Source organism: Candidatus Symbiopectobacterium sp. NZEC135 (assembly GCF_025962695.1).
This window is the reverse complement of sequence record NZ_JAGFPF010000016.1, coordinates 1-57,671: the sequence shown is the minus strand read 5'-3', so window position 1 is coordinate 57,671 and position 57,671 is coordinate 1. Positions and strand designations below refer to the sequence as shown.

Annotated in this window: 51 protein-coding genes and 1 tRNA gene (1 of these 52 running past the window's edge); 28 read left to right on the top strand and 24 right to left on the bottom strand. The window is 54.3% G+C overall.

Annotated features, from left to right (window positions below):
* On the top strand, positions 1-222 hold the 3' portion of the coding sequence (locus J5224_RS10765; RefSeq protein WP_264625373.1) for an ArsR/SmtB family transcription factor. The gene continues 90 nt to the left of window position 1, outside the view; 222 of the gene's 312 nt are visible here — the last part of the coding sequence; the start codon falls outside the window, past its left edge; it ends in the stop codon at positions 220-222.
* A gap of 67 nt (positions 223-289) precedes the next feature.
* Here J5224_RS10765 and ygjG read toward each other — a convergent pair whose 3' ends face one another.
* The 3 genes from ygjG to J5224_RS10750 all read right to left on the bottom strand — a co-directional run bounded on the left by ygjG (position 290) and on the right by J5224_RS10750 (position 3,751).
* Positions 290-1,696, bottom strand: a complete 1,407-nt coding sequence (ygjG, locus tag J5224_RS10760; RefSeq protein WP_264625372.1) for a putrescine aminotransferase — start codon at positions 1,694-1,696, stop codon at positions 290-292.
* 362 nt (positions 1,697-2,058) lie between these two features.
* Complete coding sequence (gene patD / locus J5224_RS10755; protein ID WP_264625401.1) at positions 2,059-3,483, bottom strand: aminobutyraldehyde dehydrogenase; 1,425 nt, start codon at positions 3,481-3,483, stop codon at positions 2,059-2,061.
* Positions 3,484-3,589: 106 nt separating this feature from the next.
* Positions 3,590-3,751, bottom strand: a complete 162-nt coding sequence (locus J5224_RS10750) for a hypothetical protein (protein WP_264625371.1) — start codon at positions 3,749-3,751, stop codon at positions 3,590-3,592.
* A 753-nt stretch (positions 3,752-4,504) separates the two neighbouring features.
* Here J5224_RS10750 and J5224_RS10745 point away from each other — a divergent pair.
* Complete coding sequence (locus tag J5224_RS10745; protein WP_264625370.1) at positions 4,505-5,845, top strand: anaerobic C4-dicarboxylate transporter; 1,341 nt, start codon at positions 4,505-4,507, stop codon at positions 5,843-5,845.
* A gap of 63 nt (positions 5,846-5,908) precedes the next feature.
* Here the strand turns inward: J5224_RS10745 and gltP are convergent, their stop codons facing one another.
* Both gltP and cbl read right to left on the bottom strand, forming a co-directional pair.
* Complete coding sequence (gene gltP / locus J5224_RS10740; protein WP_264625369.1) at positions 5,909-7,228, bottom strand: glutamate/aspartate:proton symporter GltP; 1,320 nt, start codon at positions 7,226-7,228, stop codon at positions 5,909-5,911.
* Between the two features lie 634 nt (positions 7,229-7,862).
* Positions 7,863-8,816 (bottom strand): HTH-type transcriptional regulator Cbl, encoded by a 954-nt coding sequence (cbl, locus tag J5224_RS10735; RefSeq protein ID WP_264625368.1) that lies wholly within the window; start codon positions 8,814-8,816, stop codon positions 7,863-7,865.
* A 285-nt stretch (positions 8,817-9,101) separates the two neighbouring features.
* Between cbl and J5224_RS10730 the strand changes: the two genes are divergently transcribed.
* Positions 9,102-9,977, top strand: a complete 876-nt coding sequence (locus tag J5224_RS10730; protein ID WP_413544667.1) for an AraC family ligand binding domain-containing protein — start codon at positions 9,102-9,104, stop codon at positions 9,975-9,977.
* Positions 9,978-10,086: 109 nt separating this feature from the next.
* On the top strand, positions 10,087-11,061 hold the full coding sequence (locus tag J5224_RS10725; protein ID WP_264625367.1) for a DMT family transporter: 975 nt from the start codon (positions 10,087-10,089) through the stop codon (positions 11,059-11,061).
* Between the two features lie 48 nt (positions 11,062-11,109).
* Here J5224_RS10725 and J5224_RS10720 read toward each other — a convergent pair whose 3' ends face one another.
* The 9 genes from J5224_RS10720 to J5224_RS10680 form a co-directional block, all read right to left on the bottom strand.
* Positions 11,110-11,610, bottom strand: coding sequence for a TlpA family protein disulfide reductase (locus J5224_RS10720; protein ID WP_264625366.1), 501 nt, complete (start codon positions 11,608-11,610; stop codon positions 11,110-11,112).
* A complete protein-coding gene (locus J5224_RS10715; protein ID WP_264625365.1) occupies positions 11,597-12,295 on the bottom strand; it encodes an ABC transporter ATP-binding protein in 699 nt (232 codons plus the stop codon). The genes J5224_RS10720 and J5224_RS10715 overlap by 14 nt, the downstream gene beginning before the upstream one ends.
* A 4-nt stretch (positions 12,296-12,299) precedes the next feature.
* A complete protein-coding gene (locus J5224_RS10710) occupies positions 12,300-13,454 on the bottom strand; it encodes an ABC transporter permease (RefSeq protein ID WP_319802431.1) in 1,155 nt (384 codons plus the stop codon).
* Complete coding sequence (locus tag J5224_RS10705) at positions 13,444-14,748, bottom strand: ABC transporter permease (protein WP_264625364.1); 1,305 nt, start codon at positions 14,746-14,748, stop codon at positions 13,444-13,446. The genes J5224_RS10710 and J5224_RS10705 overlap by 11 nt, the downstream gene beginning before the upstream one ends.
* Before the next feature lie 2 nt (positions 14,749-14,750).
* Positions 14,751-16,172: a Fe-S-containing protein gene (locus tag J5224_RS10700; RefSeq protein WP_264625363.1), complete on the bottom strand. Its 1,422-nt coding sequence runs from the start codon at positions 16,170-16,172 to the stop codon at positions 14,751-14,753.
* A gap of 81 nt (positions 16,173-16,253) precedes the next feature.
* Positions 16,254-16,784: an iron transporter gene (locus J5224_RS10695; protein WP_222160176.1), complete on the bottom strand. Its 531-nt coding sequence runs from the start codon at positions 16,782-16,784 to the stop codon at positions 16,254-16,256.
* A 50-nt stretch (positions 16,785-16,834) separates the two neighbouring features.
* Complete coding sequence (locus J5224_RS10690) at positions 16,835-18,754, bottom strand: FTR1 family iron permease (protein ID WP_264625362.1); 1,920 nt, start codon at positions 18,752-18,754, stop codon at positions 16,835-16,837.
* A gap of 84 nt (positions 18,755-18,838) precedes the next feature.
* Complete coding sequence (hypC, locus tag J5224_RS10685; RefSeq protein ID WP_264625361.1) at positions 18,839-19,108, bottom strand: HypC/HybG/HupF family hydrogenase formation chaperone; 270 nt, start codon at positions 19,106-19,108, stop codon at positions 18,839-18,841.
* A gap of 45 nt (positions 19,109-19,153) precedes the next feature.
* Entirely contained in the window at positions 19,154-19,342 is a 189-nt protein-coding gene (locus J5224_RS10680) for a hypothetical protein (protein ID WP_264625360.1), read from the bottom strand.
* 52 nt (positions 19,343-19,394) lie between these two features.
* Here J5224_RS10680 and J5224_RS10675 point away from each other — a divergent pair, with 52 nt between their 5' ends.
* The 11 genes from J5224_RS10675 (at position 19,395) to hycI (ending at position 30,781) form a co-directional block, all read left to right on the top strand.
* The gene (locus J5224_RS10675; protein WP_264625359.1) at positions 19,395-20,012 is read left to right on the top strand and encodes a 4Fe-4S dicluster domain-containing protein; all 618 of its coding nucleotides are present in this window, start codon (positions 19,395-19,397) and stop codon (positions 20,010-20,012) included.
* Positions 20,009-22,027 (top strand): hydrogenase 4 subunit B, encoded by a 2,019-nt coding sequence (gene hyfB, locus J5224_RS10670; protein WP_264625358.1) that lies wholly within the window; start codon positions 20,009-20,011, stop codon positions 22,025-22,027. The genes J5224_RS10675 and hyfB overlap by 4 nt, the downstream gene beginning before the upstream one ends.
* 10 nt (positions 22,028-22,037) lie before the next feature.
* Entirely contained in the window at positions 22,038-23,006 is a 969-nt protein-coding gene (locus tag J5224_RS10665) for a respiratory chain complex I subunit 1 family protein (protein WP_264625357.1), read from the top strand.
* Positions 23,007-23,021: 15 nt separating this feature from the next.
* A complete protein-coding gene (locus tag J5224_RS10660; RefSeq protein WP_319802430.1) occupies positions 23,022-24,476 on the top strand; it encodes a hydrogenase 4 subunit D in 1,455 nt (484 codons plus the stop codon).
* 24 nt (positions 24,477-24,500) lie between these two features.
* Complete coding sequence (gene hyfE, locus J5224_RS10655; RefSeq protein WP_264625356.1) at positions 24,501-25,151, top strand: hydrogenase 4 membrane subunit; 651 nt, start codon at positions 24,501-24,503, stop codon at positions 25,149-25,151.
* 4 nt (positions 25,152-25,155) lie between these two features.
* A complete protein-coding gene (locus J5224_RS10650) occupies positions 25,156-26,739 on the top strand; it encodes a hydrogenase 4 subunit F (RefSeq protein WP_264625355.1) in 1,584 nt (527 codons plus the stop codon).
* A complete protein-coding gene (locus J5224_RS10645) occupies positions 26,732-28,471 on the top strand; it encodes an NADH-quinone oxidoreductase subunit C (protein WP_264625397.1) in 1,740 nt (579 codons plus the stop codon). The genes J5224_RS10650 and J5224_RS10645 overlap by 8 nt, the downstream gene beginning before the upstream one ends.
* A 12-nt stretch (positions 28,472-28,483) precedes the next feature.
* On the top strand, positions 28,484-29,065 hold the full coding sequence (gene hyfH / locus J5224_RS10640) for a hydrogenase 4 subunit H (protein WP_264625354.1): 582 nt from the start codon (positions 28,484-28,486) through the stop codon (positions 29,063-29,065).
* Positions 29,058-29,864, top strand: coding sequence for an NADH-quinone oxidoreductase subunit B family protein (locus J5224_RS10635; RefSeq protein ID WP_264625353.1), 807 nt, complete (start codon positions 29,058-29,060; stop codon positions 29,862-29,864). The genes hyfH and J5224_RS10635 overlap by 8 nt, the downstream gene beginning before the upstream one ends.
* Complete coding sequence (locus J5224_RS10630) at positions 29,861-30,262, top strand: formate hydrogenlyase maturation HycH family protein (RefSeq protein WP_264625352.1); 402 nt, start codon at positions 29,861-29,863, stop codon at positions 30,260-30,262. The genes J5224_RS10635 and J5224_RS10630 overlap by 4 nt, the downstream gene beginning before the upstream one ends.
* Before the next feature lie 72 nt (positions 30,263-30,334).
* Positions 30,335-30,781 (top strand): hydrogenase maturation peptidase HycI, encoded by a 447-nt coding sequence (gene hycI / locus J5224_RS10625; protein WP_264625396.1) that lies wholly within the window; start codon positions 30,335-30,337, stop codon positions 30,779-30,781.
* An 81-nt stretch (positions 30,782-30,862) separates the two neighbouring features.
* Here the strand turns inward: hycI and J5224_RS10620 are convergent, their stop codons facing one another.
* Complete coding sequence (locus J5224_RS10620; RefSeq protein WP_264625351.1) at positions 30,863-32,542, bottom strand: methyl-accepting chemotaxis protein; 1,680 nt, start codon at positions 32,540-32,542, stop codon at positions 30,863-30,865.
* 533 nt (positions 32,543-33,075) lie between these two features.
* Between J5224_RS10620 and J5224_RS10615 the strand changes: the two genes are divergently transcribed.
* Positions 33,076-33,618: a 4Fe-4S dicluster domain-containing protein gene (locus J5224_RS10615; RefSeq protein ID WP_264625350.1), complete on the top strand. Its 543-nt coding sequence runs from the start codon at positions 33,076-33,078 to the stop codon at positions 33,616-33,618.
* A gap of 38 nt (positions 33,619-33,656) precedes the next feature.
* A complete protein-coding gene (fdhF, locus tag J5224_RS10610) occupies positions 33,657-35,810 on the top strand; it encodes a formate dehydrogenase subunit alpha (RefSeq protein WP_264625349.1) in 2,154 nt (717 codons plus the stop codon).
* Positions 35,811-35,820: 10 nt separating this feature from the next.
* Here fdhF and J5224_RS10605 read toward each other — a convergent pair whose 3' ends face one another.
* Positions 35,821-36,006, bottom strand: a complete 186-nt coding sequence (locus J5224_RS10605) for a hypothetical protein (RefSeq protein WP_264625348.1) — start codon at positions 36,004-36,006, stop codon at positions 35,821-35,823.
* 137 nt (positions 36,007-36,143) lie between these two features.
* Positions 36,144-38,333 carry a sigma 54-interacting transcriptional regulator gene (locus tag J5224_RS10600; protein WP_264625347.1) on the bottom strand — a complete coding sequence of 730 codons (2,190 nt, stop codon included), beginning with the start codon at positions 38,331-38,333 and terminating at the stop codon, positions 36,144-36,146.
* A gap of 633 nt (positions 38,334-38,966) precedes the next feature.
* On the opposite strand from J5224_RS10600, the gene J5224_RS10595 reads away from it, so the two are divergent.
* On the top strand, positions 38,967-40,253 hold the full coding sequence (locus J5224_RS10595) for a dicarboxylate/amino acid:cation symporter (RefSeq protein ID WP_264625346.1): 1,287 nt from the start codon (positions 38,967-38,969) through the stop codon (positions 40,251-40,253).
* Positions 40,254-40,338: 85 nt separating this feature from the next.
* On the opposite strand, the gene hypT is transcribed toward J5224_RS10595, so the two are convergent.
* Positions 40,339-41,226 carry a hypochlorite stress DNA-binding transcriptional regulator HypT gene (gene hypT, locus J5224_RS10590; RefSeq protein ID WP_264625345.1) on the bottom strand — a complete coding sequence of 296 codons (888 nt, stop codon included), beginning with the start codon at positions 41,224-41,226 and terminating at the stop codon, positions 40,339-40,341.
* Between the two features lie 207 nt (positions 41,227-41,433).
* Between hypT and J5224_RS10585 the strand changes: the two genes are divergently transcribed.
* The 3 genes from J5224_RS10585 (at position 41,434) to J5224_RS10575 (ending at position 43,875) form a co-directional block, all read left to right on the top strand.
* Entirely contained in the window at positions 41,434-42,177 is a 744-nt protein-coding gene (locus tag J5224_RS10585) for an aspartate/glutamate racemase family protein (RefSeq protein WP_264625344.1), read from the top strand.
* A 192-nt stretch (positions 42,178-42,369) separates the two neighbouring features.
* Positions 42,370-42,445: transfer RNA gene (locus J5224_RS10580), tRNA-Asn, on the top strand.
* A gap of 161 nt (positions 42,446-42,606) precedes the next feature.
* Positions 42,607-43,875, top strand: a complete 1,269-nt coding sequence (locus J5224_RS10575) for a tyrosine-type recombinase/integrase (protein ID WP_264625343.1) — start codon at positions 42,607-42,609, stop codon at positions 43,873-43,875.
* A 237-nt stretch (positions 43,876-44,112) separates the two neighbouring features.
* Here J5224_RS10575 and J5224_RS10570 read toward each other — a convergent pair whose 3' ends face one another.
* The 3 genes from J5224_RS10570 to J5224_RS10560 form a co-directional block, all read right to left on the bottom strand.
* Positions 44,113-44,469: an MmcQ/YjbR family DNA-binding protein gene (locus J5224_RS10570; RefSeq protein ID WP_264625342.1), complete on the bottom strand. Its 357-nt coding sequence runs from the start codon at positions 44,467-44,469 to the stop codon at positions 44,113-44,115.
* A 142-nt stretch (positions 44,470-44,611) separates the two neighbouring features.
* The gene (locus J5224_RS10565) at positions 44,612-45,070 is read right to left on the bottom strand and encodes a nuclear transport factor 2 family protein (protein ID WP_264625341.1); all 459 of its coding nucleotides are present in this window, start codon (positions 45,068-45,070) and stop codon (positions 44,612-44,614) included.
* Positions 45,071-45,217: 147 nt separating this feature from the next.
* Positions 45,218-46,048, bottom strand: coding sequence for an AraC family transcriptional regulator (locus tag J5224_RS10560; protein WP_264625395.1), 831 nt, complete (start codon positions 46,046-46,048; stop codon positions 45,218-45,220).
* Between the two features lie 428 nt (positions 46,049-46,476).
* Here J5224_RS10560 and J5224_RS10555 point away from each other — a divergent pair, with 428 nt between their 5' ends.
* The 3 genes from J5224_RS10555 to J5224_RS10545 all read left to right on the top strand — a co-directional run bounded on the left by J5224_RS10555 (position 46,477) and on the right by J5224_RS10545 (position 52,449).
* Complete coding sequence (locus J5224_RS10555; RefSeq protein WP_264625340.1) at positions 46,477-47,226, top strand: MmcQ/YjbR family DNA-binding protein; 750 nt, start codon at positions 46,477-46,479, stop codon at positions 47,224-47,226.
* Between the two features lie 77 nt (positions 47,227-47,303).
* A complete protein-coding gene (locus J5224_RS10550; protein ID WP_264625339.1) occupies positions 47,304-47,654 on the top strand; it encodes a TfoX/Sxy family protein in 351 nt (116 codons plus the stop codon).
* A 7-nt stretch (positions 47,655-47,661) separates the two neighbouring features.
* Positions 47,662-52,449 (top strand): ATP-dependent helicase, encoded by a 4,788-nt coding sequence (locus J5224_RS10545; RefSeq protein WP_264625338.1) that lies wholly within the window; start codon positions 47,662-47,664, stop codon positions 52,447-52,449.
* A gap of 81 nt (positions 52,450-52,530) precedes the next feature.
* Here the strand turns inward: J5224_RS10545 and J5224_RS10540 are convergent, their stop codons facing one another.
* Complete coding sequence (locus J5224_RS10540) at positions 52,531-53,031, bottom strand: Lrp/AsnC family transcriptional regulator (RefSeq protein WP_264625337.1); 501 nt, start codon at positions 53,029-53,031, stop codon at positions 52,531-52,533.
* A 233-nt stretch (positions 53,032-53,264) separates the two neighbouring features.
* Here J5224_RS10540 and J5224_RS10535 point away from each other — a divergent pair, with 233 nt between their 5' ends.
* Positions 53,265-53,867 (top strand): LysE family translocator, encoded by a 603-nt coding sequence (locus J5224_RS10535; protein WP_264625336.1) that lies wholly within the window; start codon positions 53,265-53,267, stop codon positions 53,865-53,867.
* 106 nt (positions 53,868-53,973) lie between these two features.
* On the opposite strand, the gene J5224_RS10530 is transcribed toward J5224_RS10535, so the two are convergent.
* Entirely contained in the window at positions 53,974-54,873 is a 900-nt protein-coding gene (locus J5224_RS10530) for an AraC family transcriptional regulator (RefSeq protein WP_264625335.1), read from the bottom strand.
* A gap of 160 nt (positions 54,874-55,033) precedes the next feature.
* On the opposite strand from J5224_RS10530, the gene J5224_RS10525 reads away from it, so the two are divergent.
* The 3 genes from J5224_RS10525 to J5224_RS10515 all read left to right on the top strand — a co-directional run bounded on the left by J5224_RS10525 (position 55,034) and on the right by J5224_RS10515 (position 56,965).
* On the top strand, positions 55,034-55,792 hold the full coding sequence (locus J5224_RS10525; protein WP_264625334.1) for an SDR family NAD(P)-dependent oxidoreductase: 759 nt from the start codon (positions 55,034-55,036) through the stop codon (positions 55,790-55,792).
* A gap of 37 nt (positions 55,793-55,829) precedes the next feature.
* Complete coding sequence (locus J5224_RS10520; protein ID WP_264625333.1) at positions 55,830-56,513, top strand: glutathione S-transferase family protein; 684 nt, start codon at positions 55,830-55,832, stop codon at positions 56,511-56,513.
* Positions 56,514-56,578: 65 nt separating this feature from the next.
* The gene (locus J5224_RS10515; RefSeq protein WP_264625332.1) at positions 56,579-56,965 is read left to right on the top strand and encodes a limonene-1,2-epoxide hydrolase family protein; all 387 of its coding nucleotides are present in this window, start codon (positions 56,579-56,581) and stop codon (positions 56,963-56,965) included.
* Positions 56,966-57,548: 583 nt separating this feature from the next.
* On the opposite strand, the gene J5224_RS10510 is transcribed toward J5224_RS10515, so the two are convergent.
* A partial coding sequence (locus J5224_RS10510; RefSeq protein WP_264625394.1) for a transposase domain-containing protein occupies positions 57,549-57,671 on the bottom strand: 123 nt, incomplete at its 5' end.

The window sequence follows — 57,671 nt, the reverse complement described above, 5'->3', positions numbered from 1 at the left end:
ATTTTAGCTCAGCAGGGGGAGCAATCCTGCGGAGCACTTTCGCAAGGCGCGGCAAAATCCACGATGTCACACCATTGGCGAGTATTGCGCGACAGTGGCGTGATCTGGCAGCGCCCTAACGGACGTGAAAACCTCCTCTCGCTGCGACGCGAAGATCTGGATGCGCGTTTTCCCGGCCTGTTAGACACGCTGTTAGCCGCACTGGAGCAGCGCGGCACATAAAAAAAGCCGGTCTGGTTGCAGACCGGCTTTCGTGCATGCGTTTTACTCAGCGTATCAAGGTAGCGTTTCACCCTACAGCGTATTCCTTAAGTTGAATGTCATTCGGTTGTGCACCCCGCAGTTTTTTCAACACCTCACCGGCTTGCAACAAAACCTGCGCGCACTGGTTGTGGGTAATGGTCAACGGCGGTTCGATACGCACCGATTTGGCATTGTTGAGCGTACCTGCCACCAGAATGCCGCGTTTAAACAGTTCGCTGGCGAAGGCATAGCCAATTTCGTTTTCTCTGAATTCGATCGCTTGCAGCAAGCCTAAGCCGCGCGCCTCGACAATCAGTTCTGGATAGTCAGCGGCTAACCGCCGTAATCCATCCAGTAAAAACGCCCCTTGTTGCGCGGCCCTGTCCGCCAGATTCTGCGTGAGCAAGACGTTGATGGTCGCCAACGCTGCGGTACAGGCCAGTGGATTGCCGCCAAACGTCGTGGTATGCAGGAACGGGTTATCGAACAATACCGAAAAGACCGCTTCTGTCGCCACGGTCGCACCGATGGGCATCACGCCGCCTCCTAGGGCTTTCGCCAAACAGAGGATATCCGGCTGAACACCATAGTGCTCACAGGCAAACATTTTACCCGTACGCCCCATTCCGGTTTGCACCTCATCCAGAATCAGCAGCGCGCCAATGTCATCGCACAGTGCGCGAACCGCTGGCAGGTAGTGCGCCGGGGGCACGATAACACCGCCCTCTCCCTGAATCGGCTCAAGGATGATAGCCGCGATACCATCACCGCGTTTTTCACACAGGGCAACCTGCTGTTTCATGGCCTCAATGTCACCAAAAGGGACATGATGAAAACCAGGAAGCAGCGGCATGAACGGTTGCCGGAATGCCGGTTTGGCCGTTGCGGATAACGCCCCTAGCGACTTACCGTGAAAAGCGCCGTTGGTCGCGATAAAAGTGAAGCGTCCGCGCGGTGCCTGATAGGCTTTAGCCAATTTCAGCGCCGCTTCCACCGCTTCGGTGCCGCTGTTGCTGAAAAAGCTGTACTGCAAACTGCCCGGCGTAAGCGCCGCCAACGTTTTCGCCAACATGGCACGCATCGGATCGAGCAATTCCTGACTGTGTAACGGCTGCTTGGACAACTGACTCTCTACCGCTGCAAGCACCGTCGGGTTACGATGGCCGACGTTAAAAATGCCATACCCTCCCAGACAATCGAGATATTCCTTTCCTTGCGTATCAACAAGCGTATTAGGACCGCTGGCGCGCCACTCTACGGCGCCAAAGTCCCCTCCTGAGGTGACGGATTTTCTATAGCTTAGAAAACCCGGATTGACGTAATCGCGGAAGTTACTTAGCACTTCCTGATTTAATGCGATGGTTTCTTCTTGCGTGAGGGTCTCTTTATGGACCCACTGCAGTGCCCGTTGAGAACACTCTAACGGGGTGAGTGTAGTGCGTAGTCTGGACAAACTGTGCTCCTTCGCAACGGATATCATGTGATATCAATTTAATTAATGCACAGAACACGCCAATTGTCTGTCAAAAGGCGCACTTTGAAACAAAATTTTTACATTGAGAGTTCAGCAAGAATAAAGCGGTGGGATTATGCGTGCTTATTGGAATTAACTACCGCATCGAAAACGCTAATGGGTGTAAATATATTGAAAAACAATATGATTGCCCCATTATTGCGCACATTGCCTCATCATGGAGCATCTGAATGGCGGCATAAAAAGCGCTGGCGTCAGAGTATCGATTACCCCTGACGCCGGATATCAACACCGATAAGACAGGCTTATCTTAACATTTAGGAAACACATTCTCGTAACCATCAGTGACGAATCATTATGTGTCGCACGACGGTGTAATCCTCCAATCCGTACATTGACATGTCTTTGCCGTAGCCGGAAAGTTTCTGCCCACCGTGTGGCATTTCACTGACCAGCATAAAGTGGGTATTGACCCAAGTGCAGCCATATTGCAGACACGCCGCCAGACGATGCGCCCGTCCTACGTCGCGCGTCCACACCGAAGAAGCCAACCCGTAGCCGGAAGCATTGGCCCAGGCGACAACTTGAGCCTCATCATCAAACGGGGTAATGGACACTACGGGGCCAAACACCTCTTTTTGTACAATATCGTCATCCTGCTGTGCCCCCGCCAAAACGGTCGGCTGGAAGTAGTACCCCGGCCCATCAACCCGTTGCCCACCGGTAATGACCTGAATGTGTGGCAACGCGCTGGCCTGCTCAACGAAGCCAGCAACACGCTCCAACTGTGCGGCAGTAATCAACGGACCGAGTTCAGTGTCCTCGCTGTTCGGATCGCCCATGTTGAGGCTGGCGACGGCCTGCCCCAATTTGCTGACCACGTCATCATAGACGCCACGCTGCACATACAAGCGGCAGGCAGCTGTGCAATCTTGCCCGGCGTTATAAAAGCCAAAACTGCGAATACCGTCCACCACCTGGTCGATATTGGCATCATCGAACACGATAACCGGCGCTTTACCGCCCAGTTCCATGTGTGTGCGTTTGATGCTGGAGGCGGTATGCGACAAAATGTGCGCCCCGGTCGCAATCGATCCGGTGAGCGACACCATGTTCACCAGAGGATGCCCGGTCAGCGCATCGCCAATTGCCGCACCGGTACCGAATACCACGTTGACCACCCCCGCAGGGAAAATGTCGGCCAATAAGGACGCCAGATGGAACGTGGTAAGCGGCGTTTGCTCCGCGGGCTTCAACACCATACAGTTACCGGCTGCAAGCGCGGGTGCCAGTTTCCAGGCAGCCATCATCAATGGGTAGTTCCAAGGCGCAATGGAGGCCACTACCCCGATGGGATCGCGCCGAATCATTGACGTATGCCCTTCCAGATATTCACCGGCGGCAGAGCCACTCAGGCATCTTGCCGCACCGGCGAAAAAGCGGAAAACGTCTGCCACGGCGGGCAATTCATCATTCAAGGCCGCGTGATACGGTTTTCCGCAGTTCAACGACTCAAGACGCGCGAAGGTTTCGGCGTGCTGCTCAATCGCATCCGCCAGTTCCAACAGCAGCAACGAGCGGGTTTTTGGCGTAGTCTGCCCCCATTGCGCAAAAGCGCTTTCCGCAGCACGCACGGCTGCATCAACCTGGTGCAGGTCTGCCTGGGGTATACGTGCAATTTCTTCCCCCGTTGCGGGGTTGAACACCGCAAGCGTAGCGCCCTGGCCCGCTTCCAGCTTACCGTCTATCAGCAGTTTGTCGTGCATCATCGCGTCCTCGTCACCAGAAATCAGTCTGTTGTCTGAATGGTTTTTTCTGCATTGTGATGCTAAGTGTGCAAAAAACCTGCCACTTTCTCTCACCACAATGCCATCAATCTGGACGTTCCTTATTGCCATTTTGCGCCGCTGCTCGCGCGGCATCTGCCAGCGCGTCGATCTCCTCTTCGGTTAACTGTTCTGCCGCCTCGTGCACTTTGGCCAGCCCATCCCCCACCGTAACCGCTTTAGGATCGTCCGTTTGTTGCTCTGCCATATTGACCTCTTTATCGGCTACACCTTTGACCTTTAAGTGTAGTCGAACATCTCAGCCAACTCATGGCTGGCAGTACGATAACAAAAGTACATCGGCGAGCCTTGCAGAAACTGCCTGTATATTTTCTTCATGCTAACTAAAGTTATTCTTAAATCAGACAGTAAATAATTTTTTTAATAACCGATTATGCTATAAAAAAAACAGCGTCGGTTTTCTTCTCCTGTCAGAGAAAGCGCAATAAAGGTGAAACCCGATTTTAGCGAAAGCCGTAACATGACAACTGGCACAATGATTGCTGCAACGGCCTGGCAGGTAATGAAAAAAAACACTTACCCCCAAAGGGGTAAAGACATTGAAAATCATTATCATAGATAATAAACACGGTGCAAAACGTCCTATCTTGTTTTTATTATCGATTTAGTAGCAAAAAATAAACTTAAGCAAAGCAATAAAACAACAAATTAAAAACAACATTGATAAATATAATAAACATTAAATAAGATAATTAACGTAATAAATCACCCTTTTGTTTTAATTCCCTTAATATAATTAATTTTAGAGTTAAATAACTAAATAAACCAAATAATAATTATTATTGGGATCTGCTTCTTTTATTTGAATTAAAGTTTGTAAATATAAAAAATTGTAGACATGGATCAAATAAATAATAATCCAATAATCCCTATAGTACCCACGACGACAGTAAGCCAACTTAATTAATTTATCTCGTCAATATTGAGCAATGGGGTACCTATGGATTTTATCATTCAATTAGTGATCGTTCTAATCTGCCTTTTTTACGGGGCAAGAAAAGGCGGTATAGCACTCGGCCTGCTCGGCGGTATCGGGCTGGTTATTCTGGTCTTTGTGTTTAAACTCAAACCCGGCACGCCGCCCGTCGACGTTATGCTGGTGATTATCGCGGTGGTTGCTGCTTCCGCCACCCTCCAGGCCTCTGGTGGGTTGGATGTGATGCTGCAAATCGCAGAACGTCTGCTGCGCCGTAACCCGAAATACGTTTCCATCATTGCACCGTTTGTCACCTGTATCCTGACCATTCTTTGCGGTACCGGCCATGTGGTGTATACCATCCTGCCGATTATTTATGATGTCGCCATCAAAAATAATATCCGTCCAGAACGCCCCATGGCAGCCAGTTCGATCGGCGCACAAATGGGGATTATCGCCAGCCCGGTTTCCGTGGCGGTGGTTTCGTTAGTTGCCATGCTGGGGAATTTCACTTTTAACGGTCGCCATCTGGAATTTCTCGATCTGCTGGCCATTACCATTCCGTCAACGCTGTTAGGTATTCTGGCGATCGGTATTTTCAGTTGGTTTCGCGGTAAAGATCTGGATAAAGACGAAGACTTCCAGAAATTCATCTCCGTACCAGAAAACAAGCATTACGTTTACGGTGATACTGCTACGCTACTGGACAAAAAACTGCCCAAGAGCAACTGGGTTGCCATGTGGATCTTCCTGGCAGCCATTGCTGCGGTAGCGATTCTCGGTGCTGATGAAGGTTTGCGTCCGGTTTTTGGCGGCAAACCGCTCTCCATGGTGCTGGTCATCCAGATGTTCATGCTGTTTGCGGGCGCAGTGATTATCATTGCCACTAAAACCAACCCGGCCAATATCTCCAAAAACGAGGTCTTCCGCTCTGGGATGATCGCCATCGTTGCGGTGTATGGGATTGCCTGGATGGCAGAGACCATGTTCGGCGCGCATCTGGAGGAAATCAAAGCAACGCTTGGCACGCTGGTGAAACAGTACCCATGGGCCTATGCCTTGATCTTGCTGCTGGTGTCGAAGTTTGTTAACTCTCAGGCGGCAGCACTGGCAGCCATTGTGCCGGTAGCGTTAGCCATTGGTGTGGACCCGGCGTATATCGTCGCCTCAGCGCCAGCCTGCTACGGCTACTATATTCTGCCAACCTACCCAAGCGATCTGGCTGCCATCCAGTTTGACCGCTCCGGTACCACCAAGATTGGGCGCTTCGTTATCAACCACAGCTTTATTTTGCCGGGGTTGATTGGCGTATCCACATCCTGTGTGTTTGGTTGGGTATTTGCCGCCATGTACGGCTTCCTCTGATTCTTGCCATAAAAAAACCGTCCGGTTCTCGGGCGGTTTTTTATTGTCTTTCCAACGCGTTAATCAGACCTTACGCTGTACCAGCCGTGAATCAGTCCCCTTGACTTCACGCTCGTAGGCACGGGCTTTCTCTTCATCAAACTGCCCTTCCCACTTCGCGACGACCAGCACAGCAAGCGCATTGCCCACCACGTTCAGGGCCGTGCGCGCCATATCCATGATGCGATCCACACCAGCAATAAAGGCCAACCCCTCCAGCGGAATGCCCACGCTGCCCAGGGTTGCCAACAGCACCACAAACGAGACACCCGGCACACCGGCAATCCCTTTGGAGGTCAGCATCAGCGTTAACACCAGCACAATCTCTTGCCACAGTGAAAGATCGATGCCGTAGAGTTGGGCAATGAAAATGGCAGCGATACTTTGGTACAACGTGGAGCCGTCCAGATTAAACGAGTAGCCCGTCGGTACAACAAAACTGGTGATCGATTTTGGCGCACCGTAGGCTTCCATCTTTTCAATGATACGCGGCAACACGGTTTCGGAGCTGGCGGTGGAGTAGGCCAGAATCAGTTCATCTTTCAAAATGCGGATCAACATGGTGACCCGCAGATTGCACAAGCGAGCCACTACGCCCAAGACCACCAACGCGAAGAACAGAATCGCGACATACACCAGAATCACCAGCTTGGCGAGCGGCCACAGCGAAGCAAAACCGAAGTTGGCTACCGTCACTGAAATCAACGCAAACACCCCAACTGGCGCGTAACGCATGATCATGTGCGTGACTTTAAACATGGTTTCCGATACGCCGCGAAACACGTTCAATAAGGGATCGCGGTGTGCTTTGGGCAACGATGACAGCCCCAGCCCAAACATCACGGAAAAGAAGATAATCGGCAATATGTCGCCATTGGCAATCGCGGCAAAAATGTTGGGAGGGATGAGCGACAGCACGGTCACCACCAAACTGTGCGACCCACTCTGCACTTGTTCAGTGGTCTTTTGGTATTGAGAAATATCCACCGTGGTCAATGACGACATGTCGATGCCGTGACCAGGTTGGAACAGGTTTGCCAGCGTAATGCCAAGAATAATGGCAAAGGTGGTAATCACCTCAAAATAGACAATGGTCTTAAGGCCAATGCGCCCCAACTTCTTGGCATCCCCAACTCCGGCGATACCCACGATCAGCGTGGCGATCACAATCGGCACCACAATCATTTTGATTAGTCGGATAAAAATATCACCGGCGGGACTCAAAATGTTACTGATAAGCCACTGACGATCAGCAGGGCTTTCATGCAGCACAGCACCAACAAGGATACCCAAGAACAGCGCAATAAGGATTTGCCAGGCAAGGCTGATTTTGATTGATTTCATAGTGAATTCCATTGCAAGACCACCCGGTGCCGCGAACGTACGGCCACAGCGCCTCTCTTCCGGTTGAACGGCGCACAAGGGTGGCTGAGATAAAATGCGACTAATGTGAATGCTGATGCAGTACGTCTTGGTAACCCTTAGTGCGGTATACACGTTTGAATACGGGCCGCAATAGCACTTAATGGATTAGCAAGTGGCTGTATCTTAAAGCAAAACATTAGACATACGTTATTGTTATGGCTGGGGATACTACTATTCCATTTCCGTGAGATCAAGCAGGCAAACAGCGTCAAAAGTCACAGTTATGTCAAAAAAATGTGATAAAACACTGAAAAACTCGTAAAAACAGCAGTTATTCACCACCATAAAGAAAAGATAAAGAAGATATGTCAGGAGGAGGTAAAAGCAGCAGCAGAATGCATAACGCCAACCAATAGCGATTCACTTGATCGATATCAAGCAAACCGCTAGTGACGTGGCTTGTGGGTTAAGAGCCTATCCCAGTAGGCGTCATTGGCGCAGCCAGTTTGGTCACGTACAGCGCGCAGAAACCGGAGCGTACACGGAGTACGTGAGGATTTCGAGCACTGCCCGGGGCCAAAATGGTAAGTAAAATAGCCTAATGGAATAGGTGCTAAATCTGGTAATCGATAACGGACTCGGCGTTATCCGAGAAGACTTTATCCTTGATCTCATCCAGCGAGAGTTCGCTGTTGCACAGTTGCAAGAATTTCCAGGCATAGTTGCGCTGTAGCTGGCTTTTCTTCAGCCCGATCCACACCGTATTTCCTTCAAAGAGATGCTCGGCATTCAGGCGCACTAGCCCTTTATCGCGCGCCGGTTCGTAGGAGTGATCGGCAACAATTCCCACCCCTAAGCCTAATTCAACGTAAGTTTTAATCACATCCGAATCCTGCGCACTCAGGGCGATATCCGGCGTCATGCCTGCCGCCAGAAAAGCGCGATCGACGCGAGAACGCCCGGTAATTCCTTGTCGATAAGTGATCAACGGCAGTTTGCTGAGCATATCCAGCGTCACCGTTGGCACGTCTATCAGGGGGTGTTGCTGCGGCACCAGGATAGCGTGATGCCAGCGGTAGTAAGGAAACGCCGCCAACGTGGCGTCATTCATCAGTTGCTCACTGGCAATGCCGATATCCGCTTCACCGGAATGCAGCATGGCAACGATGTCATCCGGCGTGCCTTGGTTGAGCACCAAACGCACTTGCGGATAAATAGCACGAAACTCTTTAATCACATTGGGTAAGCTGTAGCGCGCCTGAGTGTGCGTAGTGGCAATCACCAGTTGACCCACATCATTATTGGTGAACACGTTAGCCAGACGACGGATGTTGTTGGCATCATTCAAAATACGCTCAGCGACCACCAGCAACTCTTTGCCAGGCTCGGTCATACCAAGCAGCCGTTTACCGCGGCGAATAAAAATTTCGATGCCCAACTCTTCTTCCAGTTCACGGATATGGCGACTCACACCCGACTGAGACGTAAACAGCGAATTGGCGACTTCCGTCAGATTATAGTTGCGCCGTGCCGATTCTCGAATAATCTTCAGTTGTTGAAAATTCACTTTTTTCTCCATCCCTATACCCTAACGTCCTATAGATACGGGGGAAAAAATGCCACGACAAATAAACAATCGGATGGTGTTATATTATTTTCTACTAAGACAATAAGCGGTGGTCATCTGAGCAATGCCCTGTGTAGCATAAACAGATAAATTTATTTACAATCAATCAATTAAAAAAATTACTTTTTATGTGGATTTAATTTCCTTCGCGGATCGATAAATCTTTTTGTTATGATTTATATAAATCCGGTCTTACTCCGTCAAAAATACGTCATGGGTCTGCACATGAATAACGCCCCGCTCTCGCTGTTGGATAAAAAAGAAGGCGTCGATCGCGAGATGTTCCAAGGTCCATTGGATCGCGCGCAATTTCGTCATGTGCCGCAGCAACCCGGCGTTGAATTATATCAGGCGCACATTGCCCGCTGTGCTTTTGAACCCCATGCCCATGATGCTTTTGGTATCGGCACCATCGACTTTGGTGCCGAGCAGTTTCGCTATCGAGGGGCCCAGCATGTGGCAGCGCAGGATACGCTGGTGTTGATGAATCCTGATGAACTGCATACCGGGCAGGCGGTCGGTGAGGAAGGGTGGCGCTACCGCATGATCTATATCGATCCCATACAGTTGGAGGCGCTCTCCGGTGAGCAAGGCTGGTGGTTTAGCGATGTGGTGCGGTATGATCCACTGGCAGCCCGCCAGCTGTCTGCCCTGCTGGCCGCGCTGTGGCGTACTCACGACCCGCTGGCCTGTGACAGTTTGATGCTCAGTATCATCGATATTTTTCGTCCCTTTGCCCGTGTGGCACAGCCATTACAAACGCAAAGTCTGTCGCGCTTTGACGACGTGAAGCACTACCTCAACGATAACTTTGCTCAGGCCATCACGCTTAACGAGCTGGCCACCGTCGCCTCCCTCAGCCCTTATCATTTTCAGCGGCGCTTTAAAGCACACTACCACGTCACTCCACACCAAATGCTGATGGCAATTCGTTTGCAGCGGGCCAAACAGCTGCTGTGCCGCGGCATGCCCGCCGCACAGGTGGCAGCGGAGGTCGGGCTGACGGATCAAGCCCATCTGACACGTAGCTTTGCCCAACGTTATGGCATTACACCGGTTCGCTATCAAAAACAGGTTATGCCACACGGTCGCGGTCGGTAAAAAAAGCGCAAGATCCTACAATATGTTATCCAGCTTACCGGTTAGGCTTCCCGTGATACGACAACACAGGGGCTTGGCCCTTCAAGCATAAACGGGTAACGGGTGTGATATGTTAAGCGGTATCGTTTTCGCCCTGACGGCGGGTTTGATGTGGGGGCTGATTTTCGTAGGCCCATTGATGGTGCCGGAATACCCTGCTGCGTTGCAGTCTGCGGGTCGCTATGTGGCGTTTGGGCTGATAGCGCTGCCTTTGGCATGGGCTGACAGGAAACGCCTGCGCGGATTAAGCCGTGCGGACTGGATAGAAGCGCTGAAGCTCTCGGCGGTGGGTAATCTGCTCTATTACTTTTTCCTTGCCAGCGCCATCCAGCGCACTGGCGCGCCCGTTTCTACCATGATTATCGGTACGCTGCCGGTTGTGATTGCCGTTGCCGCTAATCTGCTCTACGGACGACAGGAGGGCGCGCTCTCTTGGTGGCGATTAACGCCGCCGCTGTTGCTGATTTTGCTTGGATTGTTATGCGTGAATCTGGCAGAGCTGAACGCCCAGGATGAACAGGTCGATATGGAGCGCTATCTTAGCGGCATCGGCATGGCGATTATCGCGGTCATCTGCTGGACCTGGTATCCGCTGCGCAATGCACGCTGGCTGCGCCGCAATCTCGATAAAAAATCCACTACTTGGGCTACCGCGCAAGGGATGGTGACGTTACCCATGGCCTTGCTGGCCTATGTGATTGTCAGCGGACAACTTGCCCTGACCAAACCGGACTTTGCCCTGCCGTTTGGCCCGCGCCCTCTGGTGTTTATTGGCTTAATGCTGGCGATTGGGTTGTTCTGCTCCTGGCTTGGCACCTTCTGCTGGAATCAGGCCAGCCAACGTCTGCCGACGGTGCTGGTGGGGCCGCTGATCGTGTTCGAAACGCTGGCGGGGCTGACCTACACCTTTATGCTGCGTCAGGCATGGCCGCCGCTGCTGACACTGTGCGGTATCTTCTGTTTGCTGGTCGGTGTGGTGGGCGCCATGCGCATCAAGCCTAAGCCTGTGGTGGTGAAGGTGGATACGGCGGTGCAGGAAAAATAAATCTGAAGGTGGCGCAGGGTTCTCCTCTGCGCCACGGGATAAAGGTAATTAGGCTCCGGTGGCTAACCGTTTGAACAACGCCGTTAACTGTTGTTCATTGCGAGCCCCTTCATGCTGGGCCGTCACTTTGCCCGAAGCGTCAATCACGAACGAGGTCGGCGTACCGACCACTTGATAACGTTCTTTGGTAATACCCAGTTGGTCACGGATAACCGGATAGCTGATCTGCTGCTGTGCCAACAGCGCGGCAATATCCACGCCGTCAGGATCGGTATTCACCGCCACCACCACCACGTTATCCGCATAGGTTTTGCTCAGTTTTTCCAGCGTGCCCATCTCTGCCAGACAACCGCCGCAGCCGGAAGACCAGAAGTTGAGATAAACCTGTTTGCCCTGCCAACGCGCCAGTTCCACCTGCTGCCCGTTCAGATCGTAGGCGGCCAGCGCAGGCGCGTGTGCGCCAACCTGCACCTGCTCTTCTTTGCAGCCCGACAGCAGTGCCAGCGCGCCCATCAGGCACCCTAGCGTTATCAATTTACGCCACTGCATGTTGTTGAACCTCCTCGCTTAGGTACTTGCCGTGCTGCAAGCGGATAATTCGATCGGCAAAACGCCCCAGTTCTGGGTTGTGCGTCACCATCACAATGGTTCGTCCCTGATGATGCAGATCCTTCAACAGCGCCAGCACGCGCTGTTCGTTCTCTTCATCCAGATTACCGGTCGGTTCATCGGCAAAAATCACCGGCGGCTCGTTCACCAACGCGCGCGCGATACAGACGCGCTGCTGTTCCCCACCGGAAAGCTGACTCGGCAAGTGATCGGTGCGGTGCTCCAGCCCGACCTGAGCCAGCACCTGGCGCGCCGCGGTTTCATCCACCACGCTATGGTAATGCTGTGCCAGCATCACGTTTTCCAGCGCGGTGAGAAACGGAATCAGGTGGAACTGCTGAAACACCAGCCCGATTTTGTCCGCGCGAAAGCGTCGCCGTCCTTCTTCATCCAGCGCCGCCGCATCAACGCCGTCCAGTAGCACCTGTCCTTCCGTCACGGTATCGAGGCAGGTGAGGATATTCATCAGCGTGGTTTTCCCCGAGCCGGATGCGCCCATGATGGCGACAAATTCACCGCGTTGAATACGGATATTAATATTTTCCAGCGCAGTGACCTGCCCGAAGCGTTTGTACAGTTGACGGGTCTCAATCACCGCCTCGTGCGGGTTATGTGCAACACCCATTGAATCACTCCCCTTTTAACACTTTTGCGGGCTCGACGTGGATCGCGCGCCGGGTAGGAAACACAGCGGCAGCGGCGGCCACCAACAAAGATAACAGCAGCGTCAACGGCAGCACCGGCGCACGTAGCGAAATGCTGGCGTTGAACACCGTCAGTCCCAGTACCTGAGCCAACAGATAACCAAGCAGGCAACCGCACACCACCGCGGCAAGCGCAATCACACCGGTTTCGGCCAGCATCTGGCGTACGATATCTTTGCCGCTCGCACCCAGCGCTTTCTGCAACGCAAACTCTTTGGCACGCTCACCGACAATCGCCATCAAGGTGGTGTTCACGCACAGCGAAGAGAGCACCAGAATAACAGCAGAAACCAGTCCCATCAGCCCTTTGATCTTGTCCAGCACCTGTCCTTCCGAGGCGGACACCTTCAGGATTGGCCGAATCTCCAGGTCAGGATATTGCTGTTGCAGGCTGGCGGCAAAGCGGTCCACCTGCCCCAGATCGTTGCTGACGCTCAACAAGGCGTTGCTGATAGTGCCTTCTTTTTGCAGCCATTTTTGCGCCAGTTCCAGATTCACGATCAGCATATTGTCGGTAGCGTCACCGGCTTCAACAATCCCTTTGATGCGCAGGCGCTGGCGTTCACTGCCATCGATCAGCGTGACGTTATCGCCGACTTTGACATGCAGCCGCTCCGCCAGTTTGACGCCGATCATCGCATTACGATTGTCAAACTTGACGCCAATCCAGTCGCCGGTGACCTGCCAGTAGGGAGAGAGTTGGCGCAGCGCGTCAAACCACACGCCCATCAACACCACTTTCTCCAATTCGGTACGCGCCATACCGTACAAATACGGGCTGGCGGCATTAATCAACCCCGGCGGCGCGTTGTCGAGAATTGGCTGAAAGCCGCTTTGTGCCAGCGAGCCGCCGTGCGCCGGACCAATATAAAAATTGGCCCCAAAGGTACGCAGTTCCTGACTCATTTTGGCGTTGATATCAAAGTACACCGCCGACATGGCAGTCACGATGGCGGCACCGACCGTCAGTGCGGCAAACACCACGCTGACACGCTGCATACGCAGGCGCAATGCGCGAATCACCAACCGCCAGAACATACTGCCGATCCAGCGCTCTGAACCCGAGTGATTAACGGCCATACAGCACCTCCACCGGGTAGAGACGAGCAATGCGCCGCGCCGGGAACCAGGTGCCGATCACGGCAATCAGCATGGCGATCACCAATACGCACGGGATCACCACCCAGGCAAAACTGAGCGGTACGCCAAACAGCATCAAACCAATTGTACGCGCCAAGCCCCAGCCAGCGATGCAACCCAATGCGCCGCCGAGCAGGCCGCTCATCGCCGCTTCAAGATAGAACAGCAGCATGATCTGCCACTGGCGTGCGCCAAGCGCTTTCATCAACCCGATTTCCTTGGCGCGTTCCATGATGGTGCTGGTCATTAATGACGCGATACCCATGGCGGCAGCGACCAGTGCGGCGAAGGTCACCACGCCCAGCAGCAACTGAATCTTGTCGATCACTACCCCTTCTGACGCCGCCACCTGCCAGATAGGCCGAACCACCGACCCTGATATGGCTTCTTCCAACTGGTGAGCAATAGACGACACATACGCGGTGCAATACCACAGGTCATACTCTTCCGCATTGAGCGCTTCAAGATTCTCCCGCGCACGGCGTGACAGCTCGTTTTCCGGCACCGTCAGCGCAGACACGCGCACCGCCTGAATCTTTCCTTCCAGTCCCAGCATGTTCTGCACCGCCGCCAGCGGCATCACCAGGCGGTTCTCTTCATCGCCACCGCTGGCGAGAACGCCGCTGATACGCACCTCCAGCGTGCGTTCAGGCCCTTGCAAACGTAACGTTTGCCCCACCTGCCAGCCGTTTTGCTGCGCCAGCTGTTTTCCCGCCAGCACGTCAATTCCCTGCCCGCTCTGCAAGGCACTTTCGCTCACCGGTTCGGTCGGCCAATTGCCGGTCACCTGCCAGTAAGGGCTGACACTCTGTTGCCCGGTGTGATAATCCTCTTCATCCGGGATGGTGATCGGTTGAGAAAAGAAGGTGCCGAGCACGGAAATGTGCTTGCCAGAAACGATCACATCCCCGCTGAGCAGCGGTGCAAAGCCAACGATATTGTTGCGCCAAAAGATATCCTTGATGTTGGGCAGTTCCGATTCATCAAGAAACTCTTCACTGGCCAGCGGATTACTGTTTTCACCAAACAGCGCAGGCAGCGCCGCCTGACCGGCGGGCTCCACCAGAATATTGGCACCGTAGGATTTCAGCTCACGCGCCATTTTGTCGCCAATATCGATCGATACCGCCAGCAGCGCCGAGATCAACCCAGCGGCCAGAAACACCGTCAATACCGCCAGCGATTTACGCCGCACATTGCGACTCCATGACTGACGTAGCATGCGCCATAACATGATTATTCCTCCTCGTCCGCTGCGGCGTTATCCGTCGCAGACTCGGTGTTACCCGCTGGATGTGCTGTGACAAAACTGCGCGGATTGTCACGGAACTTGTTGTAGTTGGCTTCCGACGCAAAGAAGTAAGTCTTCCCGGCATAGCGGTATTTATGCTCGGCTTTCAGGTTGGTCAGCTTGCTGCCGTCGACCGGATCGACCACATCCATCGAAACCACCGTGGTGAAGTAATTCGCGCCCACCGCCAGCGACGCGTAGCCGATCACCAGTTCGTTGTCGTCGTTGCCCCAACCTTCAATCGGTACCGGGTTACATCCACCGGCTTTCCCGATGGAGGGGATAAAGATCCGCACACCGCAAGCCACGCAAATCACCTGATTGCCTTCCATCACATAGCCCTGATCGCCACACAGCAGACAGGCATCAAACACCACGCCGAGACGAAGTCGGTCGGGATAGCGATTAATCACAAAGAAGCGAACGGCCTTGCCGTCATCAGCAATCCAGACAAAGCGGTGCAGCTTGCCGTCACGCACTTGCTCGATAGGAATATGCACTTTGCCATCCGGGCCAAGCGTCACCGGTTGTGCTTCCGACAAGCGCGGCGGCTGCGATGCCACTTTGTCCCAATAAAGCTGCCCCAGCGCCACTACCAGTAGCGCCACCAACGCGGCGGTAAAGGTCCGGCGCGTGTTCCGATAATCAGCCGTTGCCTTGCGCTTGGCTATCGCTTCATCGGTGGCCTGCATCTGCTGACGGGTTTCCAGCAACGGCAGCATGAAACCGGCCGAGAGCAGCGCTAACAGCAGTGCGCAGAAATAGTTAAGCACCGCGCCGTTATTGGTAACGCGCGCCACAAAGCTCAGGCGCGGTTTGGTCAAACCCAGCGCTTGCAGCTTCATCAACAGTAACATCAGACCGCCGCTCAGCGGCAGTACCAGCAATGCCACCAGCAGCAGCAGTAGCGGCCAGCGCAGGCGCGGTAAACGCCGCACCATCATGCCGCACAGCACGGCGCTGAAAGCGACCCACCCAAAGGCCAGGATCACCGCGCTGATATTTAACAGTAAATCGGTGTTCACCACGTGGGTGGTGGTCAGTGCCGTCAGATTGGGATCGTCGCCCCAATGCACGGCGGCCCCGATGATCAACAGCCCCTGCCAGAGGTAGCCGAATTTGCTACTCTGCGTGAGTTGGCTCAGTAAGAACAGCACCAGCGCGACCAGTTGAATCAGGGTAAAAATCAGTTGAACGGTTTGACTGGAAGACAGGCGAACGCCTACCAACGTACCGACCAGCAAAGCCAGTAGCGTGGTCCACACCAGCGGGCGCAGACGGGGAGCAGAACGGTGACTCCAGTGGAGTCCTAACAGCAGTGCAACAGGCAAAAACGCTTGCAGCACGGTAACAAAAAAATGACTCATGACGCACACTCAGGCGAAGCCCCCCGCGCTCAGGGCGGCAGGGGGAATTTCCGTAACGGCCTTACGCAATCCAGAATCGAATTATTTGTCCAGACCAACGTATTTGAAGTCGTAGCTGACATCAAACGGTTTCCACCAGCGGCCAACACCGGTTTCACCATCGGTATGGCGGTGCATACCGGCTTTTGACGGCGGCTCAATGTGGTAGGTCACTTTGTAGTTACCTACGCCCATCATTTTGATGTTGGCACCGTAGTGCGGGCCATCGCTCGCCACCATCGGCATGAAGGTCCCTTCCTGTTTGGCACCGGTATCGGTGTTCACCAGGGTGTAAGCGATGGTCAGGTACGGCATCCATTCGCCGGCGCCGAAGCCGTTTTTGTTGCCTTCCACGGCGTGGATATCGGCTTCCAGGTGAATATCGGATTTAGCGGCTGGCAGGCCCATGCCGCGCGGTTCCATGTCAATCGGCTGTAAGTAGACCGCAGCGATCTCCAGCTCGTTAATGGTGATCGGCTCACCAGCCGGATGTTCGGTAAACGCGAACGCGGCAGGTGCCGTTAATACTCCGGCAATAATCGCGCTGGCAATCAAACTTTTTTGCATCTTCATCAAACCCATCCTCATATCATCAATATCATGTTGTTTTTGATTTTTGCTTATCATTGCTTCCCGTATTCGAACGTCCCAGCGCGCTGACGCATAATCCACAGCGCGGCCAGAGCAGCGAACACCAATACGACTTGCGGTATCAGCGTTTCGACGTAGGGGTAAATCCCCAATACGCTGATTTCCGGAACCCACGTCAACAGCGTCGGTTCAAACAACTTGCCTTCGATTAACTCCAGTACCCCTTTACCGGCGAACACAAACGCCATCAGGTACATAAAACAACCGGTAAACATAAAGAAGGGTTTCAGCGGCAATTTGACTACGGTAAAGCGCATCACCAGATAAGCGATAAGCAATATCACGCAGCCAATCAGGAAGCCCGCCAGAATAGAGAGGTGCCCCGCCACGTTGCTGGCATCCCCCACTAACGCAAAGTAGAACAGCACCGTTTCTGCGCCTTCGCGGTATACCGCCAGGAAGCTGGTCAGCCACAAACCGATCACCGAACCGCTGCTCAGGGAGTGCGACAGCTTTCCTTCCAGATAAGCTTTCCAGTGTCGGGCTTCGACTTTCGACAGCAGCCAATAACTCATGCTGAACAGCATCACCACCGCAATCAGCATGGTGAACCCTTCCAGCAATTCACGGCTGGCACCGGAATTACTGAACAGCATCTGGAACAGCACTGCGGTCAATACGCTGCACACCAGCGCCACGTACACCGACTGGCGAATCATTGGCAACTTGTCGTGATGGTTATTCTTCACCAGATAGGCCACGATGGCAGCCACGATCAGCAGCGCCTCCAGCCCTTCACGCACGATGATCAACAGGCTGTAGATCAGCAGGCTCCAGTGCGTTTCACTACCGCTACCCAGCATGGTGACCGCGCTAGCCAAATCCTGTTGCATCGCATCGGCCTGTGCATGCAGTTCAGAAACCGGCTGCCCAGCGCTCATCATACTGACCAAACGGGTGAAGTAGCCTTCCAGCGTGGATTTGAAGGCAGAATCACGCGAGCCGACCTTGTTCTCCATGCCGCTGGCTTCAAACAGATCAAAGTAGGCATCCTGCACCGCCATAATGGCCGGTTTTGCCTGCCCACTTTCATACTGCGCAATCGCCGCTGCGATAGCTTGGTTGATGTTATTCACTACGTTGGCCCAGTCTGCATCCGGAACATCAGCGCCAGCGATGCTGCTCTCCGGTGCCGCTGATACTGGCTGATCGTCACGGGTGGTGGGCAAGCCCGGCAGCACATCTTCAATATCTTGCAGCAGCGTAGTGACTCGATAAGCCACTTCGCTCATTTGATCAGGCTGAGCGGTCAGTGCAATCAGTGCGCTAAATTGCTGGTTGATCGAGGCGGCTTGCTGCGAAGAGCGGTTTTGGCGCACCGACATTTCCATCTCGGAGTTTTTAAATCCCTGATAGTGTGCCTGCTGTACGCTTTGACTGGCCTTCTGATAGTCGCCCGCTTGATAATCAGCTACCGCTTGTGCCAACCCATCATCAATGGCCTTGAAACTTTGCTGCCAGTAGAGGGCAATATCGCTGTTGCCATAGGCCCCATGCTGCTCCTGCGCCACTAATTTGTGACCATCAGTCAACACCGGTAACACACTGTCCAACTCGCCTTTCAGCCAATTCACCTTGGCCTGAATGTCGGCTTGCGGCTTGCCTTCGCCAATCATGCGGCGAATTTCACCAAAGGTGGCTTCCAGTTGATAGCTTTTCTGCGCGGAGATATTGATACGGATCGGCCCTTCCAGGTTTTCAAACACCTCGAAGTAGGCCATTTGAACTTCGGTACGGGCTTCATCCGGCTTCTGCTGCTGATAGAGTTCAGCGGTCTTATCCAGGCGGCCCTGAATGTCATGGATGAAGGTGTTGTAATCCGTTGCGGCTAATGCCGACAAGCTGAAAAACGCAAAACACAATACAATCAAACACTTACGCCAAGTAGACATAAATACGATGGTCATCGACAATGAGAGTTATTTTCATTATCATGTTTTAGCATTTACATTTCTTGACGTAAATCACAAAAGGGCTCACTGTTTCAGAAATATTGTAACATCGTGCTCTACCTCTTCCATTTGGCGCAGCGCCGCCAGCGTGTCGAGCGCTTCCTGTTCATCCAGGCGACTCATGGCAAAACCGACGTGTACCAACACCCAACTGCCAATCAGGCTGTCAGCGTCAACGCCGTCTGCCACCAGCGCCACATTCACTTCACGCTTAACGCCGCATACATCGACCCACGCCGTATCCTGCACGTTGTCCGCCAGTGCAATCACTTTTCCGGGAATGCCGAGACACATGGAGATAATCCTTTTATTACAGTACTGATTTACGAAGTGTTTGAGTTAAGCAAAATTTAGGCCAACAGACATTCTTCCCGTACTGACAGGCGTGTTCTCCGGCAACGTCGCGCTTTCGTCACCCTTCTCGTCACTAATGTCGAAACCGACATCGTCAACGCCGTCACCGACGGACGCCAGCGCACCGCACCCCAGCAAGAACGGGCCTCTCCGGCTAACTCGCTGACGTGGCACAGAATATGCTTTACGCAGCCCAACATAGGAGAAAGCCCCGGAGGGTATGGCTATGAATCGCTTCGTCATTGCGGAGCCCAAACGCTGTATCGGATGTAACACCTGTATGGCAGCCTGTACGCAAGTGCACCGCCAGCATGGGTTGCAAACCCATCCCCGTTTGACGGTGGAGCGAGATGCCCAAGGCACCGCCCCCGTCCTGTGTCGCCACTGTGAGGATGCTCCGTGCGCACAGGTATGCCCGGTTAACGCCATCACGCAGCGCAACAATGCTGTGGTGTTGGATGAAGTAGCCTGTATCGGCTGCAAGCTGTGCGCCATCGCGTGCCCGTTCGGCGCGATAACCCCGTCTGGCAGCAAGCCGCTGGCGGTGCCGCAGACCTTCGCTCACCACATTCCCGTTGAAGCCTTAACGGACGTGCCCGTCAGCGTTGCCTCCATCAACCCGTTCCTGTCATGGAATGCGGGTGTGAAAAGCGTGGCGGTAAAATGCGACCTGTGTGCCTTTCAGGATAAACCGGAGTGTGTACGCGTTTGCCCAACACAGGCACTCTTTGTCGTGGATGAGTCACACATTGCCGCCGCTACCGAGGCTAAACGCCGTCAGGCGATGATGTGGCCGCAGGGCAATCAGCCCTTTGCGGCAACGGAATGGGAGCCAAAATCATGATGACCCCCTTTGCATGGCTAACCCTCTCTCTGTCGCTCTATGTGGTGGGTGCGCTGTTATCACTTTGTCTGGCCCGCAACGACGACTGGGCGATTAAACTCAGTGGCGCCGCAGCCCTGCTCGCCGGGCTCGCCGGTGTCGCCGCCGCGCTTCCGGTGCTGACCAGTGCCCAACCGTTACTGGCATCGTTCGATGGCCCCTTTGTCGCGTTCGCACGATTAACGCTGCGTCTGGATGCACTGGCCGCCTTTATGGTGCTGGTGATTTCGCTGTTGGCCGCCATCACCGCCCTCTATTCGTTCGCCTATCTGCAAGAGTACCGCGGACGCGCGGGTGCGATGGGGTTCTACATGAACCTGTTTATCGCCTCCATGGTCGCGCTGGTGGTGACGGATAATGCCTTCTACTTCATCATCCTGTTTGAAGTCATGTCGCTCAGTTCTTACTTCCTGGTGATCTCCGATCAGGATGACGAAGCCATCAACGCCGGGTTGCTCTACTTCCTGATTGCCCATGCCGGATCGGTGCTGATCATGGTGGCGTTCTTCCTGCTTTACCGCGCCAGCGGCAGTCTGGATTTTGCCGATTTCCGTCAGGCACAATTGCCGCCGCTACAGGCTTCCGTAGTGTTCCTGTTGGCGTTCTTCGGGTTTGGCGCAAAGGCCGGGATGTTGCCGCTGCACGGCTGGCTGCCGCGCGCCCACCCCGCCGCGCCGTCACACGCCTCAGCGCTGATGTCGGGCGTAATGGTGAAAATCGGTATCTTCGGCATCATCAAGGTGGGGATCGACCTGCTCGGTGCCACCGCCACCTGGTGGGGCGTGGTAGTACTGGCATTTGGCGCAGTCTCGTCAGTGCTGGGGGTGCTGTACGCGCTGGCGGAGCACGATATCAAGCGCCTGCTGGCTTATCACACGGTAGAAAACATCGGCATCATTCTGATGGGCGTCGGCGTCGGCATGATTGGTATCGCCACGCATCAGCCACTGCTGGCCGCGTTAGGTCTGCTGGGCGGGCTGTATCACTTGCTGAACCATGCGCTGTTTAAAGGATTGCTGTTCTTGGGTGCCGGTGCGGTGATCTACCGGCTGCACAGCAAAGACATGGAAAAGATGGGCGGCCTTGCCCGCCGCATGCCCTACACCGCGCTGGCGTTTCTGGTCGGTTGTATGGCGATTTCCGCGCTGCCGCCGCTCAACGGTTTTGTCAGCGAATGGTTCACCTATCAGTCGCTGTTTACCCTGAGTCATCAAGGGAGCTTCGGGTTACGGCTGATTGCCCCGATTGCCATTGTGATGCTCGCTATCACCGGTGCACTGGCTGCCATGTGTTTCGTCAAAGTCTACGGCATCAGTTTCTCCGGTGCCCCGCGCAGTGAGAAAGCCGATCGGGCACGGGAAGTGCCCTGGCCGATGACCCTCGCCATGGGCCTGTTGGCGCTGCTGTGCGTCGCGCTGGGCGTCGGTGCCAGTCTGGTGGCACCGGTGATTACCCAGGTTGCCGTCAGCCTGACCGGCGAAGCGGCACCAGTGGTGGCGCATGGGCTGACGCTGTTCCCCGGCAATCCGGCGCAAACCTCGCTCTCGACCCCGTTGATCTTTATTTTGCTGCTCGCGCTACCGCTGTTGCCGCTGCTGCTCTACGTGGGTGCAAAAGGGGGCCGTCAGGCATTCCGTCAGCGCGGCACGCCTTGGGCGTGCGGTTATGAGTACGAGGGTGCCATGGCCGCGTCGGCAGGCAGTTTTACCCAGCCGCTGCGCGTGTTGTTTGCTCCGCTCTACCGCATACGGAAAACCTTGGCACCCGGCCCACTGCTACAACGCACGCTGGAACAGACCACGCGTGCTGCTGAAAACGCAGAGCCCCTGCTGGATAACCGCATAGTGATGCCGTTAGCAAGCGCCTTGCAGCGGGTGAGCCGTGCCATGCAGTGGATACAACACGGCGATTTCCGGCTCTATTGCCTGTATGTCGTCGCGGCGCTGGTGGTGCTGCTGCTGATCACGATGGCATAAGGAGAATCCGATGCTTACTGAAACTACGTTATCCGGTGGCGCCCCGCTCATCATCCGTCTGGTGTGTGCGTTGTTGCAGGCGCTGGTGCTGTTCGCCCTTGCTCCACTGTTCTCTGGGCTGGCGCGGGTGATCCGCGCCAAGATGCACTCGCGTCAAGGACCAGGACTGTTACAGGACTACCGCGACATCATCAAGCTACTCAAGCGGCAATCCGTCGCCCCCGAGCACGCTGGCGGGGTGTTTCGCCTGATGCCGTTTGTGCTGATCGGCTCCATGCTGTTGGTTGCCATGACGCTGCCGGCCGTGACGCTGCGTTCGCCGTTTGGTGCCGGTGGCGACATCATCACCCTGCTCTATCTGTTTGCCCTGTTCCGCTTCTTCTTTTCACTGGCTGGGCTGGATTCCGGCAGCCCGTTTGCCGGTATCGGTGCCAGCCGTGAACTGACGCTCGGTATTTTGGTCGAGCCGATTCTGATTCTGTCGTTGTTGGTTGTGGCGCTGATTGCCGGTTCCACCAATATCGGCAATATCAGCCATGTGCTGGCTGAGGGGGCCTGGCTCTCACCTACTGCGACCGGTTTGGCGCTGCTGGCCTGTGCTTTCGCCACCTTTATCGAAATGGGGAAAATTCCTTTCGACGTCGCCGAGGCCGAGCAAGAGCTACAGGAAGGCCCGCTGACCGAATATTCCGGTGCCGGATTAGCGCTGGTGAAATGGGGAATCAGCCTCAAACAGGTGGTGGTAGCTGTGCTGTTTCTCTCCATTTTCGTACCGTTTGGCAAGGCGGATAGCTTCACTTTCGGCGCCATGCTGTGGGGCAGCATCGCGCTGTTGTTAAAGCTGCTGCTGGTGTTTGTCGCCGCTTCGGTGTTTGAAAACAGTCTGGCGCGCGGGCGCTTTCTGCTGACCGGGCGCGTTACCTGGCTCGGATTCGGTATCGCCGCGCTGGCCTTTGTGTTTTACCTCACCGGTCTATAGGAGCCCATCGCGATTATGGATACGTTCGTTATAGAAAGTCGTGCGCTGGCGACGTTGCTGCTGCCCTTTATCGGCGCGCTGTGGATTGCCATTGCGCCACAGCGTCACGCCAAAGTGCTGTGCAGTCTGTTCGCCCTGTTGGCGACGTTGGGCATGGCCTCACTGGCCTGGGGCTGGCATGCAGCAGGCCAGCAAGATACGGTGATCACGCTGTATCGCTACGGTGATGCCGAACTGTTCGGCTTTGTGTTTGACCGCGTCAGCCTGCTTATCGGTTTTGCCGTGGTGTTCCTCGGCCTGCTGGTCAGCGTCTACTCCTGCGGCTATCTGACGTCAGGCAACCGGGAACACCCGCATGAAGGCACCAACCGTTACTATGCATTTCTGCTGGTGTTCATCGGGGCGATGGCGGGCCTGACACTCTCCTCCACGCTGCTCGGGCAGTTGCTGTTTTTCGAAATCACCGGCGGGTGTTCCTGGGCGTTGATTGGTTACTACCAGCAACCGAAGTCGCTGCGTTCGGCGTTAAAAGCGCTATTGATCACTCACGTTGCCTCTGTCGGTCTCTACCTTGCCACCGCCTGGCTGTTTGCCAAAACCGGCACCTTTGCATTGAGTGCCATCAGCCAGTTAGACAGCGCCGATAAAATTGTGGTGTTCGCTGGCATCATGTTCGCCGCCTGGGGAAAATCCGCCCAGTGGCCGCTGCACGTGTGGCTGCCGGATGCGATGGAAGCACCGACACCGGTCAGTGCCTATCTGCACGCGGCCTCAATGGTGAAAGTGGGCGTGTATATTTTCGCCCGCGCCATTCTGGCAACGGATGACATCCCGCATGTGATCGGCGTGGTCGGGCTGGTGATGGCTACCTTCACGCTGGTGTACGGCTTCCTGATGTATTTACCGCAGAAGGACATGAAACGCCTGTTGGCCTACTCCACCATCACGCAACTGTCGTACATCTTTTTCGCACTGTCACTGGCGACCTTCGGCTCACGCATGGCGTTTGAGGCCGGTATTGCCTACATCTTCAACCATGCCTTCGCCAAGAGCCTGTTCTTTCTGGTTGCCGGTGCGCTGAGCTACAGCTGCGGCACCCGCATGTTGCCACGGTTGAAAGGATTAATGCGTAAAACACCGTTGCTCGGCATCGGCTTTTGCGTGGCAGCGCTGGCGATCACCGGGGTGCCACCGTTTAACGGTTTCTTCAGCAAATTCCCGCTGTTTGCCGCCGGTTTCTCGCTCTCGGCAGAGCACCTTTGGCTGTTACCGCTGCTGGTGATTACGTTGGTGGAATCTGTCGCCAGCTTTGCCTGGTTCCTTTACTGGTTCGGACGCACCGTCCCGGGTGAACCGTCAGAAGAGGTGGCGGCGGCGGCACCGCTCCCGGTCACCATGCAAGGCGTACTGGTGGTGTTAATCATCATGTCGGTGTGTTCCAGCGTGTTTGCTGCGCTGTGGCTGCAATAGGAACGGGCGAAAGGAGAAAATGAAATGACTGGTTCGCTTATCGTCAACAATCTGGCCGGACTGCTGATCATCACCTCACTTCTGGTGATCGTCGCCAAACGGCCTACGGCCTCATCGCTACTCTACGCCCTGCAATCGCTGGTACTGGTGCTGATATTCGTCGCACTGGCTAACCTGTTGCAGGCGCACGAGCTGTATCTCTGGTCGCTGACCGCACTGGTCACCAAGGTGATTCTGGTGCCTACCATCATGTATCGCGCTTTCCGGCGACTGGATGACCCAAGCGCCGACGGCGGCATTATTAGTCCGGTGACTATCTTGCTGCTGGCGGTATTGATTGTGGTGTTGAGCTACTTCGCAGTGGCCCCGGTGCAACTGCCGATGGTCAGTGCGCTCAAACCGGCGCTCGCGGTATCACTCGGCCACTTTATGATCGGCCTGCTGTGTATCGTCACCCAACGTAACATCCTCAAACAGGTATTCGGCTATTGCCTGATGGAGAACGGCGCGCATCTGACATTGGCGCTGCTGGCGCACCGCGCGCCGGAGCTGGTGGAGATAGGTATCGCCACTGATGCCATCTTTGCCGTCATCGTCATGGCGCTGATGGCACGCAAAATCCATCGCACTCTGCATACCTTGGACGTTCAACAACTTACGGCACTGAAGGGGTAAGCGCATGACCAGTTCGACCTTGCTTTTCACCCTGCTTGCCACGCCGTTCATCACCGCACTGTTGACATTTATCTGCCGTTGGTGCGGCGGTGCGGCGCGCACGGCGGTGAGCGTTATCCACCTGTGCGGCATCAGTCTGCTGCTGGTGCTGTCGCTGTACGTAGTGGGGATGATTGCTACCCAGGGCGAGATTCTGGCAGCACATCGCTGGCTGCATCTGGATAGCCTGAGCGCGCTGTTTCTCGCCATCCTCGGCATTATCGGCTTCCTCACCGGACTTTACTCCGTGGGGTACATGAACCATGAAGTGAACAGCGGCGAGGTTTCTGTCCCGACGTTGTGCCACTACTACGGCTTCTTCCACCTGTTTCTGTTCACCATGTTATTGGTGATCACCAGTAACAACCTGATTGTGATGTGGGCCGCCATTGAGGCCACCACGCTCAGTTCCGCGTTTCTGGTTGGCCTGTATGGACAGCGCTCGTCGCTGGAGGCCGCCTGGAAGTATGTCATCATTTGTACTGTCGGGGTCGCGTTTGGGTTATATGGCACCGTGTTGGTCTATGCCAATGCCGCCAACGTGATGGCGACACCGGGTGATGCCATCTTCTGGACCGAAGTATTGCAACATGCCTCCGAGTTGGACAGCACGCTGATGCATCTGGCGTTTATCTTCGTCATCATCGGTTTCGGCACCAAGACAGGGCTGTTCCCGATGCACGCCTGGTTGCCCGATGCCCACAGTGAAGCCCCCAGCCCAACCAGCGCCCTGCTCTCTGCCGTGCTGCTCAACTGCGCCCTGCTGGTGATTGTGCGTTATACCATGATCGTCAGCGCCGCCATCGGCCCGGTATTTCCGCAGCGACTGTTGCTGGTGTTCGGGCTGCTCTCTGTCGCGGTAGCCGCATTCCTGATTCTGGTTCAGCGCGACATGAAGCGACTACTTGCTTACTCCAGCGTGGAAAATATGGGATTGATTGCCGTGGCGCTCGGCATTGGTGGCCCGCTAGGTGTGCTGGCAGCACTGCTGCACACGCTGAATCACAGTTTGGCGAAAACCCTGCTGTTCTGCGGCTCTGGCAACGTACTGCTTAAATACGGCACGCGTGACATGGATGCGGTGAAAGGCATCCTGCGTGTCACCCCGATTACCGGCGCGCTGCTGGCTGGGGGTGCACTGGCGCTGGGCGGCATGCCGCCGTTCAACCTGTTTTTAAGTGAGTTCATGACCGTCACCGCCGGTATCAACGCGGGCTATCTGTGGCTGGTTATCGTGTTGCTGTTTCTGCTGACTATCGTACTGGCTGGGTTGGTACGTATGGTCGCCAGCACCGTGTTGGGCAACAGCCCCGCCGCCGTCAGCAAAGGCGAGTTAGGCATACTGACTACCGCACCGATGGCCATTCTGCTGGCGTTAATGCTGCTGATGGGCACACATATTCCACAACCTGTTACCCGTTTACTGGAAAGCGCCAGCGCGCTGGTGTTGCAATCGCACACCACCAAGACCTCTGCCGTCACGGCACTGTCGCCTACCGAACGCGCACCGCTTACCCTTTCTCGTCAGGAGACGTCCCGTGATGAATGAACATCCTACTCCCCCCGTGGCTGCTGCAACCAACGCCAAGCGCGGCGCGGGTTATGCCGCGCAGGTGCAGCAGCGGTTTCCCCACGCCATACTGGAACAGGCATGGCAAACCGACGACCAGTTGACACTGACGGTGAAACTGGCAAGCCTGCCGGATGTGGTGGAACATCTCTACTATCAGCACGGCGGTTGGCTGTCAGTCCTGTTTGGTAACGATGAAAGGACGTTGAACGGCTATTTTGCCATTTACTACGTACTGTCGATGGAGCAAGGAGAAAAATGCTGGGTGATCGTCAAGGCGCTGATCGACCCGGTCAATCCTGAGTTTCCATCGGTAACACCGCGCGTGCCGGCCGCCGTGTGGGGCGAACGCGAAGTGCGTGATATGTATGGTCTGATCCCCGTCGGTCTGCCAGATGAACGCCGTCTGGTATTGCCCGACGATTGGCCAGACGATCTTTACCCGCTGCGCAAAGATGCGATGGATTATCGCCAGCGCCCGGCCCCGACGCAGGACAACGAAACCTACTCCTTTATCAACGAAGCCACGGGCGACACCCGCGTGGTGCCGATTGGGCCGTTACATATCACCTCCGACGAGCCCGGTCACTTCCGCCTGTTTGTCGATGGCGAGCAAATTATTGACGCCGATTATCGCCTGTTCTACGTCCACCGCGGCATGGAGAAGCTGGCGGAAACCCGCATGGGCTATAACGAAGTCACCTTCCTGTCCGACCGGGTCTGCGGCATCTGCGGTTTTACCCACAGCGTGGCCTACACCACGTCGATCGAAAATGCGATGGGCATTGTGGTGCCACCACGGGCGCACGCGATTCGCAGTATTCTGTTGGAAGTAGAACGGCTGCACAGTCATCTGCTGAACATCGGCCTGTCGAGCCACTTCGTTGGTTTTGACACCGGATTTATGCAGTTCTTCCGCATCCGCGAAAAATCCATGACCATCGCCGAGATGCTGACCGGTGCGCGCAAAACCTACGGTCTGAACCTGATTGGCGGCATTCGCCGCGATATTCTGAAAGAAGACCGGCTGAAAACCATCAAACTGATTCGTGAGATGCGCACTGAGATTATGCAACTCTCCGACATGCTGCTCAATACGCCCAATATGCTGCAACGCACACAAGGGATCGGCATTTTGTCATCACAGGTAGCGCGTGATTACAGCCCGGTAGGCCCGATGATCCGCGCCAGCGGGTTCCAACGCGATATGCGTATCGATCACCCCTACTCCGCCTACCTTGATTTGCCAATGGAACTGCACCACCTGAGCGCCGGGGATGTCTATTCCCGCGTGCTGGTGCGCATTCGCGAAGTGCTGACTTCGTTGGCTATCGTGGAATACGGTTTGGACAATCTGCCCGAAGGCCCGCTGTTAACTGAAGGATTTGCCTACAAACCTTATCAGTTCGCGCTGGGGTACGCAGAAGCACCGCGCGGCGAAGACGTGCATTGGAGCATGACCGGTGATAACCAGAAACTGTTCCGCTGGCGCTGCCGTGCTGCCACCTACGCCAACTGGCCGGTGCTGCGCTATATGTTGCGCGGTAATACGGTATCCGATGCGCCGCTGATTATCGGCAGCCTGGACCCGTGCTACTCCTGTACCGATCGGGTAACGCTGATTGACGTGCGCAAACAGAAAATCACTACCGTGCCCTATAAAGAGATCGAGCGCTATGGGCTGGAACGTACGCGTTCGCCGCTGAAATAGAGGGATGACACCATGTTAAAACTGTTCAAAATCCTGCGTGACGCGGGCAACAGTACGGTCAAATATCCGTTTGCGCCACTCGAGGTGCCAGCGGGGTTTCGTGGCAAACCGCAATACGACCCCGAGCAGTGCATTGCCTGCGCTGCCTGCACCGTCGCCTGCCCGGCGAATGCACTGACCATGGAAACCGATGTGGTGAACGGCACCCGCACCTGGCAGCTGTTTCTCGGGCGCTGCATATTTTGCGGACGCTGTGAGGAAGTGTGCCCGACGCGTGCGATCGTACTGTCACAAGAGTTTGAGATGGCGGTTGCCAATAAAGCGGATTTGTTCCAACGGGCCACTTTCCGACTGCTGGCGTGCCACGAGTGTCACCGGCCCTTCGCCCCGGAGAAAGAGGTGGCCTATACGGTCGCGTTATTGCAACAGGCGGGCATGTCGGCAGAAGATGCGGAAGCCCGACGCACGCAGTTCGAAACCTGCCCGGAATGCAAACGCAAACAAAGCATGCCGCACAAAGGCAACGTAACGCTGAGCCAGCATTTTATCACGCCGCCAGCGGCGGCTTTCAGCCAAGGGGGCCACCATGAGTGAACCACTCAACGGCGTAGACCTACCGTCATCAGTGCATACGCGCAGTACGCCCATCCAGCTTGATGAACAGACCCAGCAGTTAAAGAAAACGTTGCTGAAAGATATCCAGCGCTCTGCTTATGTCTATCGCGTCGACTGCGGTGGCTGTAACGGCTGTGAAATTGAAATTTTTTCCGCCATCACGCCCATTTTTGATGCCGAGCGCTTTGGCATCAAGGTCGTGGCCTCGCCGCGTCATGCTGACATTCTGTTGTTTACCGGCGCGGTCACCCGTGCGATGCGCAGCCCGGCGCTACGTGCGTATGAATCCGCACCCGACCCGAAAATCTGTATCTCCTACGGTGCCTGCGGCTGTGGCGGCGGTATCTTCCACGATCTCTACTGCGTGTGGGGCGGCAGCGACACCATCGTGCCTATCGATGTGTATATTCCCGGCTGCCCGCCCACCCCTGCCGCGACCATTTACGGCTTTGCCGTGGCGCTGGGATTGCTGGAGCAAAAACTGCACGGCGTTAATACGGAACAAGGTGAACATGAGCAGGCCGCGCTGTTGCTGCCTGATGCGCCGTTGGATTTGCGCATACAGTTGGAGCGGGAAGCCAGACGCATGGCGGGCTATCGTCAGGGGAGAGAAATCAGCGACGCCTTTATCAACCTGCTGCTCCAATCGCCGCAGGAGATGCTGGGGGCACGCGTTAATGCCTATCTGGCACACCAGAACGATCCGCGTCTGAGTGAAATCGTGCAGCGCTTATTGGTGCAGTATCACGGCTGGCAGAAGGGAGTTCGGCCACTATGAGTGCAAAAGTGATCTTTTATGCGCTAAGCCAAAAATTTCTCGACAGTAAAGATAAGGTGCCGGAGCAGGCGCAGCAAGTCATGTATTATTCGCTGGCTATCGGTCACCATGTCGGGGTGATCGACTGCCTGAAACCGGTGCTGACTTGCCCGCTTGACGACTATCAGGCATGGATAGCTCAACTGCCAGCTGGCGATGCACAGCGTAAAATGGCGGGCTTGCTGAAATTTGGTGAAATCACCCTCGACAGTTCACATACCCGGTTGTTGCATCAGGCATTTAGCGCACTGGGAGACAGCGATCGTTTCGCCGCCTGGAGTGCTACCCTGCTCGACTACCTTGTTGCCATTGAGCGGGAGTCAGCGCTGTACCTGATGGTTAAACGGGTGGAGGAGTAAGCGATGAATTGGGAAGCGCATCTTGCCAACCTGGACGCCGTTGAGACGGATACACCGCGCACAGCACCCAACATGGTACTGGCGGTAGGCAATGTGATGATGGGTGACGACGGCGCAGGGCCACTGCTTGCCGAACGATTGCAACACAGCCCGCTAGCGGGCTGGGCGGTCATCGACGGGGGTGCCATCCCGGAAAACGCGGTGCATCGCCTACGCGCCGCGCCACCGCAGCGCCTGCTCGTGGTGGACGCTACGGATATGGGGCTCGAACCGGGCGCCATACGCATCGTCGATCCGACACGTATTGCTGAAGATATGCTGATGAATACCCACAGTATGCCGCTCACCTTTATGATTGATGAGCTGCAAACGTTTATTCCGGAAGTAATTTTTGTCGGCATTCAGCCCGCACTGGTGGCATTTTACTGCCCGGTCAACCGGGCAGTCACGCAGGCTGTCGACAAGATATATCAGCAGCTACCTCATTGGCACGGTGACGGTGGATTCATGCGGTTGTAAGCCTCTGCGATTGCCATCCGTTACAGGTATTAACATTGAAAGCAAAACGCCCCGCAATACGCGGGGCGTTGCTATTAGGGCTTAGAATTTCTCCCAGCCACCTTGGGCTGCGTTCTGCCCGCTGGAGAGCAGCGCCGTGGGGCGCGGTGCAGAACCCGTCCGTTTTACCAGCGGTTTGATGACGGTTTGCGTCGGTTGGGGTACGGGCGCTGATTCCGTCAGGTGGAACACATCGACCGCCGCCAACAAGCCGTCGGCTTCATCTTCCAATTCAGCTGCTGCTTCAGCAGACTGCACTACCAGCGCCGCATTCTGCTGCGTCACCCGATCCATTTCATGCACCGTTTGGCTGATTTGCGAAATACCGTGACTCTGTTCCTCCGTCGCTGCGGCAATTTCACTGATCACATCATTAACGTGACTCACTGACTCGATAATGCCACTCATGGCTTCACCGGATTGCTGAACCTGGCTGGCCCCGGCTGACACACGCGTCACCGATTCCGCGATCAGTGCTTCAATCTCTTTCGCCGCCTGTGCACTGCGCTGCGCCAGACTTCGTACCTCACCGGCCACCACGGCAAACCCCTTGCCCTGCTCACCGGCCCGCGCCGCTTCCACCGCAGCATTCAACGCCAAAATATTGGTCTGAAACGCGATACCATTAATCACGGTGTTAATATCAGAGATCTTGCGTGAGCTGGCGCTGATATCGTTCATGGTTTGCATTACATTTTTGCTGATATCACCGCCACGCTTCGCCATGTTTGACGCATCCTGCGCCAGACGACGCGCCTGATGCACGTTTTCGGTGTTCTGTTTTACCGTGGCGCTCATCTGCTCCATGCTGGCAGCAGTCTGCTGTAGCGCCGCCGCCTGTTGCTCGGTGCGTGAGGAAAGGCTATCGTTCCCTTCCTTGATGTTGGCCGTGCGATCCTGCACCACGCTGGCACCTTGGCGGATGGCGGTAACGGTATCGCGCAAGGTTTTCTGTAGCAGTTTGATATCTGGAATCAGGCGACCTGCGCAGTTGTGGCCAAACTCCGTGAGTTCATAGCCCAAGCGCCCCGCCGTTAACTGCGCCAGATGAGATTTCAGCACGCTGATCGGTAGCACCAGATAATTTTTCAAATAGTATTCGGTGAAAAGCAGTACCAACACCCCCACCAGCAATACCGCAATCAGTGCATTACGGTTATTCTCATGGTGGCCTTGCGCTTCCACGATAAGCGGCGATGCAACAACCTGATCGGTATAACGTTTGATTTCATCGCCAAAGGCACTCACCAGGGAATAGGTTTGATTCAGACGTTGCCGCAACGCATCCGCATCATTTTGCTGCAGGGCTTGCTGTAACGGTTCTAACACGGAAGTCACCAGTGCCGACCAGGTGCGTACCACACCATCGACCGCCGTGGGTGCGATATCCCCATGTGCACCATTTTTGAACGCGTCCAACGCAGCTTTCGCATTCGCCATCGCGGGCTGAGCCTGCGCCAGCGCCTGTCGGGCATTTTCCGCTTCACTGTTTTGCGTGTAGCTTGCCGCCCGTTCGAGCGCCGTCATGGCACGAAAAGATTGTTCAACACCATAGAGCAGTTGCGCATGGCTCTTTTTTTGCACGTCACTTTGCACGATAAGCTGGGTCGCCTGTTGCAGAGAGTACAGGCTATAGGCGGATGCCACACCCCAGATGACCAAGAGAAACGCCACAATCATCAACACCATCACGCGTATACTGATGTTCTTCAGAAAGCTCATATCACCACTCCATCATGCCTTCCCATACGTCAGTGACAGGCAAGCCAAGGGCACAGCACTGCACTGAAAAACGGAAGGAGGTTGAATCGCCATCGTATAGTCATACCCACTGGTAGGAGCCAGCAGGAAACATTACCGAGTTTCAGACATGCGCCCTGAAAACCTGTCTGCACCGGAATATCGGCCAATAAGAACACCGTTAAATAAGAAACCCTTTTTTATAAAATAGGCACGCTGAGTCCATTGCGGACACCCTTTTGAAGTATAGGCAGAGAATAAGGAAACGTGAGGCAAGTTACATAAAACGTATCTCACTCCGTCACTGCCATCGTCAAATCTGCCGAAATCCCCCTTCAGCCACGTCGTCACTGGATATCGACACCCAACAACATCTTATTTTTAATATACCAATCAATGCATTACATTTTTATTATCAGGTTGGCATAAACCCTGCTTTATGTAGGGCGATCCGCCGACACCGGCAAGGTGTCGACACCCACGTTATGTACAGAGCCGAGGAAGGAGAGCCCGTCATGAACCGGTTCGTTATTGCAGATTCCAAAAGATGTATCGGTTGTCGCACCTGTGAAGTCGCTTGCGTGCTGGCCCACGGCGATGGCAATACGGCATCGCTCAGTGCAACGCAGTTTGCACCGCGTCTCACGGTGGTAAAGAGCCTTGATGTCAGCACCACCGTTCAATGCCGCCATTGTGAAGATGCTCCGTGTGCCAATGTGTGCCCCAACGGTGCCATTGTTCGCGCACACGACAGCATTCAGGTGCGGCAGGAAAAATGTATCGGCTGCAAGACCTGTGTGGTGGCATGTCCCTACGGTGCCATGACCGTGATCAGTAAACCTGTCGTCAGAATCAGCCATCATCAGTTGATCGGGAGTGGGATGAAAGCCGAAGCACATAAATGCGATCTGTGTCAGGAGCGCGCTGCTGGCCCGGCATGTGTTCAGGTGTGCCCCACTAAGGCGCTGCATCTGGTTAACCGCGATGATATCGACACCATGATCCAACAAAAACAACGGCGTGCGGCACTTGATGACGCCGCAGGAATCCAGTTCTGAACGGTGCCGTCCAGGTACGTGCAAGGAGATACAACATCATGCAAAAAGTGATTACCGTCTGTCCTTACTGTGGGTCAGGCTGCAAGATCAACCTGCTGGTTGAAAACGGCAAAGTGGTTGGTGCAGAAGGTGCGAACGGCGTAACCAACGAAGGTGAACTGTGCCTGAAAGGCTACTACGGCTGGGATTTTCTCAACGACACCAAACTGCTCACCCCGCGTTTGACTCAGCCGATGATCCGGCGTCAAAAAGGCGCGCCGTTTGAAGTCGTGTCTTGGGATGAAGCCATCGGTTTTGCCAGTTCCAAACTGTTAGCCATCAAAGAAAAGTACGGCCCAGATGCCATCATGCATACCGGTTCATCACGCGGACCCGGTAATGAAACCAACTACGTGATGCAAAAATTTGCGCGCGCGGTGACGGGCACCAACAATATTGACTGCTGCGCCCGCGTCTGCCACGGCCCTTCCGTTGCCGGATTGCAGGTAACACTCGGCAACGGTGCCATGAGCAACTCCATTTGCGAGATTGAGCACACCGAATGCATTCTGGTGTTTGGCTATAATGCCGCTGACTCCCACCCCATCGTGGCACGCCGCATCATTAAAGCCAAAGAACGCGGTGCGAAAGTTATCGTGTGCGATCCGCGCCATATCGAAACCGCACGCATTGCCGATCTCTGGCTGCCGCTGAAAAATGGCTCCAACATGGCGCTGGTTAATGCGTTTGCCAACGTGTTGATCAACGAAGGGCTTTACGATACCAACTTTGTAGCACAACACACCGAAGGGTTTGATGAATACCGTGCGTTGGTTGCCAAGTACACGCCGGAATACGTTGCACAAATCACCGGCCTGTCTCCGCAGTTGATTCGCGATGCTATGCGGATGTATGCCGCTGCGCCATCTGCCACTATCCTATGGGGCATGGGCGTCACACAGTGGACGCAGGGCGTTGACGTGGTGAAAGGGCTTTCCGGTCTGGCGTTGCTTACCGGTAACCTAGGGCGTCCCAACGTCGGCGTGGGCCCGGTGCGTGGTCAAAACAACGTACAAGGCGCATGCGACATGGGGGCGTTGCCGAACCAATTCCCTGGCTATCAAAATGTGACCGACCCAGACGTGCGTGCCAAGTTTGCCAAAGCCTGGGGTGTGCAAGATCTGGCTGGGCATATCGGTTATTCCCTGACGGATGTGCCGCACAAGATTAAAGAAGGCAAGATCAAGGCCAACTACCTGATGGGTGAAGACCCGTTACAGACGGAGCCGGACTTGTCGATGGTGCGTGAAACTTTCGCCGAACTGGAACTGCTGATCGTTCAAGACATCTTTATGACCAAAACGGCGGCAATGGCAGACGTTATCTTCCCGGCGACCTCATGGGGAGAGCACGAAGGGGTATACTCCGCGGCTGACCGTGGCTTCCAGCGCTTCTATAAAGCAGTGCAGGCAAAAGGCAACGTCAAACCCGATTGGGAAATCATCAGCCTGATGGCAACGGCGATGGGCTATCCAATGCACTACAACAACACCCAGGAAATTTGGGACGAACTGCGCCACCTGTGCCCACTCTACTTCGGTGCGACTTACGAGAAAATGTCCGGTTTGGGTTACGTTCCCTGGCCGTGTCTGACAGAGGATAGCCCCGGCACACCGTGGCTGTATGCTGGTAACAAGTTCGACCGCCCCGGCGGTAAAGGATTGTTATTTGCAACGGAATGGCGACCACCCATGGAACAAACCGACAGCGATTTCCCGTTGGTGCTCTCCACGGTGCGTGAAGTGGGCCACTACTCATGCCGCTCAATGACCGGCAACTGTACTGCGCTGCAAACCTTAGCGGATGAACCGGGATACGTACAAGTCAGCCCGGCTGACGCCGAACACCTTGGCTTGCGCGATCAGCAGTTGGCATGGGTTTCTTCCCGCCGTGGCAAGGTGATCAGCCGCGTGATGGTCAGCGAACGCATCAATAAAGGTGCGGTATACATGACCTATCAATGGTGGATAGGAGCCTGTAACGAGCTGACGCTGGATGAAGTCGATCCCATTTCCAAAACGCCGGAATACAAGCACTGCGCGGTAAAACTTGAAGCCATTGAGAATCAAGCATGGGCGGAAAACTTTGTGCAACAGGAATACAGCGCATTGAAAGCCCGACTGCGGAAGGAAGCCGAGGTGGCGGGAGCATAACCCCCGATGGTCAACGCAGCAGGGGTTGACGTTCCGCGTTAAATGACGCTGAGGAAAAGGTTGCCGCCAGGATGAGCGACAAGGATGTCGCGAAAGCGCTCGCCGCGTCAGGAACGCGTCGAGCGCGGTCCGTCTGGCGGCCACCATTTCCGAAGGCATCGCGCAGCGACGTCATTCCGCGCACAGCCAGGGCCATGGGGCGACGGCGTTTGAGCCGCCCCATGTCGGGCGCGTGCCACGCGATAGGCAGAGAAATACTGCGTTTTTCGCGCACGAAACCTTACGCTGTAGCACATGAAATCACCGCCGTTGAAAAAGCGGAGGCACTCAGTCTTACTCCATCTCTTCAATGTCCTTCACCGAGATCCCCATCCGCTGCATCCGCGATAACAACGTGGTACGTTTCACCCCCATGCGCGCCGCCGCGCCTTTTGGCCCAGCGACAATGCCGTTGGTTTCACGCAGCACACGGATAATTTTTTGCCGCTCAGACTCCACTTCGTCGTCCTGTAACGGCTGGCGAGGAGGCATATCTTGTGGGACCACTACCGGTTTTTGAACATCGCTCGCTGGCGGTGGCATTTGCTGAAATTCGGCCAGTTGCAGATTCAAGGTGGTACCACGCGTGAGGATCACCGCACGCTCGACAACATTTTCTAACTCCCGCACATTGCCCGGCCACGGCAAGCGGCTTAAACGCCGCAGCACCTCAGAGGGAATATTGTCGATAGTGCGGTTCATCCGACGGGCAATCTTGCGCGTGAAAAATTTCACCAACAGCGGAATATCCTCAGGGCGCTCCCGCAACGGAGGAATGACGATGGGGAAGACATTCAACCGGTAATAGAGGTCACTGCGGTATTCGCGATCCGCCACCATCTGTTTTAAATCGCGGTTGGTGGCTGCAATCAGGCGCACATCAACGGAGATGACCTTACTGCCTCCGAGTCGTTCAATTTCTCGTTCCTGCAACACGCGCAGCAGTTTGGGTTGCAACTCCGGCGGAATGTCACCCACTTCATCGAGAAACAGCGTGCTGTTGTCCGCCAGTTCAAAACGGCCCTGACGTTGCGCACTGGCCCCGGTAAAGGCCCCCTTTTCATGACCAAACAGGTCGCTCTCTAAAAGCCCGGAGGGGATAGCGGCACAGTTCATTTTTACCATCCGCTTGCCCTGTCTTGGGCTCAAGCGGTGTATCGCCCGGGCAATCAACTCTTTGCCAGTGCCCGTCTCGCCCAAAATCAGTACCGTGCTGTCACTGGCAGCCACCATCTCCACTTGTTCCAGCACCTGACGAATAGCCTGGCTACAGCCAATGATTTCCCCAAACGCATCATCGCCATGCTGGCGTACATGCTCGGTTAACTGTTCGGTCAAATAGAAATTTTCATGGATCAAGCTGTCTTTCAGACGGGTGATCTGTTCGTAGGCCACCGCGTTATCCAGCGCAATCGCGATACGTGCTGCAATTTGCCGCAACAGCCGAATATCTGCCTCGGTCACCGCCAATTCATGACGGTGAGCCAACTCCAACACCCCTAATACTCTGGAGCCAAAGGTTAGCGGCAAAAGACACGCGTGGGTTAAGCCACCGTCAAGCCGCTGTGCCAACGTACAACGCGCTGGCGTGCCGGGAGTGCCCTCCCCCGGTGCACTCAGCACCACCGCATTGTTTTGCATTACTTGCGCTGCCAGGGTTTCCGTCAGCGGCACTTTCCCTTGCTTGTGGTATGAGGTTTTTCCCGCGGGGCTTTCTCCCGCAGGATAATGGGTGGCATAGTAGGTTAACGGCCCGTCCTCATTCTCGTTATCCCCCAGCGCCAGCGCGATAAAATCAATGCCAAAGAAACGGTGGATCTCACGCGAGACCTCTTGCGCGAGCGCTTTTAATTCCAGCTTGGAGATAACGGTATTAGTGACATCCACCAAAATGCGGTAGTGATCGCGTTCATGGCGCAGGGATTCTGTCTCTTTCTGCGCCTGCGCGCGCGTCATGATATTTTCCAGCGCACAGGTCACTACGCTTGCTAACGCTTGAAAAAAAGCAATTTCACTGTCATCAAACAGGCTGCCATCCGCCTTGAGAAACTCCAACCCGCCCATCACGCGATCGGCACCCGTTCGTACCAGTGGCACCAGACAGTAATCGCTTAACCCTAAATAGGCAGGATGTTGCGCCAGATAAGGATAATCGCGCAAAAAATGCAAACGGTCGCGCCGCTGGAGTGTGGCATAGGTCCAACCCGCACTGCCCGGCCCTTCAGCCAGCAACGTCCCCTCTTCACTGCTCGCCACCTTGTCAGTAAGCGGATCGTAGCGGTAAAAGCGAATCTGATTATGCAGCGGGTTAAACCAGAGCAAATGGACACGCTGAAACCTCACCACCGAAAAAGAGGCCCCTTGCAAAACCTGCAACAGTTCGTCGACTGTGCGTTGTTGCAACACTGATTGGGAAACCTTTAACAGCGTATCCTGCCAGAGAATAGACTGTCGGGATGGAGAATCCGTCAAATGTATCGCCATAGCCACCGCAGTTTAATCACCATAATCCTTAGGGGTAATAGTGTAAGGGCTGACCACAGGAAATGACACGATGCGATAGCCATAGCTTGATCTGAATCGTGATTCATTTTCCTGAGGACGACCAGGGTGGCCCGCATTAACGAATTTTGATATTACTCACAGAAAATTACTGCAATTAATGAATGCCGCAACAGAGAATTTGTCTGCGATCGGCGCGCTGTTGCAGCACACTTTTCCCTCAGTTCTTCATTCTATTAATTACTAAGAGATCGTTTTTCATAAGCAAAAATGATAACCGTACACCTCAATGGCAATGTTGATAGTTAATCAACTGTTTTAAATGAAAATTTAATTAAGCTCAACGAATGAACAGCCACCATTTGATTCTCATTTTAGATAAAAAAACTAAAATAAATGCGTTTTTTGCATAATTGTTTCTGTCTTTGCATGGTGAGGTATAAGAAAAAAAAGGTAAAACCGTAGAATCGTTGTAATATCTTGGCCCAGGCAATATCACCCATAAAACATGACTGGTGCAGCAGGTCGTGCTTTTCGCAGGCATGGCCGCCGAGATCTGCTGACTGCCAATAACAATGTTTATTGCCTGCGTTTATTCATCAACATGAGGTCACTATGCAAAGGCAGAAGTTATTTAAGCAGATAGCACTGGCTATCATCTTAGGGATATTGATTGGCTGGGCTTGTCATCATTTTCTGGATGGCGCACGAGCAAAAGAAGTTGCATCTTACTTCAACATGGTCACCGACATCTTCTTACGCATGATCAAAATGATCATCGCACCGCTGGTATTTGCTACCCTGGTTTCTGGGCTGGCAAGTATGGGCAGCTCATCGGATGTAGGCCGTGTCGGTCTTAAAGCGATGACTTGGTTCATTACCGCTTCAGTGATTTCACTGCTGATCGGTATGCTGTTTGCCAACATTTTCCAACCGGGTGCAGGCATGAACCTGACTGCGCCAACCACAACGGTTGCTACCGGGTTGAATACCGATGGCTTTACGTTGAAGAGCTTCATCAGTCATATCTTCCCGAAAAGTATCGTGGAAGCCATGGCGAACAACGAAATCCTCCAGATTCTGGTGTTCTCGCTGTTCTTTGGTTCTGCGCTGGCCTATGTCAAAGCCAAAAACAAAGCAGCCACTACCATCGATTCTTTGATTAATGAACTGGCCAAAGTGATGTTCCGCGTCACTGACTACGTGATGAATCTGGCACCCATCGCCGTGTTTGCTGCGTTGGCTTCCGCTATCACCACCCAAGGTCTGGGCCTGATTTATGACTTTGGTAAACTGATTGGCGAGTTCTATATTGGTCTGGCAGTTCTGTGGGCGGTCTTGTTTGGCGCAGGCTACCTGTTCCTCGGCAAACCGATTTTCCATCTGGCCAAACTGATTCGCGAACCCACCATGCTGGCCTTCGCTACGGCAAGCAGCGAATCAGCGTATCCTAAAACGATGGAAGCACTGAACAAGTTTGGTGTGCCGAAAAAGATCTCCAGCTTCGTATTGCCGTTGGGATATTCGTTCAACCTCGACGGTTCGATGATGTATCAGTCTTTCGCTATCCTGTTTATCGCGCAAGCCTACAACATTGACCTGAGCATCACTCAGCAAATCCTGATTCTGTTAACGCTGATGATCACCAGTAAAGGCATGGCGGGTGTTGCACGCGCCTCCGTCGTTGTCGTGGCGGCAACGCTGCCGATGTTCAGTCTGCCGGAAGCCGGCATTCTGTTGATTATCGGTATCGATCAGTTCCTGGATATGGGCCGTACTGCCACTAACGTCGTGGGTAACAGTATCTCCACCGCAGTGGTCGCGAAGCTCGAACAAAAAAATGGATTGATTGAAGATGACGTTGACGAAGAAGTCGAATACGACGAAGTCAAAGTCAGCTAAACCATCAACATCAGTGAAATAGCACACAACTGAAAAGCGGCCCAAGGGCCGCTTTTTTTTTATGAATGCAACCACCTGTGGCTAACTAGTGATTCAAACTCTTCATATAGCGCCAAAATTTTTCGGACGCGACATTGAGTTTGGCATTCATTCGATACAGGTAAACCCCCATACGCATTACCGCATCGGGCATATCCAGCACTGCCAGTTCCCGATTTTTAAGCTCTTTGCGAATGGAGTAATCCGGTAACCAGGCAATACCATAGCCCTGTAGCGTCATGCGTTTAAGCAAGTCGCTCATCGAAGAAACAAACGTTATTGAAAAACGCTCGCTGTTGATGGCAGAAAGATAGCGGTTTACCTGCCGCCCCATATAGCTGGTATCGGTGTAGTTCAGCAGCGGCACGGTTTCGGCGCGGGGGTTAAAAACCGGCTTTCCAGTTTTATCGCAAGCGCTGACCGGATAGAGATGGGATTCGAGGATCTTGGTGTGCATAAAAGGTTCAGACATCAGTTCTTCATTAAAGAAAGAAAAAATAAAATCACTTTTCCCCTCCTTTAGATTGAGAACAGCCTCATCGACATCGATAGACTCCACATAGAATATTTTTTCCTGTGGCTCCGGCACCGTTTTTAACAGCTCGGGAAGAATGAATACTGAAAGTGAATGCGCTGCGGCCAGTGTGATTTTATTTTTATAGTGACTGCCGCCATGTAATTTATTTAACTGATAGGCCAGGTCATCAAGCGTATTACGGATATGGGCATGAAACAGTCTTCCCTGCTCCGTCAGTTTTAACGGGGTGGCATTTCTGTCAAAGAGTTCAATACCAATGGCCGTTTCCAACGCGCGAATCCGGCGACTGAATGACGACTGAGAAATATTACGTTTTTCCGCAGCCAAGGTAAAACTGCGATGTTCTTCCAGCGCAATAAAGTCATACAGCCATTTTGTTTCAATATTATTAAGCACTACTCACCTCTTTTCATCTTCACGCCGCGCAGCACCTGACGCTACGACCACTGCCGCAGTACAACTTGCACAATGACACAGCCAGGAAAAGCATAGCCACCCGGTTGGCTATGCAAATCATACATAGGGGATGGGAATTTAGCAATTCACATTCCGGCTGGTTGTGCGAAGATATTTTCAATCCCTTCATGTATTGAGGTTAATAACGTGAATAGTTTAATTGGTATTCTTGGCGGAATGGGGCCAGGGGCGACCGTTGACGCCATGCAAAAATTAATAAACAACACGCCAGCCAATAAAGATCAGGATCATATTCCTACGATTGCGGTATCTATTCCTGATATTCCTGACAGAACACAATGTATTTTGAACCATGGCGCATCACCGTTAGACAAAATGGTTCAATATATGAAAATCCTGGAAAATGCCGGAGCAGAATGTATTATTATTCCTTGTAATACCGCTCACTTCTGGTTTGATGAATTAAAAAAACGCACGAATGTCGAAATGATCAGTATCATCGACACCACCTGCCAGTTAATTAAGCAGCAACGGTTGCACGCGGTTGGATTACTGGCAACCACCGCCACGTGCAAAGCAAAAATTTATCAGGATAACCTTAGCGCACTGGGTATTGCCTGTCAGATTCCCGATGACACCGCACAGCAGGCAGTAATGGAAAGCATTTATGCCTACAAGGCGGGCCGCATTGCCGAGGCGCATCGACTTCTGGCACCGGTCAGAGACAGACTGCTTGATGCGGGTGTGGAAAAGCTGATTCTCGGTTGTACTGAGCTGCCGTTAATTCTCCAGCAAGATATGGCATCAGCACCAGAACACTATATTGACGCAACGGATGCACTCATCAAGAAAACCGTTGAGTGGTATTTCGCCCATTCTCCGCGTCATCCCAGCCATCGGGGGACACCTCATCACCCGATTGCCGCCTGAAAACGCGGTCAAACCGTTTGTATGTGCGTGCGCACGTTGCCTGCAACAAAGCGCGTTAAATTGCCCTGATTTTCGTCGCAACGCAGAAAAAAAGGGCGATTTGCCTAATCTCTCAGCAAACGATCGCCCTTTGTATGTTCTTCCTTTGACATCCCCGCGGCACGCCGTTATCATGCGCCCCGTTCACACGATTCCTCTGTAGTTCAGTCGGTAGAACGGCGGACTGTTAATCCGTATGTCACTGGTTCGAGTCCAGTCAGAGGAGCCAAATTTGTGTTTTCATGCCTCTTTGCGAATCCCTATGTGATTCAAATTCAATGAGTTAGCGTGAAAAGTCTTCCCGATGCATTTTCAGTTTTCCCTCTGCATCGGGAGAATTTGGTGGTCAGATTTGGGGTCAAGTTGGTTCGATGACGGAGTGACCCCCAAATGTCTCTTAACGACTCAAAAATCCGCAACTTAAAACCATCCCCAAAACCCTTTAAAGTTTCCGATTCTCACGGCCTATACCTTTTAGTTAATCCCGGCGGTTCACGTCTCTGGTATCTCAAGTATCGTATCAATAGAAAAGAATCCCGTCTCGGCTTAGGTGCCTATCCTGATGTCTCTCTGGCTGATGCTCGTCAACAGCGTGACGGTATCCGTAAATTGCTGGCGCAGAATATAAACCCAGCACAACAGCGATCCGCTGAAAAAGCCACGGTATTACCGGGAGAGACCTTCAAGGCTGTCGCGCTGAGCTGGCATAAAAGCAACAGATCATGGTCAGAGAACCATGCCGCCCGTCTGCTTGCCAGCATGAACAATCATATCTTCCCGATAATTGGACACCTGCCAGTCACCGAACTGAAAACCCGACATTTCATCGACCTGCTGAAAGGAATTGAGCAAAAAGGTCTGCTGGAAGTGGCGGCACGCACTCGGCAGCATATGTGCAACATCATGCGTCATGCCGTGCATCAGGAGTTGATAGAGCATAATCCGGCTGCCAATCTGGACGGTATAATCGCCCCTCCGGTTAAACGCCACTACCCTGCCCTTCCCTTGGAACAACTACCAGAACTGTTAACCCGTATTAAGGACTACAAGCAAGGACGAGAGTTAACCCGCCTAGCAGTATCACTCACCCTGCACCTGTTCATCCGTTCCAGCGAACTGCGTTTCGCCCGTTGGTCTGAGATCGATTTCAAAAATAGAATCTGGACCATTCCTGCCACTCGCGAGTCCATCCCCGGTGTCCGCTACTCCGGGCGTGGTGCAAAAATGCGCACTCCACATATCGTTCCACTCTCCCGTCAGTCTATTGCTATTCTGAAACAGATACGGGAAATATCCGGGCATCAGGTGCTGGTATTCCCCGGCGATCATAATCCGTATAAACCGATGTGCGAAAACACGGTCAATAAGGCGCTACGCCTGATGGGCTATGACACAAAAGATGAAATCTGCGGCCACGGATTTCGGGCAATGGCCTGTAGTGCCCTGATGGAGTCTGGCCTATGGGCGCAGGATGCGGTTGAACGGCAGATGAGTCACCAGGAGCGTAACAGCGTTCGAGCGGCTTACATCCATAAAGCAGAATATCTCGATGCCCGTAAAGCGATGATGCAATGGTGGTCGGATTATCTGGATATGTGCCGGAAAGCGTATGTGCCACCTTATATTTGTGGGAAGGAAATCAGTTACACAATGGGATAAATCTTCTGACAAAATAAACCACAGAAATAGCCGTATCAGTTTGTACTGATACGGCTATTTCTGTTTCCAATTCGAAGAAATTGTTAAGCCATTTATGAGCATCTTCAGACAAATGAGTGTTAGCTGCTCGCCCTTCTACGTTCCGCCTAACTCATGTCTCTACAGCGCTACGGGTTAAGCCCTACCCATATCACCAAAGCGCATTCCTTTGCCACGTATTCCGTTTTCTTGAATAAATTATCGGGATGTCAATTCATGACTGTCGGCCAGCAGTTCGTGTATTTCATTTGGCGACAATGGCCCCGACAGGATCACACTGATCCAGTGCTCTTTATTCATATGATAAGCAGGAAAAATGCCGTCTTTCTGGCGTAATGAGCCGATGCGCTCCGGCCTAACCTTAACATCAAGTATGTCGACGTCATCTTCCGTTTTCAGCCCCAGCGTCGTACCGGGTACACGCATCACAATACCAAACCATTTATCACCATTATGATGACGGAGTACGGCATAATCCGGCAAGTTACTCCAGAGATACTCCGGCTCTGCGTTAAAATGTTCCCGCACGTAGCTGAATAGCGTCTCTCTTTTCATAATCACTCCCGTATCATCAACTTATAAATATTCTGGTCCGGCCTCTGTAACACCGTATTCATACCCATATTAATAGCCCTGTTTTCCGACAGGACGGGCTGGACCTTACTGTCTTATCCCCCTATCTGAGTGTATGACCACATCAGATGACAGCATCAACCTGAGGGAATTTTTTGTCCATAGGACGGATAAAGGACCAGGTAGAGTGGATAACTTTCCAGTTGTCATCTTCCTTCTGAAAAATCTCGATGACGTTGTATTCCATATCAATCCGGTTCGTTTTCGCGTACAGCTGATAAGTCAGCACGGCCATATCGTTTGCCGCCTGTATCCGGGGGTTGAGAAAATCATAACTGTCAGCAAATAACTTGCCGTCAATGGATTTCAGAAACGCTTTAATCGTTTCATAGTCATCGACCCTTTCGGTCACAACAGCATCAAAGTAAGTGAAGCTGCGCTCTGACCAGAGTGATTCATAACCGGATGTATCACCTTTGAACCACTTATCCAGTGCTGACTTTTCCAGACCGATAAGATGGTCTGCGAGCGCACGCTGCTCATCACTGTAGTTTTGCTCGTAAATGGGTAGTGCATGTGACATACATTTCTCCTTTTGTATTCGATACGAATGATGGCAAGGTAAGCAAACATCGCTCACCACCGGATATTGAACTCAATACCCGCTCGCAACAGGTTCCTGCCGGAGCTTTGCACATATTGTGCTGTGGCAAGGTCGATCCTCATGAGGTCAGGAAGTCGTTGCGTTTTTGCGGAAGTCCTTCGGCGTAAAACGGGTTTCCCGCTTGAAGAACTTGCAGAATCTGTCGACCTCACCGAATCCAAGACGTCCGGACAGCGCACCGATGGACAAATCGGTATGCGTGAGTAGCCGTTTGGCCTCCAGCACAATCCTTTTTGAGAGATAGGCTTTGGCGCTAATCCCTTGGACTGCCAGTGTTGCGCGCGTCAGGCTCTTCTCAGTACAACCCAGGTAGCTTGCATAGTCGCCGACCTGGCTCCATTGCGAGAAACGCTCGTCCACCAGTTTCTCAAACTGCCGGAACCGTAGCAGCATGGCTGACTGCTGAGAAGCGGGTTCCTGGCGCTGCCCGTGCAGGAAAGCCAGCCAGGTCAGTAACGCGTAGAAACGGCAGCGCAGCAACACATCTACCCCAACGCTCGGACAACTTGCAGTAACGCCCGCAGCCTCAATACCAGGTTGCGCGTCAGGTCGCCCCGGTAACCCCAAGCGGGCATCGTCGTGGATGCACTGAATATCCTGCATGGCCCGTCTCAGTTCCGCCGGATCAAGGCAGATGATTCCGGGCAGGCAATCCAGTAAAGGGGATATTTCAGCCCCTGTCGGCGCAGCCTCTGCCGACAGCAGAAATTCCGGACGAAGCAGCACCATCCATCCATCCCAGTCCTCCTCGCTTCCGAAGTTATGGGCCTGGCCAGGCCGCAACGTGAGCAATGTTCCCGCGCTGCATTCCACCGGTTCGAAGTCGACAAAGTGCGTGCATTGCCCTTCGGTCACGCAGATCAACATATAGAATTCGTAACAGTACGTCCTTCGCATAGCCTGTACCGTCGAGCGACGCTTAAGGTCCGACAAACGGAACACCTCAAGATCATAGGGATATGCGGTGGCCGGGCTATACGTCAGTTGCTCTACTTTAGGTCGCGCCATCGCACTCATTAAATACCTCTTATAACATTGCTACTCACAACAGAATGTCCGATATTTGCAATTTAAAAACCATATAACTGTACAAACCATGCCATTTATGACCCATAATAGCAATTATCAAGATCGTTACTGAGGCCTCTGTCCACGGATATATGGGCACGAAAGAGCGGCATCGCCAGGCAAGCGGGGACAGGATGATACCGAGCTGGCCGTTCTTCATTAACCGCTTCCCCGAAGCGGAAAAAGCGGTTCAGAGTATCGGCACGTATATCCATTCCCGCGTCCGCCGAGTAACGCGGACAGTGTCAGGAGACCCTATGGACAAACAGAACCTCGCTCACGTTGCCGATGATTATGCGCGATCGCTCACGGGCACCGGGCCCGACCACTCAATGGGGCTCGGTTGGGCGGCCTACAAGCTGCACGGCAAAGTGTTTATGCTGATCGGCGAGGTGGACGGTAAGTCCACCGTTATCGTGAAAGCCGATCCCATTCGGGCCGCGATACTGCGCGGGCAATTTGAGGAAATTTCACCGGCTCATCGCATGAACAAGCGCCACTGGCTGTCTATCGTTGCAGGCAAGTCCATTACGGAAGCATTACTGCATCGGGAGATCAAGGAGTCTTACCTGCTGGTCCAGGCGAGTCTGCCGCAAAAGCGCATCCGCAATGTCGGACAGCCGGCACATAAAAGCATCTCCAGAAGCCAGTTGCAGCCTCTTGCACGCCGCCTGGCGACTGAATTGCCTGGCGTCACTCACGGCCGCCCGTTTGTCGAAAAACTTGACGTCTACAAGGTCGTCAACAAAGTCTTTCTCATCGTCACCGATGATCCTGGTGAACCAATCATCACGGTCAAGACAGAGCCGGACCAGATCGACACCCTGTGTGAACAGTACGAAAACGTAACGCCAGGGAGATACCTCGACAAACACCACTGGGTATCCGTCGAAGGCGGCAAAGGCGTGACCCGGGAACTGGTAGAAGACCTGATCAAACAGTCCTACCAGTTGGCGCTCAAAGCCGTGCCTCAACGTTTAAAGCCCCGGTGTAAAGCCGCTTTGTAAACTGGATCCATTACCCTCGGTGGCCGGGATCCACTGAGTACCGTTGAACAACATTTTCAATTTATCAGGAGTGACAAATGACCAAACTCACCGGGCAAGGCAAAGCGCTGGCCGCGCACTATGCCGGGGAGCTTTCAGGATGGGCTCCCATCACAACACGGCCGCTGTTTGGCGCCGTCGCACTCTATCGTGACGGGCTCATATTCGCGATGGTCTGGAAAGGATCCCTGTATTTCAAAGTGGATGATGCAAGCCGGGCCGACTATGAGGCGGCAGGCTCACACGCGCTGGGCTATGTCTCCGAGGGCAACGACCATGCGCTAAAATCGTACCAGGAAGTGCCTGTGGATGTGCTTGAAGATAATGAAATACTGACGGTATGGGCACAGCGGGCATGGAGCGCCGCTCTCAAAACGGCTAAGGGCTGATTATCTCGTGACGACAAACTCCCAATCAAACGAATTTCTGTCGGGCGGACAGTTCACAGCAGCCACACGGGACTGGTTTGTCTCCACGTTCGGTAAGCCCACGGCTGTGCAGGATGCCGCGTGGACGGCAATCGGCGGAGGGCATCATTCGCTGGTCATCGCCCCCACCGGTTCGGGCAAGACGCTTGCCGCGTTTATGTATGCCATCGATCGGCTGTTCATTGAGCAGACTGAGACGTTCACCCCGGCTCCTGAAAATGCCCGGCGACCGGCAACCAAAACGCGGGTCCTCTACATCTCGCCGGTTAAGGCTCTGGGGGCGGATGTGCAACGTAACCTGTCTTTACCGCTTCAGGGGATCATGCAGGAGCGTCAGCGACGGGGCGATGCCAACGTGGGGCTAACGGTAGGCCTGCGTACCGGCGACACGCCGGTAGCCGAGCGTGCCCGTCTCGTGCGCAAGCCTCCCGATATTCTCATCACGACGCCGGAATCTCTCTTCCTTATGCTGACCTCACGGGCAAGGGAAGCGCTGCGCGACGTCAGTACTATCATTATCGACGAGATCCATGCCGTGGCAGGGACCAAACGCGGATCGCACCTGTCGCTGAGCCTCGAGCGGCTGGAGGCTCTGCTGGAAACACCTGCACAGCGCATCGGGTTATCCGCCACCGTACACCCTGTGGAACAGGTGGCTGAGTTCCTGGGAGGCGAGCGCCCTGTTACCGTCGTGGCGCCGCCATCAATGCGCCACCTTGACGTGCGCATCGTGGTCCCGGTGGAAGACATGTCGAACATCCCGGAACAAGAACCCGGCGAAAACGCGGGCAATGGTCGACCCGGCTCTATCTGGCCGCACGTGGAGGCCAGTATTCTGGACCAGGTACTTTCACGCCGCTCCACTATCGTTTTCGCCAATTCCCGTGGCGTGGCAGAGCGGCTCACCGCACGCCTCAATGAGACCTATGCAGCAAGACTGGCAGGCACCGGGCAGACTGCATCCACCGGGGAGGATCGCCTACCCACACAGTACGAATCGTCGGCAGGCAGCACCCAGGCGCGCGCCGATGGCGTTGCCGCTACCATCGCCCGATCACACCACGGTTCGGTGTCCAAAGAGCATCGCGCTGAGATCGAGCAGGCACTCAAATCCGGTGAGTTACGCTGTGTGGTCGCTACCTCAAGCCTGGAACTGGGCATTGACATGGGCCTGGTCGATCTGGTGATTCAGGTATCTGCACCACCGTCTGTCGCCAGCGCTCTGCAACGTGTTGGACGCGCCGGACACCAGGTTGGGGGCATTTCAACCGGGCTCGTCTATCCTCGTACACGACGCGAGGTGATTGACTCTGCCGTTATCGTCGACGCGATGCTGAACGGCCGCATCGAGGCCATCGCCCCGCCCCGCAATCCACTGGATGTACTGGCACAGCAGACGGTCGCCGCCGTTGCGATGGAGCCGCTTGATGTCGACGCCTGGTATGCTACCGTGCGCCGCGCCGCGCCCTATCTCGCACTCCCCCGCACAGCGTTCGATGCCACGCTGGATATGCTGGCGGGACGCTATCCCTCCGATGATTTTTCCGGGTTTCGGCCACGGCTGATCTGGGACCGGGAAACCGGTCAGCTGTCGGCACGTCCGGGCGCACAACAGTTGGCGGTTACCAGCGGCGGCACCATCCCCGACCGCGGCATGTTCAGCGTCGTTCTCCCCGAAGGTGAAGAACGCGCCGGCTCACGCCGCGTGGGCGAGCTAGACGAAGAAATGGTCTACGAGTCACGCGTCAACGATGTGATCACTCTGGGAGCGACATCCTGGCGCATCCAGGAAATCACCCGTGACCAGGTGGTCGTCATCCCGGCTCCAGGTCGTTCCGCCCGCCTGCCATTCTGGCGCGGAGACGGCATCGGTCGGCCTGCCGAGTTGGGAGAGGCCATCGGCGCCTTCCTCCGCCAGCTCGAACTGGACATCTCCGGAGACGATGGCACTCCCCTTCCCCGGCCCGACACGCAAACCCAGTTGGAGACCATCGGCCTGGACGGGAACGCCATCGGCAACATGCTGGCACTCGTGTCCGAGCAGCGGGCCGCCACGGGCGTACTGCCCACCGATCGCACGCTAATCATCGAGCGATGCCATGACGAACTGGGTGACTGGCGCCTGATCCTGCATTCGCCTTACGGGCGTCGGGTCCATGAGCCCTGGGCGCTGGCCATTGCCCAGCGCATCCGCGAGCGCTGGAAAATCGATCCGGCCGTCGTGTCCAGTGACGATGGCATCGTGGCGCGCCTTCCGGATACGGGCCGGGTGCCGGGTGCGGAGCTGTTCCTCTTCGAACCAGACAAACTGCGGCGCACTGTCAACGTTGCGGTCGGGGGCTCAGCACTGTTTGCCGCACGCTTTCGTGAGTGTGCAGCGCGTGCGCTACTGCTTTCACGCAGAACGCCCGGCAGGCGTTCTCCGCTATGGCAACAGCGGCTTCGGGCCGGTCAGTTACTGGAGATCGCCCAGGGTTATCCTGAATTCCCGATACTGATCGAAACCGCGCGCGAGTGCCTGCAGGACGTATATGACCTGGATGCGCTCGATGAGCTTATGGGGAAACTGAATACCGGTACGGTACGACTGGTGGACGTGACCACAGAAGTCCCTTCTCCTTTTGCAACCGATCTGCTGTTCGGCTATGTCGCACAGTTTATGTATGAGACGGACGCGCCGATGGCCGAACGACGTGCATCGATGCTTGCCCTTGACAGTGCCTTGCTGGGAGAACTTCTGGGGCAGGTCGAGCTGAGTGAGCTGCTCGACCCCTTGGTGATGGACCAGCTTTACCAGGAGCTGCAACGGCTGGCGACCGGCTACAGAGCGAAAGGCAAGGAGGGCGTGGCCGATCTGCTGCGCGAACTCGGGCCACTTTGCACGCAGGACGTTGCCGCGCGCCTGGACGACGAAGCTGATGAAGCAGCCTCGTTCCTGAGTAGCCTGGAGAATGAGCGACGCGTCATCCGTATCAGGATTGGTGAACGGGAGCACTGGGCCAGTATCGAGGATGCCGGACGGTTGCGCGATGCGTTGGGCGTGGCCCTTCCCGACGGGCTGCCGGCGGCGTTTCAGGAAAACACTGTTGAGCCGCTGCGCGACCTGCTCGCACGATTCGCCCGCACTCGCGGGCCCTTTACCACGGGCGAGGCGGCCCTATCCTTCGGCGTGGGTGCGTCAGTTGCAGAGTCCGTTCTGCGGCAAATTGCCGACCAGGGCAAACTTCTGTCCGGCCACTTCGGGATCGGGCAGAGTGTGAAATCCGCCACTCAGAGCAGCCGTGATGCCGGACCGCTCGCGCAGCATGAATGGGTGAGCGACGAGGTATTCCGGCGTTTGCGTATCCGGTCATTACAGGCCGCACGCGAGGCCACCCAACCGGTATCCCGTCAGGCCTACACCCGCCTTCTTCTCGAACGGCAAGGGCTCGTTACTGATGCATCACAACGTGCCGCAGTGAAAGGCTGGAACCCGGCACGTGGTGCGCTGGAAGGCCAAGAAGGCGTGCTACAGGTCATCGAGCAACTGGCGGGACTGCCGTTGCCTGCCTCGGTCTGGGAACGACAGATCCTGCCCGCACGCGTACGCGACTACGCGTCTGACATGCTTGACGGACTCCTCTCCAGCGGGACGGTACTATGGTCAGGCCACAGCAAACTGGGCAACGACGACGGTCTGGTGGCTTTGCACCTTCAGGAGTTTGTCCCCGAAACCCTGTTCATGGCGGCACAGGCCTCTGGCGCGCTCGAGCTGTCGCCTCTGCAACATGCGATCCTCGAATTGCTCGCCGACGGGGGCGCATACTTTGCGCGCCAGCTGCTTACGCAGGTGCAGATCAAGCTCGCCCGGGATTATCCCGATCGGTACGACTCCCCCGACATGTTGTCTGATAATTTACACACTGCCCTGTGGGATCTCGTCTGGGCGGGTTGTATCACGAATGACACATGGACGCCGTTACGCGCACTTGCCCAGGTCGCGCAGCAACCCCGGCCCCGGGCATTATCCTCACGCAGAAGGCGGGGTCTGCGCGGGCTCCCGTCGGCTGCGGTTTCCGACGCGTTTCATTCGGGGCTCAATGCGGCGACCCTGGCGGGCCGGTGGTCGCTGATACGCACAGCCCCCCTTCCCGAGACAGTGCAGGCTCTTGCATGGACCGAAGGTCTTCTTGATCGTTACGCCGTGGTGACGCGCAATGTCACCGTCTATGAAAACGTCCCTGGCGGGTTTTCGGCATTGCAGCCCGTATTCAGAGGCATGGAAGATACCGGACGAGTGATCCGAGGTCGCTTTGTACTCGGACTCGGGGCTGCCCAGTTCGCCGAGCGCACAACCGTAGATCGCCTGCGCGAACTGGCTGAAGAAACGACGGCGATACCCATGCCCGTCGCTCTCAGTGCCGTAGATCCAGGTAATCCTTTCGGGACTATTCTGCCCTGGCCTTCGCATGCATCTCAGTTGCGACCGGCCCGGAGAGCAGGCGCTTTAGTCGTGATCGATGGCGGCCATCTCGTGCTTTACCTGCCGCAAGGTGGCCGCCAGCTGTTCACCTATATCGACCCGAATGACGCAACACAAACGGAGGTCATTGCCGCCGCACTGGCCGCGCTGTCCACAGCACTTTCGCGCGACAAGCGTAATCGGTTCACACTCGAACTGGTAGACGATGTGCCGGTCCGCATCAGCAAACTGGCCCCGGCTTTGAAGGTCATTGGCTTCTCAAGCGCACCTAAAGGTCTGTACTGGGGGAACTGAATATTGGCTCGCAATAAGATAGTCAGTAAAAGTATGGCACTGACTACCTTAAGAAGGGGCCTCCATCACATCACTTCATCTCTAATTCGAGAGTAATGGGGCAGGCCCCCTTTCAAGATGGGGGGTCAAGACAATATAGCTGCGCGTTCCGGTAAAACCGTCAATTGAATGAATCACCTCCAGCAGGGCTTCAAGCGACTGAGTATCCTGGGTTCTGACTTTTAGCAGCATGGCGCTATCACCGGCTACGGTGTGAATTTCCTCTACATCGGAAAGCGACTTTAAAGAAAGAATTGAGCGTGTAACAGCCCAACTCGACGTATCGACATGGATGAAAGCCAGCAACGGGCGTCCGATTTTGTTGCTGTCCAGCTTAGCCACCGTCCCCGTAATCACCCCTTCACTCTTAAGCCGTTTAACCCGCTCATGTACCGCTGGTGCAGAAAGGTGCAGTTTACGCCCAAGTTCCGTATAGCTTAGCGAGGCGTCTTCAGCCAGGATGGCTAATAATGTTCGGTCCTTCGCATCCAGTTTCGGCTGTTGAATCAATTTTGTCTGAACGACATTCACATCTTTATCCATCTCAAAAAAAACCGTTGATAGGCTAATTTTATAAGTTAATCATGAGAATATTACTTATAACATTCAAAAAGAAGTTTTTACGCAAAAGATTTATTTCGTTCCTCTTTCCCTGTCTTGCGTTGAGGCAAACGAATTTAAAAACTCACCGTGCTTCAAATCAGCGTTCAGTAATCGCAAAACGCCCGAAATCTTTTGGCGACGACAAGAAAAAAACAACAACAGGACTGGAGTAGATGAGTATTACAGCGCAGCAGTTGAGTTCCTTTCTGGTACTGGCGATCGTTATGTCCGTCACCCCAGGGCCAAATAACCTCATGGTCCTTTTTTCCAGCGTCCGCTTTGGGCCACGTAAAACACTGGGTCACATATCCGGCGCAAGTGCCGGAAGTGCACTCATGCTACTTCTAGTCGGCCTGGGACTGCATGAAATCTTTACTTTATTCCCTTATATCCAGGTGGTCATGAAATATAGCGGTGCAGCCTATATTCTTTATTTGTCCTGGAAGATTTTGGGGAGCACGGGTGAAGTCAAGTCGGCGGACACATCACACCCAATGCGTTTTATCGGAGCCGCTTTTTTCCAGCTCATCAACCCGAAATCCTGGATTATGGCAAGCGTGGCAATATCCACATGTTTGCCCAGCGTGTTTTCATTCGAGGATATAGCGCTTTACACCGTTCTTTTTGCTGCCGTGAGTTTTCCCTGTGTTGGGATCTGGGCCTGGTTTGGTGCAATGATCAAACACTACCTTACGGATGCGCGGTTAGTCAGGCGCTTCAACCAAAGTTGCGCAGGCATGCTCGCTCTTTCTGCGTTGTCCATGACGCTGTTTTAACCATCATAACACAGCACCAGAACCGCCAGATGGTGAGAGGACCTTCTGCACAACGGTATGATGATCGGCATTGATCCCATCGGCAATGCATAAAACAGTCTGCCGTTTACTCCTTTACTGAAGTACCGATCGCCTGCCGTATCTCGCGTACGTTGCGTGCAGGCGGTGCGCCGAATTGCCGCAGATATTCACGGCTAAACTGTGAGGCACTTTCATAGCCGACGGCAAACGCCACGTCAGACGCGCGATGTTCGCCGGCGAGCAAAAGCTGGCGAGCTTCCTGTAGTCTAAGCTGCTTCTGATACTGAACGGGGCTGAGACCTGTCATCGACAGAAAATGGCGATGCAAACTGGCACGACTCATGCCGCTTACCTCGCACAACGCTTCGATGTGAAGCCGGCGATTGTAATTGTCCCGGATCCAGGCAACGGCTCGCCGGATACTACCCAGAGCACCCTCGGGTTGGGCAATCTGACGCAGCAGTCGCCCCTGAGGGCCCTGCAGGAGACGATAAAGCAATTCCCGTTCGAGCATGGGGCCAAGAACTGGGATATCATCAGGCGTGTCGAGCAATGACAACAAGCGAAGTAACGTATCGCGGAGCGAGGTAGTCATCGGGTTTAGCATAATGCCGATCCCCTTTTGTTCGCGCTCGCGAACCGGTGGTATAGCCGCCGCGAGTTCCGCCAGTATGGCCGGATCCAATACAAGCGAAATCGCAACGTAGGGCTGCCCCCCTTCATCATCAAAAATTTGTCCGATCAAGGGCAGGTCAAGGGCGCTGATAAGATACTGTTCGCTATTGTAGCTCAGAAGATTGTCGTTTATCGCGACGCGCTTAGAGCCTTGCAGGATAAAGCAGATCATCGAGCGATACAGGCAAGGTGATTTGTCTGTATCGCCCTGTCCGACACAGATGTCTACACGAGGGATCCGTGTGGCAGTCAAACCCGGCGGCGCATGCCGCAGGGCGATATCAAGATGGGGTGCAAGAGAGTTATTCATGGATTGACTATACTCATGATCCGGGAACCCGCAAAGCGATTGATACAATCAGGCAATAAATTGAGCTTATCAGGCGTAGGTTACACATCCTTCATTGCCTAATATGGGCAGGTCAAACAAACACCGCCTGGTGCGCCTAATAACCTGAAAGAGACAGCCCATGACTAACAAAATTGCACTTATCACTGGCGCCAGCCGTGGCCTCGGCCGCAACATGGCTCTTCACCTCGCTAAACGCGGCGTCCACATCATCGGCACCTATCGTAGCGGCGCTGCAGAAGCCCAGGCGCTGAAACAAGAGATCGAAGCTCTGGGTGGCAAAGCCGCGATGTTGTCGCTGGACATCACCGATACCGCCAGTTATCAGGCTTTTTCAAACGCCGTGACTGAAACGCTGACGGCTGAGTTCGGTCACGAGCACGTCGATTTTCTCGTTAACAATGCCGGTAACGGACTCTTCTCAAACTTTGTTGATGCGACAGAGGACCAGTTTACCTCACTGGTCAGCACGCACCTTCAGGGGCCGATTTTTCTGACTCAGAAGCTGTTACCGCTGATTAAAGACGGCGGTCGCATCCTGAACGTTTCGTCCGGTTTTGTGCGCTTTACTTTGCCGGGATACAGCATTTATGCGGCAGTGAAGGCCGCAGTAGAAGTTCTGACCCGTTACCTGGCGGTAGAACTGGGTGCACGCCAAATCCGGGTGAATGCAATAGCCCCTGGCGCCATCGCAACCGATTTTGGCGGGGGTGCCGTGAGAGATAATGAAGACGTAAACGCCTGGGTTGCTCAGGGGATCGCGCTAGGCCGTGTCGGTTTACCGGACGATGTTGGTGGCGCGGTAGCCGCCATCCTGTCTGATGACATGGCATGGGCTAACGGGACGACTTTTGACATTTCAGGCGGCCAGTTGCTGTAAACCCGAACGCATTCATTCCATCCATCCGGAGAGCTTCATGCCGAACCTTAAACTTACGCTTATCAGTCATCCGTTATGCCCGTTCGTTCAGCGAGCGGCAATTGTGCTACTGGAAAAGAATGTGCCCTTTGAGAGGATCAACGTCGATCTGGCTAACAAACCAGACTGGTTTATGGCGCTTTCGCCGACGGGAAAAGTCCCCTTACTCAAGGTAGAACTGCCGGACAGTGCTGACGCAGTCCTGTTCGAGAGCGCGGCCATTTGCGAATATCTCAACGAAACGCAGGATGGCGTCAGTCTTTATTCCAGCGATGCCCTCTCCCGCGCGCAGCAGCGTGCCTGGGTAGAGTTTGGTGTGGCGGCGCTCTCCGATGCCTGGCAGTTCCTGAACGCCAAAGAACTGGCGGTTGCTGAGGATAAGAAAGCTGCCTTTCGTGAAAAGTTGCAGCGACTTGAGAGCACGCTTGAGCAAGGCCCCTATTTTTCAGGCGTGGCATTCAGTATGGTCGATGCGGTATTTGCCCCTGTCTTTCGTTACTTCGACCTGCTGAGCCCGGTGGTTTTACAGCCTATCTTCGACAATCTTCCACGCGTATTAGCGTGGCGGTATTCGCTGGCACAAAGGCCAAGTGTCATATCCGCTGTATCAGAGGATTACGCAGACAGATTCAGGCAACACCTTGTTAAACAGCAGGCAATACTCTCAAACTCGATTCTTTAAAGCATTCCCGTTATGTTTACCAAACATGCGACCAATAACTTGCTGCTCAACAGGAAGGAAACACCATGCCAACACCGATTGAAAATGTGACCGCCTTTTTCGCTGCTTTTCCTGAGGATCAAGGTAAGGTTGCCATACAGCAGTGGTTCACACCCCGCACTGTTTGGATTAACGAAGGGGTTGCCATCACTACCGGTATCAATGAAGCTTTCGCGCTGACTGATGAACTCAAAAAGACGGTGGGCATAGCTACGGTTCGTATTGAAATGCTTGCTATCGCTGCAGACGGCAACAAAGTGCTCACCGAGAGACTTGATAGGTTCGAACGCGCTGATGGCAGCGAGATTGGAGCAGCAAAAGTAATGGGTATACTCGAGCTTGACGGTGATCGCATCATCGCGTGGAGAGATTACTTTGATGTGAACTTCATTCAGAAGGTCGCCAATAGTTAATTCACTTATCAGCAACGCAAACAGTAACAACCGTCACTTACGACCAGGGCGCTCAAACCTGCTTTATATAACCTGAGATTATTGCAGATCATTTTTATGGTTCAGATGGGGTGTAAATTAATTTTACCATAATTATTATATAGTTAGCTGAATTCGTAACTCCAATCAAGAGGGTAAGTTTAGCAAGGAAAATCCTTGCCAACGATTTTTAGTTAGCGCTTTACCCCATTGCGTGAAACTGACGCATGGAAAACGTCGATGCTGGCGGCGTTAACCCACACTTCCCAGAATGCCGGACGCCGCAAGGTGCGACAAAATGGTGGCATGGATCCCCGTCGGTTCACTGCTCGGCTGGAACACCTGGCATCACAGTCCTCATGGCGCAATCACATCGTACACGCAGGGTGATGGCTCGCGAATCTTGCCCGGCGCTGAACCTCGATTATTCCCCCGAGGCAGTGCGCGTTACATTTGTTGCGGTCCTGATAACGAAGAACGGCATAGCACCGAAGCTTATCTCACAAATTTTCTGGCTCAGCTTTATACCGATCGTAAGCGTACAGCGAGGGCCGTGTTGACAGGGTTATTCCGCAGGTAGGGTTACTCGCCATGGCAGCAGTTCGCTGACCCGGCTCACTGGCCAGTCGGCGATGACATTCAGTACGTGCTGCAGGTAGCGCTCCGGATCTATGCTGTTCAGCCGACA

Coding starts and splice junctions, on each gene's coding strand:
- patD (WP_264625401.1), bottom strand. CDS start 3,483: ATGCACGACAAACTGCTGATAGACGGTAAGCTGGAAGCGGGCCAGGGC.
- J5224_RS10750 (WP_264625371.1), bottom strand. CDS start 3,751: ATGGCAGAGCAACAAACGGACGATCCTAAAGCGGTTACGGTGGGGGAT.
- J5224_RS10745 (WP_264625370.1), top strand. CDS start 4,505: ATGGATTTTATCATTCAATTAGTGATCGTTCTAATCTGCCTTTTTTAC.
- gltP (WP_264625369.1), bottom strand. CDS start 7,228: ATGAAATCAATCAAAATCAGCCTTGCCTGGCAAATCCTTATTGCGCTG.
- J5224_RS10730 (WP_413544667.1), top strand. CDS start 9,102: ATGAATAACGCCCCGCTCTCGCTGTTGGATAAAAAAGAAGGCGTCGAT.
- J5224_RS10725 (WP_264625367.1), top strand. CDS start 10,087: ATGTTAAGCGGTATCGTTTTCGCCCTGACGGCGGGTTTGATGTGGGGG.
- J5224_RS10720 (WP_264625366.1), bottom strand. CDS start 11,610: ATGCAGTGGCGTAAATTGATAACGCTAGGGTGCCTGATGGGCGCGCTG.
- J5224_RS10715 (WP_264625365.1), bottom strand. CDS start 12,295: ATGGGTGTTGCACATAACCCGCACGAGGCGGTGATTGAGACCCGTCAA.
- J5224_RS10710 (WP_319802431.1), bottom strand. CDS start 13,454: ATGGCCGTTAATCACTCGGGTTCAGAGCGCTGGATCGGCAGTATGTTC.
- J5224_RS10705 (WP_264625364.1), bottom strand. CDS start 14,748: ATGTTATGGCGCATGCTACGTCAGTCATGGAGTCGCAATGTGCGGCGT.
- J5224_RS10700 (WP_264625363.1), bottom strand. CDS start 16,172: ATGAGTCATTTTTTTGTTACCGTGCTGCAAGCGTTTTTGCCTGTTGCA.
- J5224_RS10695 (WP_222160176.1), bottom strand. CDS start 16,784: ATGAAGATGCAAAAAAGTTTGATTGCCAGCGCGATTATTGCCGGAGTA.
- J5224_RS10690 (WP_264625362.1), bottom strand. CDS start 18,754: ATGTCTACTTGGCGTAAGTGTTTGATTGTATTGTGTTTTGCGTTTTTC.
- hypC (WP_264625361.1), bottom strand. CDS start 19,108: ATGTGTCTCGGCATTCCCGGAAAAGTGATTGCACTGGCGGACAACGTG.
- J5224_RS10675 (WP_264625359.1), top strand. CDS start 19,395: ATGAATCGCTTCGTCATTGCGGAGCCCAAACGCTGTATCGGATGTAAC.
- hyfB (WP_264625358.1), top strand. CDS start 20,009: ATGATGACCCCCTTTGCATGGCTAACCCTCTCTCTGTCGCTCTATGTG.
- J5224_RS10665 (WP_264625357.1), top strand. CDS start 22,038: ATGCTTACTGAAACTACGTTATCCGGTGGCGCCCCGCTCATCATCCGT.
- J5224_RS10660 (WP_319802430.1), top strand. CDS start 23,022: ATGGATACGTTCGTTATAGAAAGTCGTGCGCTGGCGACGTTGCTGCTG.
- hyfE (WP_264625356.1), top strand. CDS start 24,501: ATGACTGGTTCGCTTATCGTCAACAATCTGGCCGGACTGCTGATCATC.
- J5224_RS10650 (WP_264625355.1), top strand. CDS start 25,156: ATGACCAGTTCGACCTTGCTTTTCACCCTGCTTGCCACGCCGTTCATC.
- J5224_RS10645 (WP_264625397.1), top strand. CDS start 26,732: ATGAATGAACATCCTACTCCCCCCGTGGCTGCTGCAACCAACGCCAAG.
- hyfH (WP_264625354.1), top strand. CDS start 28,484: ATGTTAAAACTGTTCAAAATCCTGCGTGACGCGGGCAACAGTACGGTC.
- J5224_RS10635 (WP_264625353.1), top strand. CDS start 29,058: ATGAGTGAACCACTCAACGGCGTAGACCTACCGTCATCAGTGCATACG.
- J5224_RS10630 (WP_264625352.1), top strand. CDS start 29,861: ATGAGTGCAAAAGTGATCTTTTATGCGCTAAGCCAAAAATTTCTCGAC.
- hycI (WP_264625396.1), top strand. CDS start 30,335: ATGGTACTGGCGGTAGGCAATGTGATGATGGGTGACGACGGCGCAGGG.
- J5224_RS10620 (WP_264625351.1), bottom strand. CDS start 32,542: ATGAGCTTTCTGAAGAACATCAGTATACGCGTGATGGTGTTGATGATT.
- J5224_RS10615 (WP_264625350.1), top strand. CDS start 33,076: ATGAACCGGTTCGTTATTGCAGATTCCAAAAGATGTATCGGTTGTCGC.
- fdhF (WP_264625349.1), top strand. CDS start 33,657: ATGCAAAAAGTGATTACCGTCTGTCCTTACTGTGGGTCAGGCTGCAAG.
- J5224_RS10605 (WP_264625348.1), bottom strand. CDS start 36,006: ATGGCCCTGGCTGTGCGCGGAATGACGTCGCTGCGCGATGCCTTCGGA.
- J5224_RS10600 (WP_264625347.1), bottom strand. CDS start 38,333: ATGGCGATACATTTGACGGATTCTCCATCCCGACAGTCTATTCTCTGG.
- J5224_RS10595 (WP_264625346.1), top strand. CDS start 38,967: ATGCAAAGGCAGAAGTTATTTAAGCAGATAGCACTGGCTATCATCTTA.
- J5224_RS10575 (WP_264625343.1), top strand. CDS start 42,607: ATGTCTCTTAACGACTCAAAAATCCGCAACTTAAAACCATCCCCAAAA.
- J5224_RS10570 (WP_264625342.1), bottom strand. CDS start 44,469: ATGAAAAGAGAGACGCTATTCAGCTACGTGCGGGAACATTTTAACGCA.
- J5224_RS10565 (WP_264625341.1), bottom strand. CDS start 45,070: ATGTCACATGCACTACCCATTTACGAGCAAAACTACAGTGATGAGCAG.
- J5224_RS10560 (WP_264625395.1), bottom strand. CDS start 46,048: ATGCGAAGGACGTACTGTTACGAATTCTATATGTTGATCTGCGTGACC.
- J5224_RS10555 (WP_264625340.1), top strand. CDS start 46,477: ATGGACAAACAGAACCTCGCTCACGTTGCCGATGATTATGCGCGATCG.
- J5224_RS10550 (WP_264625339.1), top strand. CDS start 47,304: ATGACCAAACTCACCGGGCAAGGCAAAGCGCTGGCCGCGCACTATGCC.
- J5224_RS10540 (WP_264625337.1), bottom strand. CDS start 53,031: ATGGATAAAGATGTGAATGTCGTTCAGACAAAATTGATTCAACAGCCG.
- J5224_RS10535 (WP_264625336.1), top strand. CDS start 53,265: ATGAGTATTACAGCGCAGCAGTTGAGTTCCTTTCTGGTACTGGCGATC.
- J5224_RS10530 (WP_264625335.1), bottom strand. CDS start 54,873: ATGAATAACTCTCTTGCACCCCATCTTGATATCGCCCTGCGGCATGCG.
- J5224_RS10525 (WP_264625334.1), top strand. CDS start 55,034: ATGACTAACAAAATTGCACTTATCACTGGCGCCAGCCGTGGCCTCGGC.
- J5224_RS10520 (WP_264625333.1), top strand. CDS start 55,830: ATGCCGAACCTTAAACTTACGCTTATCAGTCATCCGTTATGCCCGTTC.
- J5224_RS10515 (WP_264625332.1), top strand. CDS start 56,579: ATGCCAACACCGATTGAAAATGTGACCGCCTTTTTCGCTGCTTTTCCT.